Source organism: Orenia metallireducens (assembly GCF_003001995.1).
In the GTDB taxonomy this organism is placed as follows: Bacteria; Bacillota; Halanaerobiia; order Halobacteroidales; family Halobacteroidaceae; genus Orenia; species Orenia metallireducens_B.
The window spans coordinates 1-57,671 of sequence record NZ_PVNB01000007.1; the positions used below are offsets into that span (position 1 = coordinate 1).

Consider the following 57,671-nt stretch of genomic DNA (forward strand, 5'->3'; position numbering starts at 1 on the left):
ACTCGAAAGTAGCAAAATTTATTCTAAAGTTCAGAAAGCTATTAGTTCTTTTCTACGAGATGACAAGATTGCATAGTCAAACTTGTAAAGTGGTGTAACTAATATAAAACAACTAAAAAAGACAACCCTTTTACAGGTTGTCTGCTTAAATTGAATATTATATCTTCTTTTTAATCTTTTCTACCTCTTTTTTATCTAACTGAGTCATTTTAGCTATCTCTTCAACACTAATTCCATTTTTCAACATATTTATTATTAGCTGTTTTCTCTCTTCTTCTCTACCTTTTTCCATACCTTTTTCCATACCTTTTCTCTCAGCCTTCTTCAATGCCATCTCTTCATCTCTTAACCATTTTAACCTAGCTTCATAAGCTTCTCTCTCTTCCTTAGTTAAACCTATAGTATCTAATACTTTGATCGCTTTTTCGATGCTGGCTAATTCTGCTAATTGAGTTGGAATTTTGTCTTTATCATATTTATCAGCTCGTTTTAAAAACTCTGTCCATCTATCTAAGGCAGTCTGCACCTCACTTAAGTCCTTATTATACTTCTCTAACTCGATAAAATGAATCTCCAAGTGATCTATTAACTCTTCTTTTGATTCACGGTTCAATAATTGATAGATATTATGATAATCATCTTCCTCTAAACAGTTAAAGTTTAAAACATTAATTACGATTGTCTTTTCTAGTTTATCATAATTAGCCCCTGACTCTAACTGACCTGTATATAATCTCGCCCAATAATATAAGGCTCTTTTATCATAATAATCTTGGTCTGTGATCTGCATCTCAATATTATACCAGACACCTTTTGTATCAACAGCTTTCACATCAAGAATTGAAAGTTTATCATTTTTAAAGTTTTTAGCGTCATAAGGATTCTTTAGGATTAAATCTGTAATTGGCTCATCTTGGTCTAAGACGGAATTGATAAAAGAGATTAGGATATCCTTATTCTCTTCACTCCCAAATAGCTTCTTAAAAGCAAAGTCTACCCTTGGATTTAAACGGCACATTTTAATTAAACCTCCCGTTCTATAGTTATATTTTAATTATAACATAGTGATTATGATAAATGAAGATAAGTTAACTTTAAGTAATAACTATTCTCAGTAATAAACCTAGCTATCTCGTTATCATAGTATCCCGCTTCATAATAATACAGTCCAATGCTAACTACCTGTTATAATCACACTTAAAATCTCTTCCACTGCTTTTTAAAGATAATTTTAATTCAACTTCTCTTCTCTAAGTCAGCAAAAATACTTTAATAATCTACTTTCCAGCAATAATAGTTGAAAAGAGTTAGTAATTTTTATAATATATATAGTAGATATGTATTATTATTAGATATTCATTAACTACTATTAAGTATTAGTTAGGGGAGGTATTATTACTGATGCTATCAAATAATTTGATACTCATAGCAATCTCATTTATAACTTTAATCATCCTAATAATAACTTTAGTAAAGAGCAAAAAAAAGAAAGAGCCTTCAGCTATTACAAGCCCTCCTACTCCCAAAAAAGAATATTCTACCTATCAAAAAAATATTAGCTATCATGGTAACTATATAGATATAGATTCACTAGACTTCTTTGGTAAATTCAACAAATCCCCTAACGAAATATATACAGTTGCTTATTCAGAGAGCCCTAGCAATAAATATGTCCTTTTAAAAGGGGAGAACATATTAGTTAAAGGTAATATAGATAGACCTAGCCTTGCTAGTGTAGCTAACAATGGTACCTTTATCATTAATAATTGGGGCATATCCACTAACCTCTATGGTCTCTTTACTGCTTTTACTAAAGATGGGGAGATTATAATTAAAGAGAAGCTAAAAGCAAACTTATGTAATAATAGTATCTCAGCTGATGGTAGCTATGCTATCTGTCAGACCTACAAGAGTAAACATGAGGAGGATTCTAATAAATTATTATTCTTTAACTTAATAGAGAGGAAACTACTTTGGAAGATCAATTCCCTGACTGGTATAGCAGAATCCTATAGCTTTGATTTAGATGAGAAGATATTAACTCTACATTACTCTAATAATAAGTCTTATCGCTATAGTTTTGAAGGTAGATTGTTAGATAAAGCAGAATGGGAGAAAGAGAATAATGATGAAACTGCTATTATTGAAATAAATGGTGAGGAAGAATTAGATGATGGTTTAGATGATGACTTGGATGATGACTTGGATGATGACTTGGATGATGACTTGGATGATGACTTGGATGATGACCATCTTGAAATAACTGATCCTTCACAATTATTTGAAAGATTAGAAGAAACTCATAAAGAAGACCTCGAGAGTTTATCTAAAGAAGAAGTGAGCCTTCATCTAAAGAAGCTATCCCTTCTCTTAGACTTTGAAGAGATAACCACTGTTAAATACAAGCATGCTAGAACCTATAGGTATCTTGGAGAAAGCTATTTGAAATTAGATAGAAAAAGAGATGCTCTCCAAAATTTTAAAGAAGCCCTAAAGGTTAGCAAGAGAGTTGGAGTCAAAAGAATTACTAAACAACTTGAAGAAGAGTTATCAAACTGATTAAAATAGCCTAAGATTGAGTTTAAATCTAAGTAAATTAAAAATATAATTACTCTATTTCAACTTATACTCAAATCAAAAAGAAGAAGAAAGGAGGTTTTACCTCCTTTCTTCTTTTTTTTCTCTATATCATCTTATCCTCTTCCTTAAGCCTGTTAATCAATCTCTTGATTACATGGTCTGGGACCAGCCCTTCAATACATCCTCCAAAACTGGCTACTTCTTTAATAGAGCTAGAACTTAAATAAGCATACTTGGTACTTGTCATCATAAATAAAGTCTCTATCTCAGGGGCTAACTTCTTATTCATTGAAGCCATCTGAAACTCTGCTTCAAAATCAGAGACAGCCCTTAAACCTCTAATAATTACCCCTGCCTTCTGGTTATTAATATAATCGATTAGTAGTCCCTCAAAGCCATCGACTTCTACCTTATCAAAGTCTTGAACAGCCTCTGCTAGCATCTCCATTCTTTCTTCCATAGTAAAGAGAGGATTCTTATTAGGGTTATGGAATACTGCTACAATCACCTTATCGAAGGTTTTGCTAGCTCGTTCAATAATATCCAAATGTCCATTGGTTACAGGATCAAAACTCCCTGCATATACAGCTATATTACTCAATCTTATTCCTCACCTTCTCTTATTTTTAATAAAGTAATACCACTTTTACCATATTTCTTCTCCTTTATTATATCATATCCTTCAGGTAAAGCTATAGTATCCTTAGAGAAATGTTCAATAATTATGATTCCTGTTGGATGCAGTAGCTTATACTCTTTAATCTTATCTAAAGTCTGATTATATAGCTCTAGCTCTTCATAGGGAGGATCCATAAAGATTAAATCAAAATCCCCTGTCAATCCTTCCAAAGCCTTAAGAACATCATTGCTGATTACTTGACTATCATCTTCATAGCCGACTATCGCTAGATTTTCATTGATAATTTTAGCATTTCGCCTATCCCGCTCTACAAAGACTACCTCTGCTGCCCCCCGGCTTAAGGCTTCAATGCCAATTCCACCAAAACCTGCAAATAAATCTAAAAATCTAACACCACCTATATTAGGACCTATAATATTGAATAAAGACTCCTTAGTCCTATCAGTAGTAGGTCGAACATCACCTCTATCGATAGACTTTAATCGCCTACCTCTATCTCTTCCTGCAATAATTCTCATTAACACACCCCCGAAAAACAGTAATGAGTGACGAGTCAAGAGTGATAAGTAAAGCAACTAATTTTTATTTTCTGTTCTTTACTTGTTACCCATTACTCATTACCCGTCACTAAACTCATCAGCTTATATCTATCAATTCAAAGTCATAGTTAAAATTCTCTGTTAAGATGCTCTTTAAGCGTTTATTCTCTCTATTTTCTAATTTAGGGTCAGCTTTAATTAGAGCAAAGGCATCCTCTCTAGCCAGCTCTAAGAGTTTATGATCCCGTAAGATATCTGCCACCTTTAAATCTGGCATCCCGTGCTGGCGAGTACCAAAAAACTCTCCAGGACCTCGCAAGTGCAAGTCCTCTTCTGCTATCACAAAGCCATCGGTAGATTTGGTCATAATCTTCATCCGCTCTACACCCTCATCTGTAGATGGATCTGAAATTAGGATACAATAGGATTGATATTGCCCTCTTCCAACCCTTCCTCTTAATTGATGGAGTTGGGCCAATCCAAAGCGTTGTGCATCCTCAATAATCATTACTGAAGCATTAGGAACATTGACCCCTACCTCAATGACAGTAGTAGATACTAAAATATCAGTATTCCCTACCCTAAACTCCTCCATAACCTCTTCCTTCTCTGCCGCCTTCATCTGACCATGTAAGAGAGCAATCTTTAAATCTGGAAAGTACTCATTTTGCAGCTTAATAGATAGCTCTGTAGCCGATTCTATATCTAACTTCTCAGACTCCTCTACCAAAGGACAGACCACATAAGCTTGTCTTCCTTTATCTATCTCCTCCCTTAAAAAGGAGTAGATCTTATCCCTTACTCGTTGTGTTCTCCACTCAGTAATCACTGGCTTTCTCCCTGGTGGCAGCTCATCAATTACAGAGACATCCAAATCACCATAGACAGTCAAAGCCAAAGTTCTAGGAATTGGAGTAGCAGTCATCACAAGTACATCAGGATTATCACCTTTTTCCTGTAAAGTAGCCCTTTGCTTGACTCCAAAGCGGTGCTGTTCATCTACAATAGCTAGCCCCAAATTAGAGAAGTTGATCCCCTCCTGAATCAAGGCATGGGTTCCAATGACTATATCTACCTCTCCAGCTTCAATTTTTTCTAGTAGCTCTCTCTTCTCTTTAGCCTTTAAGCTTCCCACTAAAAGACCTAATTTGAGTCCTAAAGGCTCTAAATCATCCTTTAAGCCTAAATAATGCTGTTCTGCTAAGATCTCTGTAGGAGCCATCAATGCCCCCTGAAATTCTGACTGCACCGTCTTTAATAATGCTAAAGTAGCAATCACAGTCTTTCCTGCCCCTACATCACCTTGTAAGAGGCGGTTCATATTCTTATTAGACTCCATATCACCTTTAATCTCCTGCCAAACCCTTGCTTGAGCATTAGTCAAAGCAAAGGGTAACAACTCTAAGAACTTATCCACTAAACCATCATCTTTAGAGTGCTTAATTCCCAGCTTATCACTCTGAGCCTCAGACTTTCTTAAAGCTAAAATCAACTGCAAGACAAAGAGTTCTTCATAGGCAAATCTCCTTCTTGCTTCCTTTAAGACCTCTTTAGAATCAGGAAAATGGATCATTGAGAGACCATAGCTTAAATCTAAAAAATCATGCCTACCAATAATATCTGTAGGAAGAAACTCCTCAACATCCACTAAATACTTATCAAGAGCATTTTTAATGATCCTTCTTAATCTCTTTTGATTGATACCTTTAGTTGTAGGATAAACTGGAACTATTCGACCAGTATGTAAGTTATCTTGAAAATCAATCTCTTCAAAATGAGGATTATTAATTTCAAAATTACCATAGCTATATTTGACCTCACCACTGAATAAGAAGGTAGCATCTTTTTTGAAGGTCTTTTTAATATAGCCTTGATTAAACCAGACGCCATGCAATATCCCAGTACCATCACTGATAGCAACTTTGATAATTTTAAGACCTGAACGGGGCTTAATCTCATTGATATTTACAACCTTACCTTGAACAGTCACATTCTCCCCAGTTCTTAACTCTCTAATCTTCTTAGTCTGACTCCAATCATTATAATCCCTAGGAAAATAATAAAGCAAATCCTTTAGCTCTTCAATCTCCAAGCGTTTTAAACGCTTGGACCAATAATCTCCGACCCCTTTAACATATTTAATAGGCTGATGCCAAAATCCAGCCTCATCTTTAGTTGCTCTAAATTTCTTCTCTTTTTTAATCTTTTTTTCTTGCTGCTTCTTAATTACTTTAGCTTTATCCTTCTTTACAATCACTTGTTTTTTGTTAGCCTCTTTTTCTTGATTAAAATCAAACTGTAAAGAGTTCTGTGGAGTGTTCTTTCTCTTTTTAGTCTTCTTTACTGGGATGTCCTTGACTATTCTTAGCTTCTTATCATTTAAGTCAAAGACTGCTCTTCCCTTTATTTTTCGACCCAACTCGTTGACCAGTTTAATCGATTCCTTTAACTTCTGATGCCTTTTTTCCAAGATAACCTTCTCATAATCTATAAATAGAACATATAAGTCTTGGGCAAGGCTCTTAATCTCTTCATCATTTGTGCTTGCCTGTAACTTATTGCTCCAATTTAAGATATAACTATCAAATCCCCCAAAGACTGAAGTATTTAATCCATTACTTTTAATCTCTGTTGGAATTGGCTTTATAAGGTTTTCAAATATATCTTCTATCCCCTTCATACAATCACCTCATCATTCAAACCCATTAATATCTGGGGGAAATATTATAATAAAACAATAATAAACCTTAAAAACAAGTTTAAGCTATTAAGGCAGTATTATTAGTATTCACAATCTATATTAAAAAAAATTCCTAATACTATTTAACTTAGCATTAGGAATTACCCAACTAACCTTTTATAATACATAGATTATTTATAAACTATCATTCCAAAGGGAGTTGGACCAACATGTGCGCCTACTACAGAACCAAATTGAAGCATATCTATCTCTTCCCACTCAAAATTCTGGGTTAATATCTCTTTTAATTGATTGGCCTTATCTAAATATTTTCCATATATGATTACCAGTTTATGACCTGTATTGCCCTCTAACTCTTTTTCAGCCAAGCCCATAAACTCTTTATATAATCGTTTCTCTCCTCTTAACTTCTTATAAGGAGTAATCTCACCAGCTTCTATTGTCAACATAGGTTTAACATTAAATAAATTACCTATAAAAGCAGTAGCCTTACCTATACGACCTCCACGCTCTAAATAAGTTAAATCATCTATAGTAAAATAAATCTTAATGCTCTCTTTTAATTCAGCTATTAAGTTTATCAGTTCATTCATCTGCTTACCTGCTTTAACAGCTTTAGCTATCTCTACTACCATAACCCCTAAAGGTACCGTTACAGTCTCTGAGTCTATAACTTTAATGTCTATATCTTCTAACATATTAGCAGCCAAGTGAGCTGTTTTAATAGTTCCACTCAACTTTTCAGAAAAGTGTAATGACAGAATCTGATCATACTCTTTAGCTAAAGCTTTATATAAATCAAGGAATTTTCCAATAGGTGGCTGTGATGTAGTCGGTACTTGATTACTTTCTTCTAATTTATCCAAAAACTCTTCTCTACTAATATCAATGCCATCTTCATATTCCTTTCCATCTAATCTAACCTTTAAAGGAATTACATTAATATTATACTCTTCTATAAGCCTAGACGGTAAATCTGCTGTACTATCTGTTACAACTGCTATCTTACCCATCACTTAACACTCCTACTCTACAGAAATAATATAATAATATATAGGCTGATATCCATCATAGATTTCAATATCAAAGTCTTCATATAGCTCTTCCAAATTATGTATTAATTCCTCTTTATCTTCTAAAGATACCTCTTCTCCTACATAAATAGTAATTAAGGAGTCATCAGCTTCAACCATATCTGTTAATAACTCTAAGGTCGCTTGATTGTAATGGGAGGATACAACCTCTATATTTCCTTCTATCAAGCCTAAAATATCACCTTTATTGATCTCTAACTCATTAATCTTAGTATCTCTAACAGCATAAGTAACCTCTCCTGTCTTAACAAATTCAAGCTCTTCTTTCATCTGAGCAGCAACCTCTTTAAGATTACCTGCTGGATTGAAGACCATCATTGCTGTTACACCTTGAGGAATAGTCTTAGTTGGAATAACCTCAATCTCCTTATCTGTCAACTCTTTAAGCTGCTTAGCAGTAGAGATAACGTTTTTATTATTTGGTAAGATAATTACTTTATCGGTATTAATCTGCTCTACAGAGTCTAATAAATCTTGAATACTTGGATTCATTGATTGACCACCTAGAAGTACATTAGCTGCTCCAAGCTTATTAAAGATAACTTCTAACCCTTCTCCAGCAGCTACCGCTAAAACTCCTATTCCATCAAGCACTTCTTGCTCTTGCTTAAGTGCCTTTTGCTCTGCTTCAATCTCTTTTTTTAGCCTCTCCTCATGCTGTTCAGACATATTTTCAATCTTAATTCGAGTCAATTGCCCATACTTTAACCCTTCTTCTAATACTGCCCCTGGGTGCTTAGCATGGACATGAACCTTTAAAATGCCATCAGATTTAACAGCAATAATAGAGTCACCGTAATCACTTAATATTTCTTTAAATTCATCAGCCTCAACCTTAGCATTCTTCACAATAAATTCAGTACAATAACCAAACTCCTCTATAGCTGATGGCTCTATTGTAGTATTAGTCTTTGCTCTAACTCCTTCTCTGATAACGATTGGAGTATCAGAGCTTAGACCTTGTACGAGTCCTGTTAGAAACATTTGATAGCCTTTACCACCAGCATCTACTACCCCAGCTTCCTGCAAAGCATCTAATAAATTAGGTGTGTTGGCTACAGACTTCTCAGCCTCTTTTACCGACTCTATTAGAAGTTCAGCTACAGTTAACTCAGCAGCCAATTTCTTAGCTTTTTTTCCTACATCCTTGGCTACTGTTAAAATAGTTCCTTCCACAGGCTTCATTACCGCTTGATAAGCCTTATCAGCAGCTTTTTGTAAACCATTAGCTAGAACTTCTGCTGTCAATAACTTAGCATTACCAATGCCATCAGCCAAACCTCTTAAAAGCTGGGATAAGATTACCCCTGAATTTCCTCTAGCTCCCATCAAAGCCCCCATTGCTAAACTATTGGCCACAGCCCCTACTGAATCCTCTGTAGTAGACTCTAGCTCATCGACAGCATTTGATAGAGTCAGATACATATTGGTTCCTGTATCACCATCGGGAACAGGAAAGATATTCAAATCATTGATTTCATCCTCTACCTCTTTTAAAGTATTAGTTGCTACTAGTAGCATTTGTTTGAATTTAGCTGAATTTATCTGCTTTATCTCCTTAGTCAATGAATCAGGTAGCATTATTCACCCTCACTCCTTGTACATTAATATTGACCTCCAACACACTTACCCCTGTCATCTCTTCTAATGTATATTTTACTCTATCAATTATATTATTAGCTACCTCTGAAATTTTAGTTCCATACTCTACAATAATATATAAATCAACTCTTACTCCCTCTTCGGTAGTCTCTACTTCAACACCCTTACTTAGATGATCATTTACTAACAGCTTTGCTAGACCATCTTGAATGCTTTTACTGGCCATACCCACCAATCCATAACATTCCATTGCAGCTAAACCCGCAATAATTGAAATAACTTCCTCAGATATTTTAACCATTCCTAACTCATTTGTCAACTCTTGCCCCATTGTCATACTTTATTCCCCCTTGTTAAATCAATTATTCTGAATAAGATTATTTAATTCCTTCAATAGCAAGTTTAAATCCAAATTATTGGCCTTAGCTACTGTTTCTAAGTCTTCATAGTTGGCAGCTAAACACTTAGCACATCCTAGACCATAAGCTTTAAAAATCTGATTAACCTCTGGATACTCCTGTAAAATTTTTAATACTGATGTCTTTTTACTAAGTTTCATCTTTGACCTCCTACCTGATTATTATTCAATAGAAGTCAATAAAATCCTTCTTTATAAGATAAAATACAAAATTAACCTTGCTACTTACCCACCTTTTGTGTTAAAATGTTTAAGTGGTTCTAGCTAAAACATAAAATATTGATATAGATTAAAGGAGGTGCAATAAATGGCAAGGATATGTGAAATCTGTGGAAAAGGATCTAATACTGCTAATAGTGTTACTCGTAGAGGTAAGGCTAAAAAAGAAGGTGGAGTTGGTCGTAATGTAACTGGTATTGCAAAAAGAACTCAACGACCTAACCTACAAAAAGTTAAAGCTGTTGTTGATGGTACTACTAAAAGAATTAAAGTATGTACTTCTTGCTTGAAAGCAGGCAAGGTAGAAAGAGCATATTAATTCAATATAAAGCAAGGAGGTTAAGATTAACCTCCTTGCTTTTTTTATTTTAACCTACTTTATTTTATAATTAAGAGAACTCCTTTTGTAACTCTTGCTCACTAAGAACTCTTTTAGCTAAGCCATCATTTATAGCCCTTTTAGCCACCTCTAAAGCCACTCTATTGACTACTTCCTTATTAAAAGGATTAGGAATAACATAATCAGCTGATAATTCATCTTCATCGATCAATTCTGCTATACCATATGCAGCAGCAATCTTCATCTCCTCGGTAATCTCTCTTGCCTGTACCTTTAAAGCACCTTTAAAGATTCCTGGAAAAGCCAATACGTTATTAACCTGATTTGGATAGTCAGAACGACCAGTTCCTATTACTTTAGCACCTGCTTCTTTAGCTAAAGTTGGATCGATCTCTGGAACAGGATTTGCCATAGCAAAGATAATTGGATCCTCAGCCATACTCTTAACCATCTCTTTAGTTAAAATATTAGGAGCTGAAACGCCAATAAAGGCATCCATGCCAACTATTACCTCACCTAAACTACCTCTTTTATCTGTTTGATTGGTCATCTCTGCTAGCTCTTTTTGAATCTCATTCATCTCTTCAATACCAGAAGCTAAAGCTCCAAACTTATCAACCAAGATTATATCTTTAATCCCAACATTTAATAGTAATCTAGCAATAGCCAGTCCAGCTGCCCCTGCTCCATTAACTACAACCTTCAAACTCTCTAGCTCTTTAGCAACAGATTTGGCTGCATTAATTAGCCCTGCTAAAACTACAATTGCTGTTCCATGTTGGTCATCATGGAAGACAGGAATCTCTAACTCCTTCTTTAACCTCTCTTCAATCTCTATACAGCGTGGTGCTGAAATATCCTCTAAATTTATCCCACCAAAGGTAGGCTCTAACCTCTTAACAGTCTCCACAATCTCATCAACATCCTTGGTATTTAAACAGATAGGAAAAGCATCAACTCCAGCAAACTCTTTGAATAAGACTGCTTTTCCTTCCATAACTGGCATCGCTGCTTCTGGACCAATATCCCCTAGTCCTAAAACAGCAGTTCCATCAGAAACAACTGCTACTAAGTTTCCCTTTGCAGTATAATTATATACCTCTGACCTATCCTTTACAATCTCTAAGCAAGGCTCAGCCACCCCAGGACTATAGGCCAAAGTCAGGTCTTCTCTATTTTTAACCTCTACTTTACTATTAACAGATATCTTTCCTTGATTCTTCTTATGTAACAATAAGGCTTCTTCTTTTAATGACACGTACTACTCCCTCCTCTATTTTACTTCTATTTTCAATTCTATATTTATTAGATAAACTCCTTTATTTATCTAGTAAAAATTCATTGTTTTTCAATAATTTATGTAATGCTCTTTAAATATATACATTGTAGATAAGCAAGTCTAAAGTGTAATTTAATGGATCATTGTAACACATTTTATTAGGTAGTTAGAGGTTAGATGCTTAGGTTTTACCTACCTAGGCAACCACCTAACCATCTAATACCCAATTTGTCACAATATCTATAAACTCATATTTAAATTCCGCTCTAAAGTTATCTGACTACATAAAACAAGAGTGAAGATTCTTGGTTAATCTCCACCCTTAGCACTGTCAATTAATTTAAAGCCTCTTTCTCCTGTTTAATTACTCTTTCTATCTCTGCCCTAGCAGGACCACCTATAGTATTACGAGCATCTACACAGGTCTCGATAGCAATCGCATGATAGATATCATCACTAAATACTTCAGAGAAACCTTGCCATTCTTCCATAGTCAACTCTGATAGCTTCTTATTATGCTCTATACAGTAAAATACACTCTTTCCAACTATCTCATGGGCCTCTCTAAAAGGAATATCCTTATCAACTAGATAATCGGCTACGTCGGTAGCATTGACAAAGCCACCTTCTGTAGATGCTTTCATCTTATCAGCTTTAAATTTAGTCTTAGCCATCATCCTTGCAAAGATTTCTAGACTCTTCTTAACTGTGTCTACAGTATCAAATAATCCTTCTTTATCCTCCTGCATATCCTTATTATATGCCAATGGTAAGCCCTTCATAGTAACTAATAACTGCATTAGATTACCATAAACCCTTCCTGTCTTACCACGAATCAATTCAGGGATATCAGGATTCTTCTTCTGGGGCATAATACTACTACCAGTACAGAAAGAGTCAGATATCTCCACAAAATCAAATTCAGAGCTAGTCCAAATGATCAACTCTTCACTGAAACGACTTAAGTGCATCATCATAGTAGATGCTGCTGCTAAAAATTCAATTACAAAGTCACGATCACTAACTGCATCTAAGCTATTCTGGCTTACTCCTGCAAATCCTAACTCTTTAGCTACAAACTCCCTATCAATTGGGAACTTGGTCCCTGCTAAAGCACCAGAGCCTAAAGGTAAGATATTGACCCTCTTATAACAATCAACTAACCTGTCATAATCACGCTTTAACTTCTGCTGATATGCTAGTAAATGGTGTGCCAATCTAATTGGTTGTGCTCTCTGCAAATGGGTATACCCAGGCATAATAATATCAATATTATCTTCAGCTAACTCCAGTAATACCTCCTGTAATTGCTTGACTAAGCCTTTAATCTGCTCAATCTGATCTCGCAAATATAACCTTACATCTAAAGCCACTTGGTCATTTCTGCTTCTGGCTGTATGTAGCTTACCACCAACTGCACCGATCTTATCAGTTAGCCTCTTTTCAATATTCATATGAATATCCTCAAGTTCTACTGTAAATTCAAACTCACCTGCTTCAACCTCTGCCAATATTTCTTCTAAGCCCTTAATTATCTTTTGACTATCTTCTGTTGTAATAATCCCACACTTGGCTAACATCTTGGCATGGGCCATACTACCTTGAATATCATATTGAGCCAATTTATAGTCAAAACCGATGGAAGCATTGAACTCTTCTACCAAAGCATCGGTACTTTCTTGAAATCTACCATCCCACATCTTCATAATCTTCACTCCCTATTACTTTCTATTCTCTTATTTTCCGCCTATCACTACTATAGATAAATACCTTTAGAATGACATTTAAAACCTTATTTTTTGCCACCAATTTCACTAATCTTCACCCACTGTGAAGAAGAATGAATGAGGAAGTACTCTTGAGGTGAATTAAAAATCCTCTTTATAATTTATAAGTTATTCATTATTCATGTCCATTCGTGTTAATTAGTGGCTAACTATCCTTTGATTTTTATTTTTACTTCACTTTAGAGCTGGATGACTATATAAATTGATATAGATATAATAATTGGGCGAATTGATCGCCCTCTTTTAAGAATCTATTATTTTAGCTAATTTAGCTCTAGTATAATCCTCATCTTCTCTTATCTCTATAACCTGATAATCAAGATCTTTATAAAAATTTATTAAATTCATTAATCTACTAGGAGAATAAAGAATAATTCTTCTTCCTCCCTCTGCTCTCACTCTCTCCTCAACCTCTAAGATCAGTTTTTTTCCAATTTCATAGCCTTGATACTCAGGAAGTACACCTAATCTTATTAAATAGAAATCTTCACCTTGACCATAGTAACGGACTGTTCCTACTGCATTATTATCTAAGTAAGCAATTAAAATCTCTTTATCTTTAATATCTTTAATAATATCATCTTTACTCTCTAATAATGCGGGTGTTGTAGGAAAGAGAGAGGGATCATCATAAGCTTTAAAAGCAGCTTTAGTCAAATTATAGACCAATTGACTATCGGCAAGCTCTGCTTTTTTGATAAACATCTCCATCCACTCTCCCCCTCTAAATTCAGTAACAAGTGACAGAGTGACCAGTAACGAGTTAAGTTCTCATTATTCTATCTTTTACTCGTCACTCATTACTCATCACTTGTTACTTTTTATTAACACTTCCATGTACCTTTAATGGTAGACCAAATAATTCGATAAATCCGATAGCAGAATCATGATTGAAAGTATCAGATGTTTCATAAGTAGCCAAGTTCTCTTGGTATAATGAATTATCAGACTTTCTTCCTACTACTGTAGCATTTCCTTTATATAATTTAAGCTTAACTGTTCCATTTACATACTGTTGAGTTGTATCAACAAAGGCATCTAAAGCAGCCCTTAATGGTGAGAACCATTGTCCATAATAAACTAATTCTGAATATTTTTGAGCAACTAATTCTTTGTAATGATAGGTCTCTCTATCTAAGACTAAGTCCTCTAAATGTCTATGAGCTGTAATTAATACAGTAGCAGCTGGAGCTTCATAGATCTCTCTAGATTTAATTCCTACCAATCTATTCTCCACCATATCGATTCTTCCAATACCATGCTTACCTGCAATTTCATTTAATTTAGATACTAACTCTACTGGACCATCCTCTTGTCCATTTAATGCTACTGGTTCACCAGCTTTAAAAGTAACCTCTATATACTCAGGGTCATTTGGTGCATCCTCTGGAGCAGTAGTAATCTGATATACATCTGCAGGTGGTTCTGCCCAAGGATCCTCTAAAATTCCACACTCTATACTAACTCCCCATAGGTTTCTATCGATACTATATGGACTCTCTTTAGTAGCACCTACTGGTATATTATGCTTAGCGGCATATTCGATCTCTTGACTTCTAGCTTTAAACTCCCACTCTCTTAAAGGAGCTACAACTTCAATTCCTGGAGATAATGCTTGGAAAGAAACATCAAATCTTACCTGATCATTACCCTTGGCAGTACAACCATGGGCTACTGCATCAGCACCTTCTTTTTTAGCAACATCGATCATCTTTTTAGCAATCAACGGTCTAGAATAAGCTGTAGCCAATGGATATTTAGCTTCATATAATGCTCCTGCTTTTAAACCTTTGAAGACATACTCCTTTAAAAATTCTTCTTGTAAATCTTCAATATAGATATTACTTGCACCAGTATTTAAGGCCTTCTCTTCTAAAGGTGCTAAATCTTCATTCTGCCCTACATCTGCTGAAAAGCAGACTACCTCTACATCATATGTATCCTGTAACCATTTAATAGCTACCGATGTATCTAACCCTCCTGAATAAGCCATAACTACCTTGTTTATCTTCTTCTCCATCATCAACGCCTCCTAATTTATCTCAAAATGATTTTTATTTATTTTTGTTAGTATGATTATACATGTTATTGCATAAAAATACAAGTACAATATTAAAGTTTGAATTTTCTGAAAACAACCCAAACCTTCTATAACTCATATATATCTGAAAACTCAATATCTATTCTATCAATTAACTCCTCCTTTAGAGAAATTTCTGTAGCAGCAAATTCTATATCCTCTTTTTCCAAAACTATATTTGGTAGCTTAATTATAAATTCACTCCCTTTACCATATTCACTCTCTACCTCAATCTCTCCCCCATGCATCTCTACTAGCAGCTTAACTATTACTAAACCGATGCCACTACCCTCTTTTCTTCTAGTAAAAGATTTATCAGCTTGACCAAACCTTTCAAAAATTATCTTCTTCTGCTCTTCTTTAATACCTATCCCTGTATCCTTTACAGATATGTATATATACTGCTGCTCTTCAAAGATTCTAACTATTATCTTATCACCTTTGTTACTGAACTTAACAGCATTTGATAAGAGGTTTAACATAATCCTTTCAATATTAGTAGCATCACAAGTAATAACTCTCTTAAATAATTCAGATTCAAAGCTAATCTCTCTAGCAGAACTGTCTAAATAATCTTTTACAGATAGGACTATGTTATCAATAAGTTCTACAATATTATGGTTTTGTAGGTTGAAATCATAGAAATTAGCATCAATCTTGGTGATATCCACTAAATTATTAATTAATCTCAATAGTCTATAAATATTACGCCGCATAATTTTACTATACTTACTGAGATTATTATAATTATCTTTATCTAAATTTCTTTTAGTATAAATCTCTTGCATCTGCACTGCAGAGAAGATTAAATTCAAAGGTGTTCTCATCTCATGGGATAAATTGGCGAAAAATTCCCCCTGAGCTTTATTACTCTCTACTCTCTCTTCTAGCCATTTACGCTCAGTGATATCTATTCCTGAGCCAAAAACCCCTTGAATCTCCCCATTATTATCTTTTAGACGGGCAAGATGCCAAGAAACGATTCTTACTGTTCCATATTTTGTTAAAACTTCAGTCTCAACATATTCTGGTACTTCCTCTTCTTCATTAAATAGTCTTTTAAAGAAGCTCTTTGCCTCTATTCCATCCCCTTGATAGAATTTAAAGATGCTCTCTCCCACTACTTCTTTTTCACTATATCCAAACTCTTTAAATCCTCCCTGATTAAAAAAAGTAATCTTCTGTTCTTTATTGACGACTATAAAGATCACATCAACAATCCCCAATACCTTTAAAGCTGAAAATATCAGTTCCAGTGAATAATTTAAGTGCTTAGATATATCTGTAATCGAATTCTCTTTTACTTTGTTAGGGATGAATTTCTCTTTCACTAATCTCTCTTTACTCATATCTACCCCTGAGCTGATGATTTCTTCCACATTTCCTGCCTCATCCTTTAAAGTACTGTTATACCAACCTATTATTCGCTCATTACCATCTTTATCTACTAATGTTCCTGAGGTATAATTAGGTAGTTCAACCTCTCCCTTTACTACTCTTTCTAATAGTTTTATCTTCTGCTGATTCTGATTAAACTCTTTAAACCAGAAACTTCCTATAATCTCTTCTTGATCTTGACCTAATAGCTCACAGCCCCTTTGATTAATAAATTCTACTCTCCCTTGCTTGTCTAACACTAATAAGATAAATTTAGATAGATTGATATATTCCTTTAAGTTATCTCTTTCTACTGCTAACTCTTTATTTAAAACCTTAGATTTAGAATATAGCTTGACAAATTTAAATAAAACTATGTAAATTAAAGATAAACTTAATACTGCCACTATATCAATCAAGCTTAAACTTTCTATGTGCCTAGCTAACACAATATTAAATATTATCCCCAACAAGATTAAAATAATAAGTATTCTTCTCATATCTTCTTCCCACCTTATAAGATATACCAATCTATCTTTAAAGTAATTTGATTGTACTATTGGTCTAGTTAGCAATTAACAAAATATAAGATAACTTCTGCTAATAAAATTAAGAGAATATAATATTATATTCTCTTATTAAAATTATTTATCCTCTATTTACTGTCATTTTTTATCAAAATATAAAAACTAATGTCTTATTGAAATTAATTCTTCAATTTAGCTTATTCTATTCATATCTCTTAATTATATCTAAGGCATTTTGGGAAGTTTCAGCAGTTAGCAGAGCTTCTCTAAATTCATCCTTTCTTACTAAAAACGAAATTTTGGATAATAATTTTAAATATTCAGGAGAAGTACCTGCAAAATCTGCAACCATAAAAATTATATAAACTGGCTGTCCATCGATACTCTTAAAATCCATACCTTCTTTGCATATACCTAAAGCAAGAGAGAGTTCTTTGACCTCATCACTCTTCCCATGCGGAATGGCTATTCCACGCCCCATTCCTGTTGTAGTCTCAGCTTCTCTGGCTAAAACCTTATCATAAAAATTATCTTCAGATTTGATCTTACCTCCTTGATATAAAACTCCAACCATTTCCTTTAAGACCATCTCTTTATCAGAAGCTATTAAATCTAATTTAATCATCTCTGGCTTTAATAAAGTGCTAAGTTGCATCTTTTGTCCCTCCTTTTTTTATACTATATCTCATTTGCTTCTTTATCGCTATAAATTCTAGACTAACTCATAAACCCCTTTCTAACTTCCTTCTTTTTAAATAAATTATTTTTTCTACTTAATTTATATCATAAATTTGTAATAGGATTAAAGCTTTATATAGATTTTTTATTATCTTTTCTCTTTCTCTGCTGTTATCACTAACTTCTTAAATAATTCTAAAAAGGATGAATACCTTAAAGTCAAATCTTCAGGATGCCACTGTACCCCTATTACAAATTCTCTATTCTCTGATTCAATCCCCTCTACAATCCCTTCCTCTGACTTGGCAGTAACTATTAGTTCTCTACCTAAATCTTTAACAGCTTGATGATGGTAGGAGTTGACCTCAATCTCCTCTCTTTTTAGGATATTAAAGAGCTTAGTGTTCCTTTTAATCTTTAGAGAATGGTAAAGCTCACATACATCTGTACTACAGGAAAGATGACAAATCCCATCTTGGTACTCTTCGATGATATCTTGATATAAGCTACCTCCCAAGGCAATATTCATCAACTGCATCCCTCGACAAATACCTAAAATTGGGAGCTCTCGTCGATAAGCCCCTCTAAATAGTTCAATCTCCCATTCATCTCTCTTGCTATCAAATTTAGTAACTTGAGCAATTGGATGCTCCCCATATCTATTAGGGCAGATATCATCACCACCACTTAAGATCAATCCATCTATCATCTCAATATAGGTCTTGACCTCAGCTTTATCTTCAAGTAAGGGAATTAATACAGGAACTCCACCTGCCTTAATAACTGAGCTGATATAATTATAGCTGACTTTATTATATGATTTATTGAATTTATTCTCTTTTTTACAAAAAGTTGTGATTCCAATGATAGGTTTATTCATAGCTTCTTCCCCTTTACTGATTGCTTTTTGATTTAATCTAGTTATACTTATTCTTATACTTAGCGATTGGTCGAGATGATTCCTGCTGCTAAATGTATACAAATAAAGGCACAGCTTGAAAGCTGTGCCTTTATTTAATAGTAACGAATGGATAAATAGCCACTAGCTACTGGCTACTAGCCTCTAGCTTTATAAGTTCTTAGCTAATAGCAGATTTATCACGGAGGGTTTATGATTTTCAAACCCGTAGGAGAGGCCAGAAGCTAGTAGCTAAAGTGTCGCAATATATCCATTAAGTCTCAATCTTTACATCCATATTCACTGCTGACTACTAAATTATAATATCAATTCATCATCTTATAAACTCTCTTAATCTTCTCCTTCAAATCTAGACCTTCCTTACTTCCACCATATCTTCTATTCTCTATATAATCGATGATCTCATAAATATCAGCTAATAATTCTTCATCATCGATTCTAACTGATAGTTCTGCCTTAGAGTTAGCCTTAAAACTGATATTATACTTATACTTTATCATTTCGTTGAAGATATGATAAATTTCTTCTTCGTCCTTGGTTTTTTTGATCTGTTTATAATATTCCTTTAATCTTTGGTCTTGACTACCTTTGTATCTTTTTATTATTAAATAGACAAGTACTAACAGAATCAATAGTCCAATTATAGCCAAAGTTATCTTAAAATAACTCTTCTTTACCTTAAAGATATAATAATCTTCATTATCTTGATTATCAGTATTAATTTGGGTTATCTCGATACCCTTTGTTTGGGACTGATTAGTAGAATTGCTACTTGTAGTTAGACTCTGTTGAGCCTGTTTAGCTTGACCCGTAACTTTGATAGTTTTTGCTGCTATAGTCCCATATTCATACTCTTTCTTCTCTGGATTGAAGTAAGGTATCTTGATTTCAGGAAGGCTAAGCTCACCACTTTTTTTAGGAACAAGGATAATATCAAAACTCTTTTCAGCATAGTATTCCATCCCTCTAATCTCTTCTTTCTTATCCTTTTGAGTCTGATAAATCTCAACATCAGAGATGTCCCCGTTTAATACCTTATCTAGACTATCTAGATTAACATCACCAGATAACTTAATATTTAAGGTAGTGGAATCACCGTAATTCACCTCTTGATCAGCCAAATTACTATCAAATTGTAAATTACCAACAATTCCTGTGAAATCCTCGGGTTGACCCTCTTGAGGTAAGGGCAAAACCTTAATTGTTTTAGCTTCTGTATTAAAGTAGGTAGCTTTGGAAGAACTAAAGAAGTCACCTGTATTGATATTTGCTTGGAAAGGGTAACTTGCTATCTCTAAAGTTCCTGTCTTAGTTGGTGTTAAGATAACCTGTCCAACCTCATACTTGATATACTTTTTACCATCAAGATAGACATAATTGGCCTTTAATTGGTCTTTGGATTTAGGCTGACTGATAAAATCATTGAAGTTAAACTGATCTAAGAAACCATAGTTATCAAGATTATAGCGAGTAAAAAGGTCATATTTTAAGATAACCTTCTGACCAAAATAAATCTTATCTTTAGATAGAGTCGTTCTAATAAAGATATTGCTATTCTCATGATTTGGACTAGTTTTTCTTTTAGTAACCTTGATCTCTAATTTATTAGTTCTATAGGTCTTTCCTTTGTATTCAACTACCCCTTGTAGGCTAAACTCACCTACCTCTTTAGGCATAATTACATAATGATATTGCCTACTATAACTTCTCTTCATATTGATAATAGTTGTTTGAGTACCAGATTTCTGAGATAGAACTTGAAAATCATCTAATCCTTCTACTTCAATGAGCTCTGCCCCTTTAGCATCCTTTAGTGATACTACTAAATTGGTATTTGTTCCTTCTGATAAATAAAGATTATCTATATCTAAACGAAACTCCTCTTCCGCTCCAAAAGCCAGTGCAGAGAAGATTAATAAAAACAGTAGTGAAGATACTATTACATTGCTTATCCTCTTCACAATTTCACCCCCGATTTAAATATTACCTGTGAGTAGTAAAAAACAGTGAATGACAAATAAGGCAAGTCAGTAGTTTTTAATTCTTAACTAATCATTCGTTACTCATCACTTCTCACTGTCCTTATCACCAATCATAATTATCCTCTTGATTATCTCCAGACTGCTTCATCTGTTGATTATTCTTAAGACTATCCTTCTCTTCCTTCTCCAGTGCTTGGAGTATAGTTAATGCTTCCTCTAGCTTTTTTGGGTCTAGCTTGCCCTCCTGCTGTTGTGGAGTAGCTTCTTGAGCAGAATTTTTCTGTTTATCGTCTGCTTTATTCTCTTTGACCTGACTATCTTCACTAGATTTTTGCTCTTGTTGGTCTTTCTGTCCTTCTCTTCCATCTGATTTTTTATTATTTTCCTGATTTTGCTTATCCCCTTGATTTTCTTTTTTATTATCTTGATTTTGCTTATTATCCTTATTCTGTTCTTCTTTATCTTGAGAGCCCTTCTGACCATCCTGATTCTCTTTCTTCTTTTGACTTTCTTTATTCTCTTGTTCTTTCTTATTATCTTGTTGATTTTTCTGCTTTTTTTTCAATTTAGTTAATAATTGATCGACATATTCATAGTTAAACTTCAACTTTCTATCATTCATATCTAGTTTAATTGCTGATTTATAGTTGTGCAAAGACTCTTGATAATTTTTAATCTTCTCAGCTATCTGTTGGCTCTGATCTCCTAACCTCTTATAAGCATTTCCTATGTTCATATAAAGATCTTTATCTTTGGCTATTTGATTATAATAAGTTAAAGACTCCTTATATCTCTTCTGCTTATATAAAGCATTGGCTAGATTATAATTTAGCTGCTGGTTATTGGAATTAACTTTTAATCCTGATCGGTAATGCTTTATAGCTTCCTGATATTTACCCTGATTATAAAGTTGATTCCCTTCTTCTAGCAGCTGAGCTATACTCTTTTGCTCCCTGTTGCATCCTGTCAATAAGATTACTATCATTAAAATAAAGATAAAGTAATAAGAGCTTCTCTTCATTTAAGCCCCCTCCATTCAGGTAAAAGATATCCTACTAAGAATAAGAATAGACCAGTGGCTAAGAAATACTGATATATCTTAGTAAACTTCTTCACCTTATCCTTACTGTATTTATCCCTTTTTAATTTGGATATGTCATCAATCAACTGTCCAATCTCACCACCGGTTAAAGAAGCAAGATAGAACTTCCCTCCTCCATTCTCAGCAATCTTCTTTAAGGAAGCGATATTCAATTTAGAGTTGACATACTTGCCTGCTTGATTTCTCTTATAGCCGACTTTAGTTCCCTGACTATCATATGCAGGAATTAATGCCCCTTCTTTACTACCTACACCTACTGTATATACCTTCACCTCTTCTAGACCCTTAGCTACCTCTATTCCAGATTGGTTGTGCTCCTCCCCATCACTAAAGATAACTACAACTTTATCACCCTTAGCCGATTCGTCAAAAGACTCTTTAGCTAACTTTAGGGCAGCAGCAATATTTGTTCCTCCTCCAGCAATCAGATCAGTATCGATTACCTCTAAAAACATCTTTGCTAGATCATAATCATCAGTTAAAGGCATCTGGACATAAGAGTCTGAGGAGAAAGGAATCAAACCAATCCGATCTCCTTCTAGAGAATCGATTAAATTCTCTATACTCTTTTTGCTCCTTGCCAACCTATTTGGTTTGATATCCTCAGCTAACATACTCTTAGAGGTATCGACTAAGATGTATAGATCTAAGCCTGATCGTTCGACCTCTTGATACCCCTTAAGAATCTGAGGACCTAATAGAGAAAAGGCTATCAATATAATCCCCAAGGTCATTAAGGTAGGTTTAATTACCTTAAACCTATAATCTATATTAAAAGACAAGGCTTTAATAATTGAATTACGCTTCTGATAGGCCAAAATTAAAGTTATAAGTACTAAAATTGGAATTAAAAAAAATATATAATTATGTGTATTACTAAACTCCACCTTCAACTCACCCCCAAATTAAAGCAATGTACAATTTACAATTAACAATTGATAATTAAAACTATCAAAATATTTTAAGAACTTAATCTTTTAATTGTACATTATCAATTGTAAATTATAGTCACGGTATTTTAACAAAGAGATACTTCTCTAAAAAGACCCCAACTAAAAGGAGTAATAGTCCCCATTTAATAAACCCAAAAGCCAATTCCCTATATTCAAAATAATTATTAACATCAAATTTTGTCTTTTCAAGCTGGTCAATTCTATCAAATATCTCCTTTAAAGCATTGGGATCCTTAGCTCTAAAGTACTCTCCCTGAGTATCTGTAGCAATCTGCTTTAATAGCTTTTCATCTAAACCACCACGATAGGTCTGATATCTTATTTGACCAAAAAAGTCTTTTCCAACAGGTATCTTAGTGATATCACTGCCTACCCCAACGGTATAGATCTTAATCCCCATATCCTTAGCTAACTGGGTTGCTGTCTTGGGATTAACCTTTCCTGCATTATTCTCACCATCGGTCACTAGGATGATGACCTTAGATTTGGCATTACTCTTCTTGAGACGATTAATCCCAACAGAAATCCCCATCCCAATGGCAGTTCCATCTCTATTAACATCCTCTGTACTTGTCCTTGCTAAAGTCTCTTTTAAGATATTATGATCTAAGGTCAGAGGTATCTTAGTATAAGCTGTACCAGAGAAGATAACCAAAGAGATTCTATCCCCCTCCCTGCCCTCAACAAACTTACTAATAGTATCCTTAGCTACACTTAGACGATTTGGATCAAAATCTATCGACTTCATGCTCCCCGAAACATCTAAAGCTACTACAATATCTATCCCTTCTTTTTTGATATTGCTAAGCTCTTTTCCAGACTGAGGACGGGCTAGAGCAACTACCAATAAAATAACTCCAGCTAAGATTAGATACCTGCCAAACTTATGCTTAATTGTCTTCTTCAACCCTGCTTCTTTTAACAGAGCTATACTTGAAAACCCTATACTCTTACTCCTTCTCTTCTTCAAAAAAAGATAGATAAATATCGGAATCAAAAATAAAAGATACCAGTGCAAGAATCTAAACATAATTCACACCTTCTTTACTTGCTTCTATCAAATCGACTATTCTAATCAACTCTTCACGCTTCTCTTTCTTCTTTTCTAAGCTGACCTCCTTGCCTCTATACTTGCAGATATCAACAAAGCTCAACCATTCTTTAATCTGATTTAAATAATCATCTAATTGGGGAATATAATTTATCTCTGCAATAATTTCATTAGAGGTCTTACCTATAATTTTACGATTGAAGGTCTGTTCTAAATAATCCTTAAAAGCAAGGGTTAAATAGACAAAATAATTATCATCCTCTAGCTTAATCTCCTCTATCTTAGTTCTAAACTGACTATAAACACTCAACTCTTTTCTACTTCTATTGCTAAATATCTTTCTTAAACGCAAAAATGATAATAATGCAATCACAGCCACCATCACAACTAACAGCTTATACATAGGAAGCATCTTATCGACCTCCTTAGCCTCTAAATCACCTTTAAAGATATCCTGGCGATCGATCTCATCCAAAGTAGATGCTACTTGAATCTTCAACTGCCTATCACCTAGCTTGACAATCTTCTTACCTGCTTCAAAGCTCCTAATCGCTATTTTGTATCCTGAATCTATCTTTTCTAAGCTCTCTATCTCAAAATCTTTAAAGCTATCTCTAATCTCTGCTTGGGATAGATCGGTCTTAGCTATCTCTAATTGAATCAAATCGCCGATATGAATAGCTCTACTTTCAGCATATACATAACTATTAACTAAAACTAACCCAGCTAAGAGCACAGCTAATAAAATAAAATTTCTTCTCATTCTCATCTCATTCTCCTTTTAAAGAATAGCATTAATGCTTTCACAAAATCTTCATCAGTATAGATATTAAGTAAATTCCTAACTGGTAATTTAATAGTAGATTCCAGCTCAGTTCTACCCTGTAAATTATCTAAAACAATAGTCTCACCAGTCTCTAAATCTTCAAATTCAAAGATAGCACCCTTTGGTAGACTCTCTTCTCCTTTATCGATAACTCTAATTAAAACTAGATCATGCTTCTTATCAGCTATCTTTAACTCCTTCTCATAATCCTTATCAAGAAAATCAGAGATTAAAAAAACTATACTCCGCTTCTTCTCTACTCTATTGAAATACTGTAGAGCCTTTTTAATAGCTGTACCTTGATTATTAGGTTGAAAACTTAAAATCTCCTCAATAATAGATAAGACATGCCTCTTCCCCTTTTTAGACGGAATCAGCTTCTCCACCTTATCAGTAAATAGAATGCTACCTACCTTATCATTATTCTTCACTGCCGAAAAGGCAAGAGTAGCACCAATCTCAGCTATAATATCCTTCTTCTTAGCAAAACTATTAGAGCGGGACATATCTATTAAGAGAAACATATTCAGCTCCCGTTCTTCATGAAACTTCTTGATATAGGCCTTGTTCTGGCGAGCCGTTACATTCCAATCTATACTTCTAATCTCATCACCAGGATAATACTCCCTGATCTCATCAAACTCCATCCCCTTGCCTTGAAAGGCAGAGCGATACTCTCCAGAAAATATCTCCTCAATAATTCTATTAGATTTAATCTCTATCCTTCTTATCTTTTTAATCAAATCTTTAGAAACGATAATAATTCACCTCCTAAAGTTCAGTGATAAGTAACGGGTAACGAGTGACCAGTAAAACAATAATTATTATCAAATTTCTTCCTTCGAGTTCTTCGAACTCTTCGTGAGGAGAAATAAAGCTTCATGTTTCTGAGAAACTTTATAATCACGGAGAGCTTCTCAAAACTCATAGAGAAAAATTTCCGACCGAATTTTTCCAATCCACTCTTCACTGTTTCTATGGTAATCTTACATTATCCAAAATATCAGCAATTATATCCTCTTCACTGATCTCCTCAGCCTCTGCTTCATAGCTAAGTAAGATTCTATGACGCAAGACATCATAAACTACTGCTTTAATATCATCAGGTATTACATAAGCTCTGCCTTCTAAGAAGGCTCGCCCCTTAGCTGCTAAAATTAAATTAATAGAAGCCCTTGGCGATGCTCCACAAGCTATGTATTCATTCTCTTCTCTAGTCTTAAAGATAATATCAAGAACATAGTCCTTTAGGTTCTCATCAACATAGATATCTCTGACTATCTCTCTAATCTCAAAGATACTATCTCTACTTAACAGTCTATTTATCTGAATATCTTCCAATCTTCCTTGCTCAGTTATTAAGTCAATAACCTTCTTCTCCTCAGCTTTACTTGGATAACCTACCTTTAACTTCATCATAAATCTATCCTGTTGAGCCTCTGGCAAAGGATAAGTTCCCTGCTGTTCTAATGGGTTTTGTGTAGCCAATACCAAAAAAGGTCTATCTAACAGATAAGTCTTCTCACCAATAGTAACCTGCTTTTCTTGCATAGCCTCCAATAAAGCCGACTGTACCTTTGCTGGTGCCCGGTTAATCTCATCAGCAAGGATAATATTAGCAAAGATTGGACCTTTTTTGGTCACAAACTCTCCTGTATGCTGTTTATAGATCTCTGTCCCCAAAATATCTGCTGGTAATAAATCTGGAGTAAACTGTATCCTTTTAAAATCAACCCCCAAAACCTTAGCGCAGGTGTTGACTGTCAGTGATTTAGCCAAACCTGGTACACCTTCTAATAATATATGACCACCAGTAAAGATTCCAATTAAGATTCTTTCAACCATATAATCTTGTCCTACTACTGATTTTGCTATCTCTTGCTTGACTAAACTGATTAACTCCTTCTTCTTAGCAACCTTCATTTCTAGCTGTGCAATATCCATATCTAAAAACAACCTCCTTAACAATTATAGCTTTATTATAAAAAATAGCCCAATTAATATCAATTAAATGAGCTATTTTATAAATTGTACCTTATTATTACATTATAAACCTTAATTTTGACAAAAATATGACGATGTGGATAATTAAAATCAATAACTTCACTCCTTGCTTCTGCTTAGAATAAGTGATTATTTATTTAAGTAGCACTTTTTATACTTTCTAACACTGTCATAAAGGCATAGTAAAAGTCAGTATTAATACTGACTTTTAGATCTAACTTCTCATTTTAAATTATAAATTCTTGGGTCCCTTACAAGCTTCCAACCATACTGATCTTTAATTAGATCAATAGCTAATGATAAATCTTCTTGTTGATTATTATCATCATAAAAGGAGATAGCTACTCTGGCTGTGTTTTCCACTTGATTTCTTAGCTCTAAAGTATACCCAAGCTCCCCAAAATTATCTAAACTTATTATCACTATCCTTTCTTCTATCTGCTTTAAATTCTTATTATTCTTAAGTTGATTTAAAGACCTATTCCCTTGAACTTTATTCCAGTAACTTCCATAAACCATCTCTAAATTATCACTTAATATCCCTTGAGCCAAAGCCCTGGCAGTAGCAATCGGTGAATAATATAACTCTTTGGCATCCTTAAAGCTCTTAACCAAGTCCTTTAAATAATCTACTCTATTATCTAAATTAGGATGGCTAGAAAACAGCTCTCCTAATCTAGTATCATTACTACCACCTTCTTTAAGAATATACATTAGCTCTATAGCACCATAAGAGTCATAGCCAGCCCTTTCACTTAAAGATACTGAATATTCATCAGCATCCCTTTCCTGTTCTCGACTATAACCTTTTTCCAATAAATTAAGTCCAATATTTCCTGCCACATCTAAAATCCCTTCATATCTATTACCCTTGGTAAAGGTCTCAAAAAGTACTCCACCTACCTGTAAGCCTTGAATTAGATTAATACTCTCCTCTATATCATTATTGACACCATGGCCTAACTCATGGGCGATAACTGCTGCTAACTGATTATCATCTTTTAAGCGATCTACTAGCCCTTTAAAGAGTACTAAGTTCCCATCACCAAGATAAGCTGCATTTAATACAGGTGCATCGACAATATATAACTTGAAGTTCAAGTCTCGAGCATCTTTGGCAGCCTCTGCAGACAGTCTATCAAAGATATTATAAATCCGATTTCTAGCTGTTGCTTCTAAATAAGCAAGCCCATACTCTTCTTGATACTTGACCAAGTTCTTCTTTGCAATCTCCTTCTCCAAATCTGAAACCGCATCTGCTGGTAGATTTATCAAAAATAGAGCTGATATTATAAATAATATAGTGGAAAAGCTCTTACTATATTTTAACATTTAACCACTCCTACCTCTAATTCTTACTTAAAAATTTTAGGAAATTAATTATATAAATACTGATAACCAAGCCTAAAGTGAAACTTGTAGTATTTTTATGTTTTTTGATTTCAACTCGTTACCCGTTACCGTCATCCAACTTAACCTTAATTTAAATTTCTTTGTAAAGTTGAATGACTATAGTTACTCAATCTTTAGCTTTAAATAAGTGCTCTCTCCATCTTTAATCTGTATCTCTAACTCCTCTGAACTCTCCCATGAGACCAGTTTAACTCTATATATGCCACTAGGTAACCCTATAAAGTTGACCTCTCCATTGATTGTATAAGCAAAATCCAGACGTTGTTCATACTTTGCTGAATAAAGACCTACATAAACATCATCTAATAAATCCCCTTGATTATCATAGGTAATTATCTTTAAATCTCCCTGCCCCTCACATCCCACTAGAATAGTCATCAAAAGTAATATAATCATAATCAAAAATACTCTTTTATACTTCAAATCATCTCCACTCCTATCTCTAAATTTCACTCAAATTCTCGCTAAATTATTACTAAAAGCAGATCTATATTAATCTAAGAGAATTTATCCTTTAAACTTAATAAAATTATAGCAACTTATTATAAAGCTTTGCTATTATAAACTCAAATCCTGCTGTAAAGTTATAGTAATATAGAATCCTATAACTATAAAAGTGTTGTTATATAATGATAATGCGACACTTTTATTTCAGTTTACAGTTGACGGTTGACAGTTAAAATCTTTAAAACCGAAGAAGATTCCTGTTTGAACGAAGCAAAAATTGAGCTGGAATTTAGAGTTTAATCAAATTTTAAATAAAGAATATGATTAATGATAATAATTAATATTTTGATTGCGTAGTGAGTTTAATTTTCTTCTTGATTTTTTGGTTACTTTTTCATCAAGGAAAAACGTAACCCGCCCTTAGGCGGAACCTAATAATTTGTCTACTTTTTAAAAAATAAAAGTGTCCCAATATACCCATTATCAATCAGCTATCACTCAATACCTCAATTAACTGCCTTCACATCCTCACAAAATAGACCTCTCTAACCATATACTATTGTACTAGCAATTATCATCCAAATATCTTATTCTTGTAGTTAACTCTACTTACTGATATAATTAACATAAGTCGCTTTATTTCATATTATTACTTAAAAAGATGTATAAATTAAGAGATTATTTCTCTTAAAATCCTAATAGAAGGAGAAATTCAATGCTAGAGAAGAATAAGATTTCCAGCTTCTTTGATGATTTTCTAATTGGAACCACTCACAGCTATATAGATCTCCATATTCATACCAATGCATCTGATGGATTGATTGATACCGAGTTTTTGAAGGAATTTCTAAAAGATACACCCCACCTAATCTCAGTTACAGACCATAATAATATCGAAAGTAATGTTGCACTATATGAAAGTGGAGCAATAAATATAGTCCCAGGGATAGAGGTTGGCTGTCATGATGGCTTTGAATTTTTAATCTATTTTAAAGAGATCAAAGATTTAATTGACTTTTATATTAAGAATGTAGAACCTTTTAAATATAGAAATAAAATTGCTCGTACTAAGCAATCCTATGATTATTACTTAAAAGAAGCCAGAAGATATGATTCTTTTATCTCTATCCCCCACATTGCTGGAATGGCCCAGAAAAATTATCTGAAGAATAAAGATTATATTCACCAGATTACCACTAAAGTAGATGCTATCGAAACCTATAATCATACCTTATCTAAGAAAAGAAATTTTGTTGCCAGCAGAATACGAAAGAGCAAAGACAAATTTGCTACCTTTGGTAGTGATGCTCATATTAAAAAAGAGATTATATCCTTTTATAATTATCAGAATAATAATTTCAATAAATCCTTTTACCTTAGAAAGAACTTATATCATTTAGCTTCTATTATCGGACTCTTTGGGAAGCACTTACACCATTTCTTAGACTTACATTAATACTAGGTTATTTGTGATAGCAAAACAACTAGAGTAAAAAATAATTCAATCTTCAAATATATAATAGATAAGAGCCTAGCTAATTAGCTAGGCTCTTATCTATTATATATTAAACTTATTAATGTACTCTCTCTATCTCCTCTAAAATATCTTCCATCCCCTTTAGTCCAACAAACTCTCTTTTATTATTGATCATAACCTTTGGTAATCTACTAATATTATAATTATCAGCTAAATTATCAAAGATTGTAGTTTCAATCATATCTGCTCTAATCTTCTTATTTGCTAAAGCTAGCTGGTTTGTCATCTCTGCTAGCTGGCTAGCATCTGGAGATTCTTTATCTGCAAAAATTTGAATGTGTACCATCTCATCTATCTTTGCGACTCTCTCTTCTAACCTCTCAGGTAGCTCTGCTCCATTGCCTGAAACCAATAATAAAGACTTAATAAATGCCTCTAATTGATGGTCTGTAGGCTTAGTATAGAATCTAATTCCTGATTCATTACCTTGCTTATCCAAAATTAAGATTGCTGGAGCTTTATGAACATCATACTCCTCTGACTTACTCTTGTCCACTCTATAATTATAGACCTTAAGACTCAACTTATCAGATAATTGGACTAGATTCTTTAAAAATTCTTCTGTCTTTTTACAAATACTACAATCTATATCTTTAGTAAAGAATAAAATCTTAACATCGTTATTTAAATAAGCTAATCTCTTCTTTAAATAATTCTGATGGTTCTTCTCAAAGAAGTCCATCTAGCTATCACCTCTTTCATCTATAATAGAAAGTAAGACTTTTTTATCTTGGTTCAACTAATTAGCTTACTAATTGATAATCATTTTCTATAAATTCTTCCCAATTAAGATCAGACCATTGATTAAACTCTCGGATTGTATTTTCAGAGCTATACATAACCTCTGGAATAAACGGTACATCAGCTAAACCAGGTTCTGGTATAACTTGCAGAGGTGGCAGATCTAAATTCTCTGTCACATCACTATTAAAAGCTACTATATATCCTTCTTTATCTCTAAAATAACCATTGTTGAGGGTTCCAATATACTCTCCATCCTTATTAAAGACCTTCTCTTCTTTGATAAAGGCTTGATAGTTTCCCGCTATATCATATATATACTTATCCTCTAACCAAGCTACTACCTTTCCTAACTTATTATAAAATGCATCCATTTGATCCCCTCCTTGATATAGTAGTCATTCAACTTTAAAACCAAATTTAAATCTGTCTTTATATAGAAAAAAGCGACCTTCAGGAGTTAGGTGGGTAGGGATTAGAAAATCCAACTATCCAACCCCTAACTGCCAAAGTGACAAGTGTCCCAATATCCCCATTAAATTCCGCTTTAGACTTAACCTTAAACTAGGATAATATCCTGTTAAACCTTATTAATTAATTGTTGCTCATTACTATTCTCCTCAGTTTTGGCTTTCACAAACTCTTCCCAACTCAAATCAGACCAATTGTTTATAGGATCAGGCATTATTTGAGGGAAGGAAATTGCATCAGGTATCGGGGCTATTGCTGCTAGAGTAGGTGCAGGACCTATCTGAGTAGTTGGTAGTATTGGTAAATTTTCTGCATTATCTGTGAATGCAACTATCTCACCGTTTTTATCTCTAAAGAACCCGTTCTTAAAGACACCAAGATATTCACCTTCACTATTAAAGACTCTATCATTTTTGATAAACAATCTATGTTCTCCAGATTCATCATAAACAGCTCCATCCTTTAACCAAGCAACTGTATCTCCATTTTTATCATGAATTGTATCCATAACTATACCCCTCCTTAATTGATATAGATCTAATCAGTGAAAGTTAAGAGGTTAGAAAATCTTCTAACCTCTTAACTAGCCAATAAGAATTGATCATCTACATCTTTAACACCAATGGTATGATAAGCTGACTCAAAGGCTTCTTGTATAGCTCTTTGATTTCTCAGCTTTCCACTTAAGGTTACAACCCCATCTTCAACCTTTACATTTATTTTATTTTCATTGACATACATATTCCTCTCTAAGGCACTACTGACCTTATCAGCAATATTCTTATCTAAATAATCCTCACTAGGTACTACTGTTAACTTATTCTCAATTCCTCTAACTCCATTCAGCTTAGAGATAATATCTTCAACATAGATCCTCTTCCAATAAGTATCTACTGAACCTTCTAATTTAACCCATCCAGCATCTACATTAATATTTATATCTTGGATACCAATATCAGGACTATCCATAATTCTATTCTCTACTTTAGCTTCAACTTCATTATCGGTAGGTCTAACTATACTTTGAGGATATTTAATCTCAAGCTGATTATTTAGATCCTTAACACCCTCTACAGCCCAGACACTATTTACAGCTGAGCTGTTAGCAAAATAAGTAGGAACTGTCCCAGTTAAAGTTACTCTCCCTTGATCTACCTTAACATTTATATTCGAAGCATCAACACGGCTATCCCAATAGAGCTGGTCAATAACATCCTTTTTTATCTGCTCATCTAAGCGTAACATTTATGTCATCCCCTTTCAGTCTGATAATTGTTATTCTTATCTTAACTATTGCAAATACTCTTTAAGATACTAATAAAACTATAATACTGAAAAAATTAGTAGATGATAATGAATACACCTCCTAACTATTACCTTCTATAATTTATTTTAGGAAATAATAGCCAAATAATCAAACTCTATAACTTTAAATCAAGGGTTCTCAGCCGCTCTTATTAGTAATAATAACTATTTAGCTCCAATTTCTTTATAATTTGCGGATAAGACTCCAATTTACTAGTACAAAAAATAAAATAAGACCACTAAAGATTAAATCTCTAGCAGTCTTAGCTATTAATATTTCTTTAAATAATATATCTTTAGAATTTAACGGTTCCTGATAAACTGACATAGTCATCAGAATCAACAGCTACATTCAAATCTATAAATGGTATATTTATTCCTAAACCACCAGTATAAACTCTGTCCTGACCATCTTGTTCATAAGCCCCCAACCTTAAAGATAATAATCCAGCAATAATTCTCTTCTCTAATCCAACATGATAGATATCCTCTTGATCCTCTGGCATCTCCACATCAACAGCTACTGTTGCAGCAAGTGGGTATGGCAATTTAGCAGCTGCACCTAAAGTTACTGTTCTTTCTAATTCATCTGAAAAATCAGAACTTTTATCCCACTCTAGCTTAGAAACTGCATTTCTAACTGTTGCCCCCAGATTAACCATGTTAGTTACCTTAATTAAAACTCCTGCATCTACTCCATAACCAGTAGCTTCATCATTTAATTCTGATGAGTTAAAATATGCTATATCCTCATTATAGGTATATGTTACAGCATCATAGCGTCTAGATACATATTTAGCATTCATTCCCAAAGCAATAGACCCAATATTTAATGGAGGATTTATAATCTTAGTTCCTAAAGAGACGATCCCCTCTCCAGTTACCATATTTTGAGCATATTTGGTCTTAAGACCATTTACTTCAGAAGAACTAGTCTGTAATTGGCTATTACCGATTATCCCTAGACCAAAGCTCTTCAAATTGAGAGCTAACATTCCATTGACATTCAAATCAACGTCATCAGGAAACTCTAAGTTTTTAACCTTATTTATTTTTTCCAGATCATCTTGTTCACTTTGGATAGTATCGATACTATCAATAAAGTCTTGGATTGCTTCTATATCATCAGATTTTGCCTGTCCACCAAGATTAAGCCCTAAGCCCAACAATCCACTCTGAGTTAAACCCGCTGGATTCCAGTAAACAGCACTGGCATCATCAGCTACAGCAGTAAAGGCTCCTCCCATACCATAGGCTTTTGACCCATATTTGTTAGCTGCAAAAGATGGAGTGACCATTGTTATTAATAATAATACTACCATTGGCAGAACATAAATTCTTTTCATTTTAATACCTACCTTCCTTTAGTTTATTTTTTTCAGAGATTCTCAGCTGCCTTTCCAATAATAAAAATAATAATCAATTCCCGTACAAAAAAACTTTTAAAAAATATATTTTTATGAAAATCTCTGAATTTATACATCTAATAACATAATTCTACATTTAAGCTTTAAACCCTCTTTTTTATCTCTCCACCTTATTTAAAAAATAACTAATATCTCTACCAATTAGCTTAGCATAAATTCAATTAAATAAATGTAGTAGTTGATACATTATGGGGATGTTGTGACACTTTTTCAAATGGATATAGAAAAAAGAGGTACAATAATTTGTACCTCTTTAAGACTAACGAAATATTCTAGTTTAATCCTCTAAGATAATAACACCTTGATTGGTGGGATGGGTAATCATATAATGGGAATCCAAACCATGTTCAGCAAAGATATCTACCATCTTCTTTCCAATCTTACCTTCATTCTCTAAAGTAAAGGCAATTACAGTAGGTCCTGAACCACTGATAGTTACTCCTAAAGCATCAGATTTTACTTCTTTTAAGATTTCTGCCAGCCCTGGCACTAAATCTTGGCGATATGGCTGATGTAATTTATCATCTAAAGCCTCTTTAATCAAAGTATAATCCTCTGTCAATAATCCCGTTAAGAGTAATCCAGTATGGCTTAAATTAAAGACTGCATCTTTAAAGGAAACCTCTGCTGGCAATACCTCTCGAGCCTTAGCAGTAGATAATTGGTAGTCAGGAATACAGACAACGGTCTTTAATTTGGCCGGTACTGCTAGCTTCTTATAGACTACCTTAGAACCTTTGACTGTCGAAATCACAACTCCCCCCAATAGTGCAGGAGCCACATTATCAGGATGCCCCTCTATCTCAGTAGCTAAATCTACCAGCTGATCTATCGATAGTTTTTCACCTGCTAATTTATTAGCTGCAACCAATCCTCCCACTATTGCGGCAGCACTACTTCCTAAACCACGGGCTAGAGGAATTCTATTCTTCAACTTAATCTTCAACCCTTGAGGAGAGTATCCTACCTTAGTAAAGACCCTTTCCATAGATTGATAGATTAAATTACTCTTATCTGTAGTCAATTCATCACTACCATAACCAACCACTTCAATCTCTAAGCCTTCCTCAATCTCAGCAACCTCTACCTCATTATATAGTTCTAGACTCATCCCTAAAGTATCAAAGCCTGGTCCTAAATTGGCAGTAGTAGCAGGAACCTCTACTTTAATCATTGTCTATCCCTAGCTTGTCCAACTCAAACTTACTATGAATAGCTCTAACTGCCTTTTCTGCCTTATCTCTAGCAATTAAGCAAGAGACCTTGATTTCAGAGGTACTGATCATACCGATATTAATCTCTTCTTCTGCTAAAGCCTCAAACATCTTAGCTGCTACGCCTGGATTGGTAACCATCCCTGCACCAACGATAGATACCTTAGCCACTTGATTGTCACAAAGTAACTCTCTATAATTTAACTCATCCTTCATCTCTTCTAATACTTTTTTAGTCTGTTTAAAATCATCTTCATCAGTAGTAAAAGTAATATCATTTACCCCATCATAATTTACATTCTGGATAATCATATCCACATTAATAGACTCTTGTGCTAACCGAGTAAAGACCTTTGAAGCGATGCCTGGATGGTCTGGTACTCCTACTAATGATAATTTTACCTCACTTTTATTACATGCTACTCCACTTACAACTATATTCTTCTCCAATTCTTCTACCTCCTTAATAATTGTCCCTGGACTACAAGCAAAGCTAGATTTAACAGCCAACTTGACATTATACTCTTTAGCAATCTCCACTGAACGTGGGTGTAATACATTTGCTCCAAGACTTGCTAGCTCTAACATCTCTTCATAGGAGATTTCAGGTAATTTACGAGCATCTTCTACCATACGAGGATCTGTAGTATAAACACCATCAACATCAGTATAGATTTCACATAGATCTGCTCTTAGTGCAGTGGCAACTGCTACAGCCGTTGTATCAGAGCCTCCACGACCTAATGTAGTAATTTCATTATTTATAGTTACCCCTTGAAAACCTGCCACTATAACAATCTTTCCTTCTGCTAGCTCCTTCTCTACACGGTCAGGTTTGATCTCTAGGATTTTAGCCTTACTATGTATATCATCTGTTATAATCCCCACCTGTGAACCAGTTAAAGAGATAACATCCTCCCCAAGTTCATGGATAGCCATAGCCAATAAAGAGACAGATACCTGCTCTCCAGTAGAGATTAACATATCATACTCTCTTCTAGGAGGGTTATCAGTAATTTGATTTACTAATCCAATCAACTCATCAGTAGTATCTCCCATTGCTGATACTACTGCTACCATTTTATTTCCTGCTCTCTTTCTCTTTACAATTCGGTTAGCCACCCTTTTGATTCTTTCAGAACTTCCTACCGAAGTTCCTCCATATTTTTGTACAATTAAGCCCATTTCTTCTCCTCCCATTCTTTAAAGCAGTTAACAGCTTGCACTGTAGACTATATTAATTATAGTCTTCGACTCTAATTAAACTTGCAATCTCTTTTACATCATCTAAAGCCTTAATCTTTTCTAATGCTGCATTAAGGTTTCCTTCCTTGACCTCATGAGTCACTAAAACCAATGGTACAGTACTATTACTTCTTCCATGCTGAATTACCGATTCTAGACTGACAGATTGCTTACCTAAAAGACTAGTAACTTCACCTAAGACCCCTGGTCGATCTAGTACTTCTAATCTGATATAGAAACTACTCTCTACTTCAGATCTATCCTTAATCTCTTTTTGAGTAAAGCAGGTACAAGCAATTCTGCCTTGTGCTCCAAAGTTAATATTTCTAGCTGCAGCAATTACATCTCCAACTATAGCACTTCCTGTTGGCATCTGACCTGCCCCTGGTCCATAAAACATCGCTTCACCAATAGCATCACCTTCAATAAAGATTGCATTAAATACATCATCTACCTTAGCAATTGGGTGCTCTTGTGGTAATAATGTTGGATGGACTCGAAGCTCAACTCCATCGTTCTGTTTTCCGATAGCTAATAGCTTGATCTTATAGCCTAACTCCTTAGCATAAGTAATATCCTCTTTAGTTATCTTAGTAATACCTTCCATATAGACATCTTCAATATTAACTCTAGATTCAAAAGCAATAGAAGCCAAAATTGCTAATTTATAAGCTGCATCATATCCTTCTATATCAGATGTTGGATCAGCCTCTGCATAACCTAGCTCTTGAGCCTTCTTTAGTACTTGATCAAATTCAGCCCCTTCTTGATCCATCTTAGTTAAGATATAGTTAGTAGTTCCATTAACAATTCCCATTACTTTAGTAATCTTATTTCCAGCCAAGCTCTCTTTTAATGGACTGATAATAGGAATTCCTCCACCTACACTGGCTTCAAAGTAAAAATCAACACTATTTTCATCAGCAGTAGCTAAAATTTCTTCACCATGCTTAGCTATCAACTCTTTATTAGCACTGATTACACTTCTACCACTCTCTAAGGATCTTAAAACAAAGTCTTTGGCAGGATTTACTCCACCAATCACCTCTATAATAATCTCTATCTCATCATCATTGATAACATCTTCAAAATTCTCTGTTAGAAGATTTTTATCAACATCAACTGCCAAAGGTTCATTCTTATCCTTAACTAACACCTTCTTAACTACTAGCTTAGCTCCTGATTTATTAGCAATACTTTCAGCATTCTGCTCTAATATCTTATAGACACCAGAACCTACTGTTCCACACCCTAATAAACCTATCTTTATCTCCTTCTTCATTCTCATCTCCTCCTTATTATTAGCTACTAGCTATCAGCTATTGGCTAACAGCTAAAGATTATTTGCTTTTAAAGCTCTTACTAATCAATTCAACTCTTCTAATTCCTGCTATATCCTTTATCCTAGATAATAGTTCTTCTAAAGAAATTGATAATTTCTTTACCTTAATTGTCATTGTTATATGGGCTACTTGGTCTAAAGGTATATCCTGATTAATGGTTAAGATACTAGATTGATATTCTGCTACTTTAGTTAATACCTCTGACAAAACTCCCTTTCTATCCACTACTAACAATGACAAGGTTACTAACTCTTCTTCTTCCTCAGGAACAAAGGGAAAGATATAATCTTTATACTTATAATAAGCACTGCGGCTTAGATTGACTCTCTTAACCGCTTCTTTTATTTGATCCTCTTCACCAGTTTTAAGCAACTCCTTTACTTTTACTGTCTTTTTCATAGCATCAGATAAAATCTCTTCACTAACTATATAGAACTTTTCTTCCATTATATCCTTCCTTCTTAGTTCAAAATTAGATTTATTAAAACAGATTTTTGTTCTCGTAATAAATACATATGTGTTTTATTTGTGAACAACTGCTTTGAATTATAACATTAACTTTTATAATTTGCAAGTTTTTTTCAATTTAAAAAAGTATTTTTTAAATACTTTTTTAGTAAATTATTAAAAAGCACAGCCATTAATGGCTGTGCTTGAAATTCTTAATTATCATAAATTTCAGTACCAGTGCTTTGAGTCAACTCTCTAAACTTCTTGATTAGCTTAGCAGTATACTCACCAGGCTTCCCATTGTCAATCTCTCTACCATCTACCTTAACAACAGGAATTACTTCAGCAGCAGTACCTGTTAAGAAGCACTCATCTGCAGTAAATATATCATGTCTAGTAAATACCTCTTCTCTTACTTCCAATCCAAGTTCAGGAGCTACCTCTAATACTACACCACGCTTAATACCCTTTAATGCTCCAATATATGTAGGAGGAGTAACCAATACACCATCTTTAATAATAAAGATATTATCACCTGTACATTCTGCTACATAACCTTCATTATTTAACATAATTGCTTCTAAAACTCCAGCTTGATTTGCTTCAATCTTAGCTAAGATATTATTTAAGTAATTTAATGACTTAATTCTTGGATTGATTGCTTCTGGAATGTTTCTTCTAGTAGGTACAGTAACTACAGCCAGTCCATTTTGATAGAACTCCTCTGGATAAAGAGTAATGTCACTAGCTATAATAATTACAGTTGCTTGATCACATTTTTTAGGATCTAATCCTAAATCACCAACTCCACGAGAGATAACTAACCGTATATAAGCATCTGTTAGTTCATTAGCTCTAATAGTCTCTAATACTGCTTCTTTCATCTCTTCAGGAGTCATCGGTATATCTAACATAATCGCTTTAGCTGATTCATATAGGCGCTTAATATGCTCATCAAAACGAAATACCCTTCCATTATAAGCACGGATACCTTCAAAGATCCCATCACCATATAAGAAACCGTGATCAAATACAGATACCTTTGCTTCACTCTTATCTACTAATTTACCATTTAAGAATATTTTCTGACTGCTCATACTCCTCACATCCTTCTTATCAATTATTATTTACTATTATAATTAAATTTAAACCTATTTGCAAACTAAAAAAGTAAGAAGTTACTAATAAATAATCATTAATAAAAATAAAAGTAGGATGGTTGAATTCAACCATCCTACTTAACAATTTAAAATCTTTTTAATCTAGATATTTTAATGGATTTACTTCTTTACTATTAATTAATATTGTAAGGTGTAAATGAGGTCCTGTACTTCTTCCGGTATTCCCTGATTTAGCAATTATTTGCCCCTGTTTTACACTTTGCCCAGGTCTAACCAACAATTTTGAATTATGACCATATAAACTAACTACACCATTTCCATGATCAATAGTTACCGTCTTACCATATCCTCCTACCCAACCACTATTTAATACCTTCCCTGACTTAACAGCTTTGATTGGAGTTCCAGTTCCTACAGCAATATCAATACCATTATGAAAACTTCTCTTGTTTAAGATTGGATGTATCCTATAACCAAACCCTGAACTTATCCTTCCCCTTACTGGCCAAATAAAATCTTTTTTAACTGCTGTTGTATTCTTAGAAGTTTGTGACAAATCAATGATTAATTTAGGTATTTTAATCATTTGACCTTCTCTAATACGGGTTGTCTCAAAATTATTTACTTGCTTAATAGTCCTAATTGTAGTGTGGAACCTGTTTGCTAACTTATCTAAAGTATCTCCCCTTCTAACCTTATAAGAAACCATTTCATAGAAGTCTGTATCAATCCCTCCACCTAAAGCAGTTTTAGGTATTATCAGCTCCTGATTAATACGAATTATATCATTATCAAGCTTATTTGCCTCTTTTATCACAGTTACTGGAACATCATATGTATGTGCCAGTTTAGATAAGGTATCTCCAGATCTTACTTTATATTTCTCAAAACTAACGGCATCTTTTAATCTGTTCCAAGTCTGCTTTCCTACAACACCGTCATTTGGGAGTTTAGATTTTCTTTGAAACTCGATAATAGCACTCTTAGTTGCAGGTCCAAAATTACCATCAATAATTATTCTATAGCCTAACATCACTAAATTCTCCTGTAATTCTCTAATATCTCTACCTTTCATCCCCTGCTGCAAGACTCTATAACTGGCTTCAACACTGATTATGGAAGAAGATAAGAATATAAATAATACCATTATAATGACAAGTTTATTACGCCCCACCTGTTAAGCCTCCCTCTTTTTCAATTTATTGTTATTTATTAGATTAATCACTGCTACTTATAATCTTATAAACTTATTAAGACTAAAACTACCTTAACTCATTCGACATTTAATTATCAAATTCCTCCATAAATTATTCAATTTCATACAATAACTTTTAAAAATCCCCATATTCCAATTAATGTAATATTTAGATTACCCTTAATTATATAAATTATCAATAAATTCCCCTCAAATTCAAATAAGTAATTATCAACCACTAGCTAGTACCTTTAAAAGGTAAATTTTGAGAATATATTAAGATATCTATTAAAATTATATCAAGTTCAAGAAAAAGTAACAATGGTAATTATTAAAAAGTGGAGTACTCTACCATTTTTATAAATTATAACTTTAGAATATAATTAAATCTATCTTTATATAATGATTAAGTGGTAAACTGACCTCAAAAACTTAGCTAATTTAAAAAAAGAGTTTCTGGAGTTAAACTCCAGAAACTCTTTTTTTACTCACCAATTGTTACAGTATATTTTTCTTTTAACTCTTCTGTCTTACCTTGATAAAGCTGATTCTGCTTCATTGAGGTCAATTGCTGTTCAATCTGTTCTCTAACCTCTTCTAAAGAACTACTGGCAGCTTCACTCTTAGCTGTAACCTTAATAATATGATAACCAAATTGCGTCTTAACAGGCTCTGAGCTGACCTCTCCTTCTTCCATTGCAAAGGCTGCTTGTTCAAACTCAGGAACCATCTTACCTTTTGTAAAGTCACCTAAGTCGCCTCCTCTAGCCTTAGAAGGACAAGTAGAGTATTTCTTAGCTGCTTCAGCAAATGCAAGACCTTCTTTTAGCTGGTCCAAAATCTCTTCTGCTTTCTCTTCTTCCTTAACAAGAATGTGGCTTGCTTGTACACTTTCTGGCTTCTTAAATCTATCCTTATTCTGATCATAAAACTCTTCTATTTCACTGTCATCTACAGCTACGTTCTCTAAAAGATTCTTAATAGCAAATTGGCTTAATAGGTTATTTTGTACCCTCTCAAGACTCTCCTTAAACTCTTGATTATCTTCTAAACCTTGCTCAAGAGCATCTAGGTAAAATAACTTTTGATTGATTAATTGGTCTAATAAACGTTGACGACCCTGTTCTGTATGTAGTTGCTGTGCCTGTTGAGGATTGGCATTTTTAATAACCATCTCAATATCCTCTTCTGTAATCACTTCTCCATTGACCTGTGCTAAAATCTTATCTTCTGACATATTCTAATCTCCTTTACTATAAGTTATATTGGTATGTTAACAAAAAAAAAGGCTACTGTCTAATTAAATCTGAATATTTCCCACTTTGTCAGCCAAATCAAGCTTAGCAACTCCAAGAGCATAATTCTCCCATAGTATATCCTTAACTAACTCTAATTTCTTCTCTTCACACTTGATAATCAAAACTACCTCTGTAGACTTTTTATTTCTCTGTCTATATGATTTATTTTTACTTATTAACAATCTAATAAGCAAACCTAAAAAACCACCTACTAACAATCCAATTAACCCCCACACAATTGGCCCCCATTTCAAAATAAAACCATAAATACTGCCAAGGAGCATAAATATAGTTCCCAAAATAGAAGATAAATCTAACAAACTTAAACCATCAGAGTGATGAATACTATCAAAAAACCTTCTAGATGAATTTCTCTTGTCCATAGGAATAGCCAAAATATCCTCCTTTTTAATCCCTTGCATCTCCATAGTACTAATTGCTAACTCTAGATAATTTGAATATTCAAATGTACAGATAATATGCATAGCTTCACCTACATCTTTTTTATTTTCACAAGGTAATTCAAAGCTTTTATTTTGATAATTCTTCTTTAAAAATAGAGCCTGTTCCCAGTCATACAACTTATTATTCTCTACAGTATTAACATAAGCATCGTATAGTGCAAACCCATATACTGAGGGAATATTTAAAAGCCAGTGCCAACTTATAATATCTTTAGCTTTAGCAAATTCTCCTAGAAAGGAATAATGAATAGCAGGTAATAATTTTGAATAATAAACAAGCATTATCCACCAAGTCATAATAAAGGAGGCAGTAATTATACGATGAATATAGATCTGACCTGCACCTGGCATTAAGAATGACCAGATAGCTGAAATCATGGGATTTCTTTTATCTAAATAATTAATCTCCATGGCACTTATTTGAAAGATTTTAATATCAGCATCTTCCCTAGTTGCTAATAAATACTGATGATTAAGATCAACTGTACTTCGATAACTATCCCAAATAGCAAAGATATAAGTTGGAATATATAAGAGCATCCACCTAATATCAATTACTTCTTTTGCTTGTTCAAGACTACCTGTAAAGGAGTAGAGAATAGCAAGATTAACATGAGCTTGATAATTAATATATACCTCCCAAATAAATAATAAAAAGCCTCTTAAATACTTTGATAATAAGAGATGACCCAATCCAGGAAATGCTGCTGACCACCAAGAAATTATCCAAGGGTTTCTTAAATGAACCTGTGTTGTACCAAATATACTGACATAGGCCTGATGTCGTCTCCCCTTAAATTTGTTAGAACCTTTCATTTATTTAAACCCCTTAATTTTTTATTCTTAGAAAATTCTAATTAATTATTTTTATTACAATTTTTTATAATTTTGATAACTTCTTAACCAATATAAACTCTTCTATCAACACAAACACACAAATAATAAGCACTTCTATTATTATTAACCCCAAGATACCAATCCCTTCAAAGATCATTAGATTCAAAGATTTAAGCAATATATCCAATAATACACTAGTACTGACCATCAATACTACTGCCAGATATCTATTATTGACGTATCTTAAAAAAAATGTATCTATAAATGATTTCGTTACGCCTACTAGTGGATAAAAAACTCCACTATCACGCAAGGGATTTTCAAACCACCCTGGAGAATATTTTATTTTATTCAAGACTACACCCAAAGGAAACTCACGTAATAGGATATGTAATGAAAAGAGAATACAGACATAGCCAAAACCCATTAGCAGTGGACTAGCAGGGGCTTTAATATAACCATACCACTTTTTAACTATAACGAAAAGACTTATTAAAGCAATAGCTGTAAATGATAAATTCCACCAACGATGCTCATAAATATCTAACTTTAAAAATAACCACTCTACTCCTACAAAAAATAATGTTATCCCTAAGATATGTCTAAACTTTAAAGAAAACCCTGCAACTAAAACTGCCGCTGCTGGTAAAGAGAGTGCATTAGAAATTATATGTCCTGTGTAGTTGTTATAATAAAACTCCTTAAAATAATCTACTTTATAAATATACCCTTCAAAAACAAATAAAACTAAATACTCACCAAAAAATATCATTCCTATAGTTAAGAAGAAAAGTGGAATTAAGAACCTATCTTTTGTCCTTATTATAGTATAAAATAATGCGGATATACTCATAAAAATCAATCCTGTATAACACAAACCTGCCCAATTCATTACTCCCCTCCTAAACTATTAATTGCAATATTTAGGTTATTAAATAGGTGATTAGAACAAAACTAACTCCCTGCTATAACTTTATATAAATAAGTTAAAATCTTTTATTTTTAGTTCTTAATTCCTATTAATTCATGGCTGACAATTCTTTTTAACTTAATATATCTAACTTAAAGATTATAATATAGAACTTATTTATATTTATTATAACAAGTAAGTCTATTACTATACTTAAAAACCCAATAAATAAAAAAGCCGAGACATTATTATCTGCCCCGACTTAAAGTTTATTTCATTAATTTTGCCATAATTGCCTTCTGCATGTGTAGTCTATTCTCCGCCTGATCAAAGACTACTGATTGCTCTCCATCTATTACTTCTGCCGTTACCTCTTCACCACGATGTGCAGGTAAACAGTGTAAGAAGATGGCATCAGCTTTTGCTACTGACATCACTTCACTATTAACTTGATACTTAGTAAAGGCTTCTTGTCGCTCTTCCATCTCATCTTCATCACCCATACTAGCCCAGACATCGGTATATAGTACATCAGCATCTTCAGAAGCTGCTAAAATATCACTAGTTATCTCTACCATACTTCCACTATCTTGAGCAATTTCTTTAGTAGCAGCTACTACCTCTTCATCTGGTTGATAATTTTGAGGGCAAGCAATAGAGATATCCATTCCCACTTTGGCTGCTGCTAATAATAAAGAGTGAGCCATATTATTACCATCGCCAACATAAGTCATTTTTAATCCTTTCAACTCACCCTTATACTCTTTAATAGTAAGTAAGTCAGTCAATGCTTGACAAGGGTGGTAATCATCAGTTAAACCGTTGATAATAGGAATAGTTGCATGTTCAGCTAACTCTTCTACATCACTGTGAGCAAAGGTTCTAATCATAATCCCATCTACATAACGCGAGAGTACTTTAGTTGTATCCTCTATCGTCTCCCCTCTTCCAAGTTGAATATCATTTGAACTTAGGAAGATCCCCTGACCTCCTAATTGATAGATACCAACCTCAAAGGAAACTCTTGTTCTTGTAGAAGATTTAGCAAAGATCATTCCTAAGCTCTTACCAGCCAAAATTTTATGTTCAACACCTGCTTTTAATTCCTTCTTTAACTTAAGCGCTAGCTCAAATAACTCCTCAATCTCTGTTAGTGTTAAGTCCTTAACTGTCAATAAATCTTTCATAGTAACTCCTCCCTCCTCATGTTATTTATAATTATACATTTTTGAGAATAAATATGCAAACATTATTTTGATTTTTATTATTCTATTGTGCTAATTAAATTTTAATATAGATAATGTGTCTTTATGGGAATATTGCGACGCTTCTACTTTTTAAAAAGTAAGCAAAATCTTAGGTTGCGCTTAAGGGCGCCTTACTTTTGGCATTGCCCCAAAAGTAAGCAAAAAGTCTAGAAAAGAATTAACCAACGAGTCTATAGAACAAGACTCTTCGTGGCAGAGCCCACTCACTACGCAATCAAAATAATAAAAATTATCAATTATTATATCTTTAATTTAAACCTAATTGTACTCTAAATTCCATCTCAATTTTTGCTCCGTTCAAACAATAATTCTTTTCGCTTTTAAAGATCTTAACTGTCAACCGTACACTGTACACTTACACGAAAGTATCATAATATCTATATATTGTATCATTTTTTCTACTAGCACAAGATATTGGCATTAGTTTATTGTTTATTATTTGTTATCTATTATCTTTTAATAAAAAGTAGCTTTGTAAACAGTAGGTTAACTATGGGTTAACTTTCTAGAAAATACAAGGTTTTAGAAATAAAGTTATATAATATATAGAATTCGTAAGCTACAATTATCAGAGTAAAAGAAAGGGGAAAGCATAATGGTAAGATTCAGTTTAAAGAAGAAATTATTCATCCTTCTCTCACTAATTTCAATAATTCCAACACTAATCATCTCTACAATATTATATAAGCAGAGTAGACAGAGCTTTGAGCAAACAATAGATTCTAAGTTAGAACAGGCTGTTAAGGTCTCAAACTTCTACTTTAATGAAAAACAGAAGGTAGCACTCTCTATTGCTCACAACTATGCCCAACAAAAGAATCTAATTTCCGCCTTCAAAGAAAAGGACCGAGCTTTATTAGACCAAAAGCTTAAACCAATCTTCAAGCTATTAAAAAAGGATAAAGGCTTAACCGTCTTTGAATTTGGTGATGAAAAAGGGGTTGTCTTTACTAGAGCCCATCACCCCGGCAAATTTGGTGATGATAAGAGTGATAACAACTCAATTAATCTGGCTTTACAGGGAGAAGAGGTTAAAGGCTTTGAATTTGGTAAGAGCGGGCTGGCTGTTAGAGCCTTTGTTCCTATCAAAGATAATAATCAGATTATAGGTACTCTCCAAGTTGGTTTCAATCTAAACAACCACTTACTAAAGAATATCAATAATTTAATTTCGGGTGATGTAGCCTTTTATGAAAGGGATAAATTAATTCAAAGTTCTAGGGATTCAGAGCAAGATAGGATTGGCAAAAGTATAGAGGATAAATCCATCTTTAATAAAGTATCGTCAGGAGAGAAAGTAATCTCTATGGCGGAAGATAATAGATTAGAATTATATCTGCCCTTATTTGACCCAACTGTTCAAAAGATTCAAGGAATGCTTAGAATCAGCCAAGATTTGACCTGTATTAAAGGTTTAGAGGATAAATTCTTTCTTATTTCTATCTTCTCTAGTCTAGTTATCTTTACTTTAGTTATTCTTATATCTTTGTTATTTAGTAATAAGATAACTAAACCTATCTTGTCTGCTACCAATTTTGCTAATAAAATTTCTTCAGGAAACCTAGATATTAAGCTACTTGATATCAAAACACAAGATGAACTTAATATTTTAGCATCAGCTCTAAATAAGATGTACTCAAACCTAAAAGATACCATCATCAATATCCGTAAGACATCAAAGGAGTTATTTTCCCATAGTGAAGAGCTATTATCTTCTGCCCAAAAGGCTAATAGAACGATCACAGCAAATCAGAATCTAATGAATAATATCACTTCAATTATTCAAGGTATTTCAGAGAGTATGGAGGAGATGGCTGCTTTTGCTCAACAGTCCTCTAATAAGACTCACCTTGGTAACAACAATATCAATGATACCTTAAAGAGTATCAATAAAATCAGTCTAGTCACCAAAGAAACTGTAAAGATTATAGAAGATCTAGATAATGACTACCAAGAGATCAATCAAATAGTTGAACTAATCACCAATATAACAAAACAGACCAATCTATTAGCTTTAAATGCTAACATTGAAGCCAATAACTCTAATAATACCAGCAATGGCTTTAAAGTCATCGCCGATGAAATTAGAGCCCTCTCGACTGAAACTAATGGTGCTACTGAGAATATCCTTACTATAATTGATAAAATAGAGCAGAAATCAACTAATGCATTAACTGCTATTAGAGAAGTAGAATGTAAAACAAAAACAAGTCAAAAGATCGCTAAAGAGACTGGCTTACTATTTACAGAGATAAAAAATTCAAGTCAGGAAAGCTCAATACAAGTTCAGCAAACAGCTAGTGCTACCGATAACTGGAGAACATATAGCAAAGAAATCTTTAATTCCTATCAGGATATTGAAACTATCTCTGAAGAGCTCAACTCTTCTTCCCAAGAGCTCAAAGAGATATCCCATAGTTTAATGGATATGGTCGATGAATTCAAAATATAGTTTTATAACTAAAAAGCTGGTCGATATCGACCAGCTTTTTATATCCCCATGTAACTACTAATTGTATAATCCTCTTCTATAGTACTTACAAATATCTTACCATCACCAGCAACACCATCTACACCCATCTTAAACTTAATCTCCCCTGCATCTAAGCTGCCCTTTCTCTTAGTCTTAGCCTCCCTAGCAATTATATCGACTACTTTAGTTTTATCTTTATCCTCTACCACAATTAAAATCATAGTCTTTGAAAGTTCATCATAGTGGGTCTCTCCAATCTTAACTCCTTTTTGCTCACCCCTACCACTAACATCTACTTTGGTATAGGCATGAAACCCTTCAGCACTTAATCTTTCTACAACAGCTTCAACCTTCTTAGGTCTAACAATCGCCCTAATCAGCTTCATCAATCATCAACCCTCCCTTCTATACTTTTACAAAAATACCCCCGATTAAATCGGGGGTAGGTTGCTTAATGTTAAATAGCCTTTATACCTTTTTCACCTGTTCTAATCCTAATAGTCTCTTCTATTGGATAGATAAAGATCTTACCATCACCGACTTCATCAGTACGAACAGCCTCCATAATAGCATTGACTAAAGGTTCTACCTTATCCTCTTCTATTACGATCTCTACTTTAAGCTTCTCCTTTAACTTGACCTCATACTCTACACCACGATAGATATTAGTAGCACCTTTTTGCTTACCATATCCAGCAATCTGAGTTATATTTAAACCGTTTACACCTAAATTCTCTGCAGCCACGATTAGTTCTTCTATACTACTTGGTCTGACAATACATTCTACCTTTTTCATTCTCTTTCCCCCTTTATTAGTGGGAGTGCTTAGTGTGGGTGTGAGTAAAACCTTTACACCCTGCACTAATAACTCAAACTCTCACTATCTTTTAAATTTATCCTCTTAATTATTCTAATTTATTATATTTAACGAGCGTAATTATAATTATAAGTTAGACATTTCCCCTCACACTCATTGCTCACACTACTTTTTACTAACTTTAACACTCTTCCAATGTAATGGAATGAAATCTGGATAAGATACGGAACCATGCTCTGTAATATCTAATCCTTCTACCTCTTCTTCTCTAGATACTCTTAAGCCAATAGTACTAGCAATCACTTTGAATAGGATAAATGCTGTTGTAAAGGTCCAAGCTCCTACTGCTACTACACCTTTTAACTGAGTGAAAAATAATCCAATTCCTCCTCCGTAGAACAGACCACCATCTACTGCAAATAATCCAACTAATAATGTTCCAAAAGCTCCGCAAACACCATGTACTGCTACTGCTCCAACAGGGTCATCTACATGTAAACTATCGATAAACTCTACAGCATAAACTATTAAGATTCCTGCTAAAGCTCCAATTGCTACAGCTCCATAGTTATCCACACTAGCGCACCCTGCAGTAATTCCAACAAGACCAGCCAAAGCTCCATTTAAAGTCATACTTACATCAGCTTTACCATATTTGAACCAACTAGTTACCATTGCTAAAGCGGCACCTGCTGCTGCAGCCAAGTTAGTTGTTACTGCAATATCAGCAATACTTAAATCAGTACCTGCTACTGTACTACCTGGGTTAAATCCAAACCAACCAAACCATAAGATGAATACACCAAGTGCAGCCATTAATAAGTTATGTCCTGGCATTGCATTAACAGAACCATCTTCATTAAATTTACCAATTCTAGGTCCTAAAACTATTGCTCCTGCTAAAGCAGCCCATCCACCTACTGAGTGAACAACTGTTGAACCAGCGAAGTCAACCATGTCGCCTAACCAACCGCCACCCCAAATCCAGTGACCTACTACTGGATAGATGATTGCAGTGATTACAGCACTATAAGCTAAATATCCACTAAACTTAGTTCTTTCAGCCATAGCTCCTGATACAATAGTCGCTGCTGTTGCTGCAAATACAGCTTGGAAGATCCAGAAAGCACTTAAAGGTATGCTCAATCCTAAATGTTCAAAACTTCCACTTAAGAAGAATCCTTTAGTTCCTATAAAAGCATTTCCTGCCCCAAACATAAATGCAAATCCACAAATCCAATAAATTAATGATCCTACTGAAAAGTCCATTAAGTTCTTCATAATAATGTTTCCTGCATTCTTTGCTCTAGTAAATCCAGCCTCTACCATCGCAAATCCTGCTTGCATAAAGAATACTAAAAATGCTGCTATCAAAGTCCAAATTGTATCAATCGCAATTGCATTGCTTTCTGCTGTTGCATCTGCTGCAAAAGCTATTGATGATAAACCAATCACTCCTAACATCACAAGTAAACCTAAACTAACTACTCTTCTTCTCACTTTTTTCACTCTCCTTATAATTAATATATATTTTATAATAAATACTTATAAAACCTATAATTTAAAAGCTCGGTATTGGTGGTAAAGCTAATTTATGTTGATTTTTCTCCTCTAAAGTATCTACTATCTCCTTTACTTTAGAGCTAGCTTCACCTGTTAAGATATAATTATCAACCTCTTCATAAGTAATTCCTAACTCACTTTCATCAGTCTGTCCTGCCCACAATCCAGCTGATGGTGCTTTAGTAATAATCTTCTCTGGCACACCTAAAACTCTGGCTACCTCCCTAACTTCACTTTTGACCAAATTACCTAATGGTGCTAAATCTATTCCCCCATCACCAAATTTGGTAAAGTAGCCTAATTTCAGCTCACTTCTATTATCTGTTCCTACAACTAAATAACCATTTAAACTAGCATAATAATATAAAGTAGTCATTCTCAATCTTGGTTTGATATTAGCAAGACTTAGTTTCTGATCATCAACTAGATCAACCACATCTAACATTGAATTAAAGACGGAAGCTAAATCTATCTTCTTATACTCTATTTCAAACTTTTCTGCTAACAATTTAGCATCTTTTTGATCTTCAGGGTTGCTTTCGCAGGGCATAATCAACCCTAAAGTGTTTTCAGGAAAGGCTTTCTTACATAAGGCTGCTGTCACCGAAGAATCAATACCTCCACTTAAGCCAACAACTGCCCCCTTGCAGCCAGCTTCCTTCACTTTTTGCTGAATCCATACTACCAGTTTCTCTGTAATCAACTTATAGTCCTTATTCAACATTTTAGCACTTCCTTTACTAACTATTTGCCTCACTTATTTTTATAGCCTAGAGAACCCTTCTGTTTGCTTAACTACTCTTAAACTGTCTACTCATTTATAGCAATCAAGGATTCTCTAAGCATATAAAGAGTGAGATTATATATAATTAGTCAATACTCAAAAGCTATTAATATACTTCTAAATATTGATCTAATTCCCATTGATGAACTTGAGTTCTATAAATATCCCATTCAATAATCTTAGCATCTAAGAAATGTTCTAAAACATGCTCACCTAATGCACTTGTAACAACTTCATCTTCTAATAAATAGCCTAAAGCATCTTTTAAGCTACTAGGTAAACTTTCAATAGACAATTCTTCTTTTCTATCAGCACTCATTGTATAGATATTTTCTAGAACCTCTGCTGGTGCTTCAATCTTATTTTTAATTCCATCTAGACCAGCCTTTAACATTACAGCAAAAGCCAAATATGGATTGCAAGATGGATCAGGATTTCTCATCTCTAATCTAGTTCCAGCTCCACGTGCAGCTGGAATTCTAATTAAAGCACTTCGATTAGAGCTAGACCATGCTAAATAAACTGGTGCTTCATATCCAGGTACCAAACGTTTGTAAGAATTAACCGTTGGATTAGTAATAGCTGCAATTGCCTTCGCATGTTTTAATAATCCACCGATATAATATTTAGCAATTTGACTTAAGCCTAACTTATCATTCTCATCATAAAAAGCATTCTCTCCATCTTTGAATAATGACTGATGAACATGCATTCCAGAACCATTTTCTCCAAAGATTGGTTTTGGCATAAATGTCGCATGTAAGTCATGAGTTTCAGCAATAGCTTTAACTACAAATTTAAAGGTAGCTACATTATCAGCAGTAGTTAAAGCATGATCATATTTAAAGTCAATCTCATGTTGTCCAGGTGCTACTTCATGGTGAGAGGCTTCCATCTCAAAGCCCATTTCTTCTAAAGCTAAGACAATGTCTCTTCTTGGATCTTGACCAGCATCCATTGGTGCTAAATCAAAATATCCACCTTGATCATTAGTAATAGTAGTTGCGTCACCCTTCTCATCTTTTTGGAATAAGAAGAATTCTGGCTCTGGTCCAACAAACATCTCATAACCCATCTCTGCAGCTTCATCTAAGACCTTCTTTAATACCTGACGTGGGTCACCTGCAAAAGCACTGCCATCTGGTTTGTAAACATCACAGATTAATCTTGCTACTGCACCATCCTTTGGTCTCCACGGAAATACTGTAAAAGTATCATAATCAGGCTTTAAATACATATCAGACTCATTGATTCTAGTGAAGCCATCAATTGATGAACCATCAAACATAATCTTTCCATCTAAAGCATCCTCTAATTGATTAACTGTAATTGCAACATTCTTAATTATCCCTAAAATATCAGTAAATTGTAATCTAACAAACTTTACATTCAACTCTTTTGCTTTCTGTAATACATCTTCTTTTGTTAATTTAGACATTCTTATTTTCCTCCTCTTAAATTAAATCTTCTTTTGAACCTGAGAACCAAGTTATAATGCTTTCAGAAACTAAACTTGCTCCATCTATCTCTTTGATACCATCTATTTTAATGCCCTTGCCAACCATTACAACATTATTATCCTTAACAACAATATCCGACTTATAACTCCCATGCTCACTGGTTACATTAACATTTTTCATTACAAAACACATTAAAATCACCTCGCTTATTTTATTAAAATCTCTTTTCAAGACCATCTTTGTGTTAGGTATATGTTAGTTATATGTCAAGTATAAAGGTTTTGTGCCAAAGTGTCAAGGTTTTTTTGAAAAAAATTAACACAAACCTGACATTGAAGAATAAAAATAAAAACCATTATAAACAATCCCTAAACCCAACTTAGTAAAATTATTCTTGCTCCTCCAAAATCTTTTTTATCCCTATCGCATTTAAGCCTTTGTTCAATAATTTTTTAATTTGGACAAGCCTTTCAATATCATTTTGAGAATATAATCTCTGATTACCTTTTGTTCTGATAGGTTTAAGCAAATCAGCCTTCTCATAATAACGAATCTGTCTGGCCGTTAGACCAGTCATATCTGCAACCACTCCAATAGTATAAGCAGGAGTATTTGCACCTACATCAAGCATCATCTCCCTCACCTCAGTGTATGTGATTTCGCCCAACCAAAACTCTCCACCAAAGACACAATTTAATACCTTTAAAAACAGTTTGATGTAAAGTTAATGTCAATTACATGTTAATTATACGGTTTGGGACTTAATAAGTCAAGTCTTTTATCTTATTTTTTCTTATTAATTAACATCTGGTTAACAAAAACAGGTCATTAAACATGATATCACCTTATGACATCTACCAATTAACCAATAACACTCTCAACATTACCAGAATAAGATTTTATCCCTCTTAAGACCTTGTTGGCTTCATCTTCACTAAGAGAAATTCCCAATTCTTTGTACTTGTGAAGAATTGAGCTAACCCCTGAGAATTTACCAATTACAAATTTCCTTTCTCTTCCTAAATCACCTGGAGATAAGAACTCATAGGTTGAAGGATTTTTCAATAGACCATCCACATGTATTCCAGACTCATGAGAAAAGACACCATCACCCACAACAGGCTTATCTATGGAGATTCTTCTTCCTGATGAATCCTCTACAAGTTTTGATAACTCTTTTAAACCTTTAATCTTAAAATCACTTTCACAACCTTCAATACATTTCAAAGACATAACTATCTCTTCTAAAGCTGTATTGCCCGCACGCTCCCCTAAGCCATTAACGGTACAGCTTATATATTTAGCCCCGGCTTTAAAAGCACTCAAAGCATTGGCTGTAGCCATCCCAAAATCATTATGCCCGTGAAAATCAACCTCCAAATCGATCGCTTCTCTTATTTTTTTGATATTATCATAAGTGGCAAGAGGGTCTAAAGCTCCAATAGTATCTGCATAGCGAACTCTAACAGCACCCTCTTTTTGAGCAACCTTATAGAGTTGGATCAAAAAGTCAATATCAGCCCTTGAAGCATCTTCTGCCCCTACAGACACCATACATCCTTTTTTGATAGCATAATTAATAACTTTGGTTAACTCAGCCAACAACCAGCCTCTATCTTTTTTCAACTTATGCTTAAGCTGAATATCGGAAGCCGGAGCTGAAATATGAATGTTTTTAAAACCACAATCAAGAGATTGGTCTATATCTTCGATCTTCATCCTATTCCAAGCCAATATCTCAGCATTTAAATCTAGAGATATAATCTCTTTAAGGACTTCTTTCTCTTCTGTGCCCATAGCCGGAATACCCGCCTCTATAACATCTACCCCTAGTTCATCTAATTTACAAGCTATGTCTATTTTCTCCTTTTTAGAAAATGATACCCCTGCAGACTGCTCTCCATCTCGCAAAGTTGTATCTAAAATATAGAAGCTATTCATCATACTCACCCCCTTCTTTTTTCGACTACACCAAAAGTAATTATCTACATGTTAACTATGTGTTAATTATACTTCAAGATTGTTTTTTTGTCAACGATTGAGCAGCCTTTTTGGTAACATTTTGAATAAATTTTACACATAGTTAACACCCAAATGCAAACTGAACTTCTACCCGCTTTTTTTCCACCTTAAATTTGAAAAGACATATAATAACCTGTAATTTCATCCATAACTTTTCTTAAGTTATTATTCTGTATAAAATCCCAACCAAGCCACTTATATTCCTTATCTTCAAAGATCCCAAGCTCAACAGCTGGATTCGATACAGGAAATGCAGCATTTGTAAAGACTCTTCCCACCTCTTGCCCTACTATATATTCAGTCAAATCTTTAACATCTTTACTGATACCTTTTTTAACTAACATTGAAATAGCATTGACCAAAGCTCCATCCTCTGGCCAGATAAGTTCTATATTCTCCCTAGCACTTATATTTCTAGCAAAAAAATAGGGCATTACATAAATTGCTGGGTCTTGATAATTAGTGCTTGTTGCCCTCTTCACCATCTCTGCTGGATGCAAACCTTCTTTGACATTCTCTGAAAGCAACTTTATCCCCTCAAAACCATATTCTTTATAAAAATTTAAGAGGACTGTTTCACAGACAAATTCATCCCTTCCTCTAATAGAGATATTCTTATAATATTCTTTGGATAATAAATCACCAAACCTCTTAGGAACTTCAGCTCCCCTTAGTCTATCTTTATTCACAACTATAACCAATAAATTTAAAGTAAACATCGTATAATTTTTAGCCACATCTTGATATCCTATATTTTCGAAATTTTCAGCTTCATTATATTCAATTGGATTTCTAAAATATCCCTTACTAATAAATCTGTTATGAAATTCATCATAAAAGAAGTTATTAAGCCCTGGTGATATCACAATATCAGGTATCTCGTCTATTTCTCTAAAGGCATCAATCTGTTCATAAAAGGTAAGATGATTATTGGCATTAGCAACTATACTACAGTTAAGCTCTACTCCTTCTTCCTTCTTCTTTTTCACATAATCTGTTATCAACCTTTCAAAAGGTACCTTCAAAGGGCATGGCATTAAAGCTAATAGATTACAATCACTAAACTCTCCCATAAAAATTTCACTCCCATCCTATACAGTCGATTATCTCTCCATTTCTAAGCTTATTACGCATCATCAACAGTTTCTTATCTAACTTCTCAAGTAAGACTAAATTCTTTCTCTCTGCTGCTGTAGATTCAATAATCTTATTGATACCTCCATTTTTAATAACCAACCTCTTATCCCCCATCAAGGCCAAGATCGGATCATGGGTTGCCATTAAAATTATCTTCTCTCTTTTTACAAGCAAATCCAAAGCACTCTTTCTATCTATCCCTGCATTCTCAATCTCATCAATCAATACAATTGGCGATTTACTAAGATAAGCTGTATCAGCAATCATCAACGCTCTAGATTGACCCCCGCTTAAAGAAGTAATCGGTGTATCCTCCAAGAACTCTTCACCTGCTAATTGATTGGCTTGAGTGATAATTGCTTCAATTACCTCTTCAGAGTCTTCAATCTTACGACTACTAGCATGGATTTCTACAAACTCTTTGACAGTCACATCCATCACAAAGTTCATATTCTGGGATAGCTGGGCAACCAGCTTTGAATCTATATCAAAACGTTTCTCTACATCAGGCACCTGACCATTAATCAGAATTTTCCTTCCTGTTGGTGTGTCCTTTTGGGCCATCCATTCAATATCACCTAGTAGTTGACTCTTTCCAGAACCAGTAGGTCCCACAATCGATACAACCTCACCTGAATAGATAGTCAGATTTAAATCTTCTGGATTACCATCCTTATCATGACCACCAATTATAGTTATATCAAAACCTTTCTCATCTTCCAATTTCACCACCAGCCTCATCTTTTAGAGATTTATATTCTTAATATTCCCTATTTGATAATCCTTCCCAACTGTCATCTCCCCCAAACAGTAAGAGCATAAAGCAGCTGGCATAGTAAAGCGGAGTTTGCTATCTTTTAAATTCTCTCTTTCCCCTTCCTTCATAAATAAATCGGCTAGATGCAAGGTCCCTTGACCGGTAATCCCATTAATAAATAAGATTTTAGCTTTAGAATTTACCTCTTTAACCCTATAAGCAAAGATCTCCCTTTCTGCCTGAGAGACTATATCACCTTTAGTTATCACCACTATATCAGCATATCTCAGCATCGGTCCTATCTTTTTAGGGGTATGAATCCCCATTAAATTATCTATAATACAGACAGCCAAGGAACCTCTTAAATAAGGAGAGCATCTATTGCATAAGCCTGCACTTTCACTGATCAAAATATCTAACTCTTCCTTTAACCCCCATTCAAAACATTCCTCAATATTACTAACAAAAAAATGGTCTGGACATAACCCTCCTGAAATACCTACTTGCACAGCTATCTTCTTTCTCTTATATAAGATATCATCATTTGTTGATAAGCAATCAAACTTTATCACTCCAACCTTAATCTCTTTCTGACTTAAATGATCGATCGTCTTAATAATTACAGAAGTCTTTCCAGTTGACGGTGGACCAGATACAGTAATCAACTTCATCTTATCACCCCAAGTTATAGATTTATAGCAAGCTGATACAATTTAAAGATATTACGACACTTTAGTAATCAAAAATTAAAGGCACCTGCAAAGTTATTTAAATTCTATTTTAAATTGAAAACATTTAAGTTTCCTCTATGCTTTCAACCAGATAAACTCATCTCTAAATAGAATATAACCTTTACAGGCACCTATATATTATTACTCTTTTAATTTCAATTCTAAAACAAGTAATGGTAGCAAAAATATTAAGATCAATACTACTGCCAAAGAGATAGATTGACCTAAATCCCTTTGAGAAAGAGTATAAATCGCTGTAGATAATGTCTGAGTTTTACCTGATAGATTTCCAGCAAACATCATAGTTGCACCAAACTCTCCTGCTGCACGCAAGCAAGCCATAATCAGCCCTGTCATAAAAGCTCTAATACTTAGAGGTAAGTAGATTAAAAATAACAGCTCCTTCTCACCTGCCCCAAAGACCATAGCAGCTTCTTTGATATCCTGATTGATCGCCTCAAAGCCACTTCTTAATGCCTGAGTAAAGAGTGGTAGCATCACAAATACTTGCACTATAATCAATGCCACAAAACTGAAGGGAAT

55 protein-coding genes (1 of these 55 running past the window's edge) are annotated in these 57,671 nt (G+C 33.9%); 4 read left to right on the forward strand and 51 right to left on the reverse strand.

Features of this window, described 5'->3' with window-relative positions; genetic code table 11:
• Positions 1-157: 157 nt before the first annotated feature.
• Positions 158-1,018, reverse strand: a complete 861-nt coding sequence (locus BX659_RS06490; protein ID WP_097017195.1) for an Rpn family recombination-promoting nuclease/putative transposase — start codon at positions 1,016-1,018, stop codon at positions 158-160.
• Positions 1,019-1,401: 383 nt separating this feature from the next.
• Between BX659_RS06490 and BX659_RS06495 the strand changes: the two genes are divergently transcribed.
• A complete protein-coding gene (locus BX659_RS06495) occupies positions 1,402-2,559 on the forward strand; it encodes a hypothetical protein (RefSeq protein ID WP_099459011.1) in 1,158 nt (385 codons plus the stop codon).
• Positions 2,560-2,683: 124 nt separating this feature from the next.
• Here BX659_RS06495 and coaD read toward each other — a convergent pair whose 3' ends face one another.
• The 7 genes from coaD to BX659_RS06530 all read right to left on the reverse strand — a co-directional run bounded on the left by coaD (position 2,684) and on the right by BX659_RS06530 (position 9,715).
• Complete coding sequence (gene coaD / locus BX659_RS06500; RefSeq protein WP_097017196.1) at positions 2,684-3,181, reverse strand: pantetheine-phosphate adenylyltransferase; 498 nt, start codon at positions 3,179-3,181, stop codon at positions 2,684-2,686.
• A 2-nt stretch (positions 3,182-3,183) separates the two neighbouring features.
• Positions 3,184-3,738 (reverse strand): 16S rRNA (guanine(966)-N(2))-methyltransferase RsmD, encoded by a 555-nt coding sequence (gene rsmD, locus BX659_RS06505; RefSeq protein ID WP_097017197.1) that lies wholly within the window; start codon positions 3,736-3,738, stop codon positions 3,184-3,186.
• Between the two features lie 118 nt (positions 3,739-3,856).
• Entirely contained in the window at positions 3,857-6,439 is a 2,583-nt protein-coding gene (gene recG, locus BX659_RS06510; protein WP_097017198.1) for an ATP-dependent DNA helicase RecG, read from the reverse strand.
• A gap of 191 nt (positions 6,440-6,630) precedes the next feature.
• Positions 6,631-7,473 (reverse strand): DegV family protein, encoded by an 843-nt coding sequence (locus BX659_RS06515; RefSeq protein WP_097017199.1) that lies wholly within the window; start codon positions 7,471-7,473, stop codon positions 6,631-6,633.
• A 12-nt stretch (positions 7,474-7,485) separates the two neighbouring features.
• Positions 7,486-9,135: a DAK2 domain-containing protein gene (locus BX659_RS06520; protein ID WP_097017200.1), complete on the reverse strand. Its 1,650-nt coding sequence runs from the start codon at positions 9,133-9,135 to the stop codon at positions 7,486-7,488.
• Positions 9,125-9,487 carry an Asp23/Gls24 family envelope stress response protein gene (locus BX659_RS06525; protein WP_097017330.1) on the reverse strand — a complete coding sequence of 121 codons (363 nt, stop codon included), beginning with the start codon at positions 9,485-9,487 and terminating at the stop codon, positions 9,125-9,127. Before BX659_RS06525 ends, BX659_RS06520 begins: the two co-directional genes overlap by 11 nt.
• A 27-nt stretch (positions 9,488-9,514) precedes the next feature.
• Positions 9,515-9,715, reverse strand: a complete 201-nt coding sequence (locus BX659_RS06530) for a DUF1858 domain-containing protein (RefSeq protein ID WP_097017201.1) — start codon at positions 9,713-9,715, stop codon at positions 9,515-9,517.
• A gap of 166 nt (positions 9,716-9,881) precedes the next feature.
• On the opposite strand from BX659_RS06530, the gene rpmB reads away from it, so the two are divergent.
• Entirely contained in the window at positions 9,882-10,112 is a 231-nt protein-coding gene (gene rpmB / locus BX659_RS06535; RefSeq protein ID WP_097017202.1) for a 50S ribosomal protein L28, read from the forward strand.
• 70 nt (positions 10,113-10,182) lie between these two features.
• Here the strand turns inward: rpmB and BX659_RS06540 are convergent, their stop codons facing one another.
• From BX659_RS06540 to BX659_RS06615, 16 genes are all read right to left on the reverse strand, one after another.
• Positions 10,183-11,391 carry an NAD(P)-dependent malic enzyme gene (locus BX659_RS06540; RefSeq protein WP_097017203.1) on the reverse strand — a complete coding sequence of 403 codons (1,209 nt, stop codon included), beginning with the start codon at positions 11,389-11,391 and terminating at the stop codon, positions 10,183-10,185.
• 356 nt (positions 11,392-11,747) lie between these two features.
• Positions 11,748-13,118 (reverse strand): argininosuccinate lyase, encoded by a 1,371-nt coding sequence (gene argH / locus BX659_RS06545; protein WP_106231754.1) that lies wholly within the window; start codon positions 13,116-13,118, stop codon positions 11,748-11,750.
• Positions 13,119-13,442: 324 nt separating this feature from the next.
• On the reverse strand, positions 13,443-13,910 hold the full coding sequence (locus BX659_RS06550; protein WP_106231756.1) for a GNAT family N-acetyltransferase: 468 nt from the start codon (positions 13,908-13,910) through the stop codon (positions 13,443-13,445).
• Positions 13,911-14,013: 103 nt separating this feature from the next.
• Entirely contained in the window at positions 14,014-15,219 is a 1,206-nt protein-coding gene (locus tag BX659_RS06555) for an argininosuccinate synthase (protein ID WP_106231758.1), read from the reverse strand.
• A 128-nt stretch (positions 15,220-15,347) separates the two neighbouring features.
• Complete coding sequence (locus BX659_RS06560; RefSeq protein WP_106231760.1) at positions 15,348-17,156, reverse strand: sensor histidine kinase; 1,809 nt, start codon at positions 17,154-17,156, stop codon at positions 15,348-15,350.
• Positions 17,157-17,385: 229 nt separating this feature from the next.
• Complete coding sequence (locus BX659_RS06565; RefSeq protein ID WP_106231761.1) at positions 17,386-17,838, reverse strand: PTS sugar transporter subunit IIA; 453 nt, start codon at positions 17,836-17,838, stop codon at positions 17,386-17,388.
• Positions 17,839-18,009: 171 nt separating this feature from the next.
• Positions 18,010-18,741, reverse strand: coding sequence for a gamma-glutamyl-gamma-aminobutyrate hydrolase family protein (locus BX659_RS06570; protein ID WP_106231763.1), 732 nt, complete (start codon positions 18,739-18,741; stop codon positions 18,010-18,012).
• A gap of 344 nt (positions 18,742-19,085) precedes the next feature.
• Positions 19,086-20,741, reverse strand: coding sequence for a BatD family protein (locus BX659_RS06575; RefSeq protein WP_181186423.1), 1,656 nt, complete (start codon positions 20,739-20,741; stop codon positions 19,086-19,088).
• Between the two features lie 124 nt (positions 20,742-20,865).
• A complete protein-coding gene (locus tag BX659_RS06580; protein WP_106231766.1) occupies positions 20,866-21,783 on the reverse strand; it encodes a tetratricopeptide repeat protein in 918 nt (305 codons plus the stop codon).
• Entirely contained in the window at positions 21,780-22,751 is a 972-nt protein-coding gene (locus BX659_RS06585; protein ID WP_106231768.1) for a vWA domain-containing protein, read from the reverse strand. Before BX659_RS06585 ends, BX659_RS06580 begins: the two co-directional genes overlap by 4 nt.
• A gap of 121 nt (positions 22,752-22,872) precedes the next feature.
• Positions 22,873-23,847 carry a vWA domain-containing protein gene (locus tag BX659_RS06590; protein ID WP_097017213.1) on the reverse strand — a complete coding sequence of 325 codons (975 nt, stop codon included), beginning with the start codon at positions 23,845-23,847 and terminating at the stop codon, positions 22,873-22,875.
• Positions 23,840-24,637, reverse strand: a complete 798-nt coding sequence (locus tag BX659_RS06595) for a hypothetical protein (RefSeq protein WP_106231769.1) — start codon at positions 24,635-24,637, stop codon at positions 23,840-23,842. Before BX659_RS06595 ends, BX659_RS06590 begins: the two co-directional genes overlap by 8 nt.
• On the reverse strand, positions 24,634-25,452 hold the full coding sequence (locus BX659_RS06600) for a DUF58 domain-containing protein (protein WP_106231771.1): 819 nt from the start codon (positions 25,450-25,452) through the stop codon (positions 24,634-24,636). The genes BX659_RS06595 and BX659_RS06600 overlap by 4 nt, the downstream gene beginning before the upstream one ends.
• A gap of 217 nt (positions 25,453-25,669) precedes the next feature.
• Positions 25,670-26,638, reverse strand: a complete 969-nt coding sequence (locus BX659_RS06605) for an AAA family ATPase (protein WP_181186426.1) — start codon at positions 26,636-26,638, stop codon at positions 25,670-25,672.
• A 282-nt stretch (positions 26,639-26,920) separates the two neighbouring features.
• On the reverse strand, positions 26,921-28,030 hold the full coding sequence (locus tag BX659_RS06610) for a M48 family metallopeptidase (RefSeq protein WP_106231772.1): 1,110 nt from the start codon (positions 28,028-28,030) through the stop codon (positions 26,921-26,923).
• A 183-nt stretch (positions 28,031-28,213) separates the two neighbouring features.
• Positions 28,214-28,534 (reverse strand): hypothetical protein, encoded by a 321-nt coding sequence (locus tag BX659_RS06615; protein WP_097017217.1) that lies wholly within the window; start codon positions 28,532-28,534, stop codon positions 28,214-28,216.
• A 739-nt stretch (positions 28,535-29,273) separates the two neighbouring features.
• Between BX659_RS06615 and BX659_RS06620 the strand changes: the two genes are divergently transcribed.
• Positions 29,274-30,014 carry a PHP domain-containing protein gene (locus BX659_RS06620; RefSeq protein ID WP_097017218.1) on the forward strand — a complete coding sequence of 247 codons (741 nt, stop codon included), beginning with the start codon at positions 29,274-29,276 and terminating at the stop codon, positions 30,012-30,014.
• A gap of 118 nt (positions 30,015-30,132) precedes the next feature.
• Here BX659_RS06620 and BX659_RS06625 read toward each other — a convergent pair whose 3' ends face one another.
• From BX659_RS06625 to argF, 15 genes are all read right to left on the reverse strand, one after another.
• Positions 30,133-30,777, reverse strand: a complete 645-nt coding sequence (locus tag BX659_RS06625; RefSeq protein WP_097017219.1) for a thioredoxin family protein — start codon at positions 30,775-30,777, stop codon at positions 30,133-30,135.
• 61 nt (positions 30,778-30,838) lie between these two features.
• Positions 30,839-31,210 carry a 4-fold beta flower protein gene (locus BX659_RS06630; RefSeq protein WP_097017220.1) on the reverse strand — a complete coding sequence of 124 codons (372 nt, stop codon included), beginning with the start codon at positions 31,208-31,210 and terminating at the stop codon, positions 30,839-30,841.
• Between the two features lie 206 nt (positions 31,211-31,416).
• Complete coding sequence (locus tag BX659_RS06635; protein WP_097017221.1) at positions 31,417-31,815, reverse strand: 4-fold beta flower protein; 399 nt, start codon at positions 31,813-31,815, stop codon at positions 31,417-31,419.
• A gap of 71 nt (positions 31,816-31,886) precedes the next feature.
• On the reverse strand, positions 31,887-32,552 hold the full coding sequence (locus tag BX659_RS06640) for a BON domain-containing protein (protein WP_097017222.1): 666 nt from the start codon (positions 32,550-32,552) through the stop codon (positions 31,887-31,889).
• Positions 32,553-32,908: 356 nt separating this feature from the next.
• On the reverse strand, positions 32,909-33,958 hold the full coding sequence (locus BX659_RS06645) for a hypothetical protein (protein ID WP_097017223.1): 1,050 nt from the start codon (positions 33,956-33,958) through the stop codon (positions 32,909-32,911).
• Positions 33,959-34,316: 358 nt separating this feature from the next.
• Positions 34,317-35,213 carry a homoserine kinase gene (gene thrB, locus BX659_RS06650; RefSeq protein WP_097017224.1) on the reverse strand — a complete coding sequence of 299 codons (897 nt, stop codon included), beginning with the start codon at positions 35,211-35,213 and terminating at the stop codon, positions 34,317-34,319.
• Positions 35,206-36,438: an aspartate kinase gene (locus BX659_RS06655; protein WP_097017225.1), complete on the reverse strand. Its 1,233-nt coding sequence runs from the start codon at positions 36,436-36,438 to the stop codon at positions 35,206-35,208. The genes thrB and BX659_RS06655 overlap by 8 nt, the downstream gene beginning before the upstream one ends.
• Positions 36,439-36,490: 52 nt before the next feature.
• Complete coding sequence (locus BX659_RS06660) at positions 36,491-37,780, reverse strand: homoserine dehydrogenase (RefSeq protein ID WP_097017226.1); 1,290 nt, start codon at positions 37,778-37,780, stop codon at positions 36,491-36,493.
• Between the two features lie 58 nt (positions 37,781-37,838).
• Positions 37,839-38,288: an ACT domain-containing protein gene (locus BX659_RS06665; protein ID WP_097017227.1), complete on the reverse strand. Its 450-nt coding sequence runs from the start codon at positions 38,286-38,288 to the stop codon at positions 37,839-37,841.
• A 215-nt stretch (positions 38,289-38,503) separates the two neighbouring features.
• Positions 38,504-39,388, reverse strand: coding sequence for a branched-chain-amino-acid transaminase (ilvE, locus tag BX659_RS06670; RefSeq protein WP_097017228.1), 885 nt, complete (start codon positions 39,386-39,388; stop codon positions 38,504-38,506).
• Between the two features lie 160 nt (positions 39,389-39,548).
• A complete protein-coding gene (locus tag BX659_RS06675) occupies positions 39,549-40,586 on the reverse strand; it encodes a peptidoglycan DD-metalloendopeptidase family protein (protein WP_097017229.1) in 1,038 nt (345 codons plus the stop codon).
• A gap of 505 nt (positions 40,587-41,091) precedes the next feature.
• Positions 41,092-41,844 carry a peptidylprolyl isomerase gene (locus BX659_RS06680; RefSeq protein WP_097017230.1) on the reverse strand — a complete coding sequence of 251 codons (753 nt, stop codon included), beginning with the start codon at positions 41,842-41,844 and terminating at the stop codon, positions 41,092-41,094.
• A gap of 63 nt (positions 41,845-41,907) precedes the next feature.
• On the reverse strand, positions 41,908-43,185 hold the full coding sequence (locus BX659_RS06685) for a hypothetical protein (protein WP_097017231.1): 1,278 nt from the start codon (positions 43,183-43,185) through the stop codon (positions 41,908-41,910).
• Between the two features lie 64 nt (positions 43,186-43,249).
• On the reverse strand, positions 43,250-44,098 hold the full coding sequence (locus BX659_RS06690; RefSeq protein WP_097017232.1) for a hypothetical protein: 849 nt from the start codon (positions 44,096-44,098) through the stop codon (positions 43,250-43,252).
• Between the two features lie 287 nt (positions 44,099-44,385).
• Entirely contained in the window at positions 44,386-45,303 is a 918-nt protein-coding gene (gene argF / locus BX659_RS06695; protein WP_097017233.1) for an ornithine carbamoyltransferase, read from the reverse strand.
• Between the two features lie 676 nt (positions 45,304-45,979).
• On the opposite strand from argF, the gene BX659_RS06700 reads away from it, so the two are divergent.
• Positions 45,980-47,836 (forward strand): methyl-accepting chemotaxis protein, encoded by a 1,857-nt coding sequence (locus tag BX659_RS06700; RefSeq protein ID WP_097017234.1) that lies wholly within the window; start codon positions 45,980-45,982, stop codon positions 47,834-47,836.
• A gap of 38 nt (positions 47,837-47,874) precedes the next feature.
• Here BX659_RS06700 and BX659_RS06705 read toward each other — a convergent pair whose 3' ends face one another.
• From BX659_RS06705 to BX659_RS06760, 12 genes are all read right to left on the reverse strand, one after another.
• Positions 47,875-48,243, reverse strand: a complete 369-nt coding sequence (locus BX659_RS06705) for a P-II family nitrogen regulator (RefSeq protein WP_097017235.1) — start codon at positions 48,241-48,243, stop codon at positions 47,875-47,877.
• 71 nt (positions 48,244-48,314) lie between these two features.
• Positions 48,315-48,653, reverse strand: a complete 339-nt coding sequence (locus BX659_RS06710; RefSeq protein WP_068716961.1) for a P-II family nitrogen regulator — start codon at positions 48,651-48,653, stop codon at positions 48,315-48,317.
• A 186-nt stretch (positions 48,654-48,839) separates the two neighbouring features.
• Positions 48,840-50,174, reverse strand: a complete 1,335-nt coding sequence (locus tag BX659_RS06715; RefSeq protein WP_216358760.1) for an ammonium transporter — start codon at positions 50,172-50,174, stop codon at positions 48,840-48,842.
• 61 nt (positions 50,175-50,235) lie between these two features.
• A complete protein-coding gene (locus tag BX659_RS06720) occupies positions 50,236-50,961 on the reverse strand; it encodes an NAD+ synthase (RefSeq protein ID WP_097017236.1) in 726 nt (241 codons plus the stop codon).
• A 166-nt stretch (positions 50,962-51,127) separates the two neighbouring features.
• Entirely contained in the window at positions 51,128-52,459 is a 1,332-nt protein-coding gene (glnA, locus tag BX659_RS06725; RefSeq protein WP_097017237.1) for a type I glutamate--ammonia ligase, read from the reverse strand.
• A 16-nt stretch (positions 52,460-52,475) separates the two neighbouring features.
• Positions 52,476-52,661 (reverse strand): hypothetical protein, encoded by a 186-nt coding sequence (locus BX659_RS06730; RefSeq protein WP_181186424.1) that lies wholly within the window; start codon positions 52,659-52,661, stop codon positions 52,476-52,478.
• 208 nt (positions 52,662-52,869) lie between these two features.
• On the reverse strand, positions 52,870-53,115 hold the full coding sequence (locus BX659_RS06735) for a MerR family transcriptional regulator (protein WP_258176120.1): 246 nt from the start codon (positions 53,113-53,115) through the stop codon (positions 52,870-52,872).
• 227 nt (positions 53,116-53,342) lie between these two features.
• A complete protein-coding gene (gene nifV, locus BX659_RS06740) occupies positions 53,343-54,422 on the reverse strand; it encodes a homocitrate synthase (protein WP_097017240.1) in 1,080 nt (359 codons plus the stop codon).
• 188 nt (positions 54,423-54,610) lie between these two features.
• A complete protein-coding gene (locus BX659_RS06745; protein ID WP_097017241.1) occupies positions 54,611-55,576 on the reverse strand; it encodes an ABC transporter substrate-binding protein in 966 nt (321 codons plus the stop codon).
• Positions 55,577-55,583: 7 nt separating this feature from the next.
• Positions 55,584-56,381 (reverse strand): ATP-binding cassette domain-containing protein, encoded by a 798-nt coding sequence (locus BX659_RS06750; protein ID WP_097017242.1) that lies wholly within the window; start codon positions 56,379-56,381, stop codon positions 55,584-55,586.
• 3 nt (positions 56,382-56,384) lie between these two features.
• The gene (locus tag BX659_RS06755) at positions 56,385-57,068 is read right to left on the reverse strand and encodes a GTP-binding protein (protein ID WP_097017243.1); all 684 of its coding nucleotides are present in this window, start codon (positions 57,066-57,068) and stop codon (positions 56,385-56,387) included.
• 201 nt (positions 57,069-57,269) lie between these two features.
• Positions 57,270-57,671 carry the 3' portion of a molybdate ABC transporter permease subunit gene (locus tag BX659_RS06760; RefSeq protein WP_181186425.1) on the reverse strand. It continues 501 nt past the right edge of the window, so only the last 402 of its 903 coding nucleotides appear in the window; its start codon lies off the right edge, out of view; its stop codon occupies positions 57,270-57,272.

What these genes read in the sequence shown, in the direction of transcription:
- BX659_RS06580 (WP_106231766.1), bottom strand. Translation starts at nt 21,783, where the DNA reads ATGAAGAGAAGCTCTTATTACTTTATCTTTATTTTAATGATAGTAATC.
- BX659_RS06700 (WP_097017234.1), top strand. Translation starts at nt 45,980, where the DNA reads ATGGTAAGATTCAGTTTAAAGAAGAAATTATTCATCCTTCTCTCACTA.
- glnA (WP_097017237.1), bottom strand. Translation starts at nt 52,459, where the DNA reads ATGTCTAAATTAACAAAAGAAGATGTATTACAGAAAGCAAAAGAGTTG.
- argH (WP_106231754.1), bottom strand. Translation starts at nt 13,118, where the DNA reads ATGAAGATGTGGGATGGTAGATTTCAAGAAAGTACCGATGCTTTGGTA.
- BX659_RS06680 (WP_097017230.1), bottom strand. Translation starts at nt 41,844, where the DNA reads ATGTCAGAAGATAAGATTTTAGCACAGGTCAATGGAGAAGTGATTACA.
- BX659_RS06645 (WP_097017223.1), bottom strand. Translation starts at nt 33,958, where the DNA reads ATGAAAAGAATTTATGTTCTGCCAATGGTAGTATTATTATTAATAACA.
- nifV (WP_097017240.1), bottom strand. Translation starts at nt 54,422, where the DNA reads ATGAATAGCTTCTATATTTTAGATACAACTTTGCGAGATGGAGAGCAG.
- BX659_RS06620 (WP_097017218.1), top strand. Translation starts at nt 29,274, where the DNA reads ATGCTAGAGAAGAATAAGATTTCCAGCTTCTTTGATGATTTTCTAATT.
- ilvE (WP_097017228.1), bottom strand. Translation starts at nt 39,388, where the DNA reads ATGAGCAGTCAGAAAATATTCTTAAATGGTAAATTAGTAGATAAGAGT.
- BX659_RS06570 (WP_106231763.1), bottom strand. Translation starts at nt 18,741, where the DNA reads ATGAATAAACCTATCATTGGAATCACAACTTTTTGTAAAAAAGAGAAT.
- BX659_RS06555 (WP_106231758.1), bottom strand. Translation starts at nt 15,219, where the DNA reads ATGGAGAAGAAGATAAACAAGGTAGTTATGGCTTATTCAGGAGGGTTA.
- BX659_RS06590 (WP_097017213.1), bottom strand. Translation starts at nt 23,847, where the DNA reads ATGTTTAGATTCTTGCACTGGTATCTTTTATTTTTGATTCCGATATTT.
- BX659_RS06490 (WP_097017195.1), bottom strand. Translation starts at nt 1,018, where the DNA reads ATGTGCCGTTTAAATCCAAGGGTAGACTTTGCTTTTAAGAAGCTATTT.
- BX659_RS06625 (WP_097017219.1), bottom strand. Translation starts at nt 30,777, where the DNA reads ATGGACTTCTTTGAGAAGAACCATCAGAATTATTTAAAGAAGAGATTA.
- BX659_RS06720 (WP_097017236.1), bottom strand. Translation starts at nt 50,961, where the DNA reads ATGTTGAATAAGGACTATAAGTTGATTACAGAGAAACTGGTAGTATGG.
- BX659_RS06630 (WP_097017220.1), bottom strand. Translation starts at nt 31,210, where the DNA reads ATGGATGCATTTTATAATAAGTTAGGAAAGGTAGTAGCTTGGTTAGAG.
- BX659_RS06560 (WP_106231760.1), bottom strand. Translation starts at nt 17,156, where the DNA reads ATGAGAAGAATACTTATTATTTTAATCTTGTTGGGGATAATATTTAAT.
- BX659_RS06685 (WP_097017231.1), bottom strand. Translation starts at nt 43,185, where the DNA reads ATGAAAGGTTCTAACAAATTTAAGGGGAGACGACATCAGGCCTATGTC.
- BX659_RS06515 (WP_097017199.1), bottom strand. Translation starts at nt 7,473, where the DNA reads ATGGGTAAGATAGCAGTTGTAACAGATAGTACAGCAGATTTACCGTCT.
- BX659_RS06660 (WP_097017226.1), bottom strand. Translation starts at nt 37,780, where the DNA reads ATGAAGAAGGAGATAAAGATAGGTTTATTAGGGTGTGGAACAGTAGGT.
- BX659_RS06565 (WP_106231761.1), bottom strand. Translation starts at nt 17,838, where the DNA reads ATGCAACTTAGCACTTTATTAAAGCCAGAGATGATTAAATTAGATTTA.
- BX659_RS06640 (WP_097017222.1), bottom strand. Translation starts at nt 32,552, where the DNA reads ATGTTACGCTTAGATGAGCAGATAAAAAAGGATGTTATTGACCAGCTC.
- BX659_RS06755 (WP_097017243.1), bottom strand. Translation starts at nt 57,068, where the DNA reads ATGAAGTTGATTACTGTATCTGGTCCACCGTCAACTGGAAAGACTTCT.
- BX659_RS06750 (WP_097017242.1), bottom strand. Translation starts at nt 56,381, where the DNA reads ATGAGGCTGGTGGTGAAATTGGAAGATGAGAAAGGTTTTGATATAACT.
- BX659_RS06655 (WP_097017225.1), bottom strand. Translation starts at nt 36,438, where the DNA reads ATGGGCTTAATTGTACAAAAATATGGAGGAACTTCGGTAGGAAGTTCT.
- BX659_RS06705 (WP_097017235.1), bottom strand. Translation starts at nt 48,243, where the DNA reads ATGAAGCTGATTAGGGCGATTGTTAGACCTAAGAAGGTTGAAGCTGTT.
- BX659_RS06525 (WP_097017330.1), bottom strand. Translation starts at nt 9,487, where the DNA reads ATGGGGCAAGAGTTGACAAATGAGTTAGGAATGGTTAAAATATCTGAG.
- BX659_RS06730 (WP_181186424.1), bottom strand. Translation starts at nt 52,661, where the DNA reads ATGAAAAATGTTAATGTAACCAGTGAGCATGGGAGTTATAAGTCGGAT.
- BX659_RS06550 (WP_106231756.1), bottom strand. Translation starts at nt 13,910, where the DNA reads ATGGAGATGTTTATCAAAAAAGCAGAGCTTGCCGATAGTCAATTGGTC.
- BX659_RS06710 (WP_068716961.1), bottom strand. Translation starts at nt 48,653, where the DNA reads ATGAAAAAGGTAGAATGTATTGTCAGACCAAGTAGTATAGAAGAACTA.
- rsmD (WP_097017197.1), bottom strand. Translation starts at nt 3,738, where the DNA reads ATGAGAATTATTGCAGGAAGAGATAGAGGTAGGCGATTAAAGTCTATC.
- BX659_RS06605 (WP_181186426.1), bottom strand. Translation starts at nt 26,638, where the DNA reads ATGGATATTGCACAGCTAGAAATGAAGGTTGCTAAGAAGAAGGAGTTA.
- BX659_RS06520 (WP_097017200.1), bottom strand. Translation starts at nt 9,135, where the DNA reads ATGCTACCTGATTCATTGACTAAGGAGATAAAGCAGATAAATTCAGCT.
- thrB (WP_097017224.1), bottom strand. Translation starts at nt 35,213, where the DNA reads ATGATTAAAGTAGAGGTTCCTGCTACTACTGCCAATTTAGGACCAGGC.
- BX659_RS06735 (WP_258176120.1), bottom strand. Translation starts at nt 53,115, where the DNA reads ATGATGCTTGATGTAGGTGCAAATACTCCTGCTTATACTATTGGAGTG.
- BX659_RS06690 (WP_097017232.1), bottom strand. Translation starts at nt 44,098, where the DNA reads ATGAATTGGGCAGGTTTGTGTTATACAGGATTGATTTTTATGAGTATA.
- BX659_RS06665 (WP_097017227.1), bottom strand. Translation starts at nt 38,288, where the DNA reads ATGGAAGAAAAGTTCTATATAGTTAGTGAAGAGATTTTATCTGATGCT.
- BX659_RS06610 (WP_106231772.1), bottom strand. Translation starts at nt 28,030, where the DNA reads ATGTTAAAATATAGTAAGAGCTTTTCCACTATATTATTTATAATATCA.
- rpmB (WP_097017202.1), top strand. Translation starts at nt 9,882, where the DNA reads ATGGCAAGGATATGTGAAATCTGTGGAAAAGGATCTAATACTGCTAAT.
- BX659_RS06635 (WP_097017221.1), bottom strand. Translation starts at nt 31,815, where the DNA reads ATGGATACAATTCATGATAAAAATGGAGATACAGTTGCTTGGTTAAAG.
- BX659_RS06745 (WP_097017241.1), bottom strand. Translation starts at nt 55,576, where the DNA reads ATGGGAGAGTTTAGTGATTGTAATCTATTAGCTTTAATGCCATGCCCT.
- BX659_RS06595 (WP_106231769.1), bottom strand. Translation starts at nt 24,637, where the DNA reads ATGAGAATGAGAAGAAATTTTATTTTATTAGCTGTGCTCTTAGCTGGG.
- argF (WP_097017233.1), bottom strand. Translation starts at nt 45,303, where the DNA reads ATGAAAGATTTATTGACAGTTAAGGACTTAACACTAACAGAGATTGAG.
- BX659_RS06530 (WP_097017201.1), bottom strand. Translation starts at nt 9,715, where the DNA reads ATGAAACTTAGTAAAAAGACATCAGTATTAAAAATTTTACAGGAGTAT.
- BX659_RS06495 (WP_099459011.1), top strand. Translation starts at nt 1,402, where the DNA reads ATGCTATCAAATAATTTGATACTCATAGCAATCTCATTTATAACTTTA.
- recG (WP_097017198.1), bottom strand. Translation starts at nt 6,439, where the DNA reads ATGAAGGGGATAGAAGATATATTTGAAAACCTTATAAAGCCAATTCCA.